The organism is Mesorhizobium sp. C432A (assembly GCF_030323145.1).
Taxonomy (GTDB): Bacteria; Pseudomonadota; Alphaproteobacteria; order Rhizobiales; family Rhizobiaceae; genus Mesorhizobium.
Window position 1 is genome coordinate 4774925 of the sequence record NZ_CP100470.1, and the last position, 57462, is coordinate 4832386.

Below are 57462 nucleotides of genomic sequence, written 5' to 3' on the forward strand. Positions count from 1 at the left end.
CCCGACTTAACGGTCACGGGTGTTTCAAATCGGTTGTTTTCCATGGCCGCCTCTTACGCCATCGGCGTCCGCGAAGCGAGGCCGAAAGCGGATCGCGACGGCGTTCTTTCGTTTTCGTGACCAGTATCAAGCGGCGACGACGGCAAAACCCCTGGCGCGTAGGCCGCGCCGGTCATTGTGCAACGACGTCACCAGGCGGGCGCGGCTGCCGGCTATATGGGCGGAAAGTCGCGCCGCCGCCGCATCGGCATCGCCGGCCCGCACCGCTGCCAGAATGGCGTGATGCTCGCTCCAGGCGCGGCCAAGGGCCGCCTCGTCGCGCACCTCCAGCCAGCGCGCCCGCGACAGCCGCGTCATGGCATCGCGCACGGCCCGAAACAGGAACTCGTTGCCGGAGAGCCGCGCCAGTTCGATATGGAAATCCATGCCGACGCGGTGCCATTCCTCGCGCGGCGTGGCAGTGTCGCAGGAGTCCAGCATCGCCTCGATGACATCGGCTGCGCTCCTGTCGGCCAGCGCCGAAGTCAGCCTGACCGCCGCGACCTCGACCGCTTCGCGGTACACCGCGATCTGTTCCAGTTCGGCAAGGTTGATCGGCGACACGGTCCAGCCGCGCCCGTCGCGGCAGATCAGCCCTTCCGTCTCCAGCCGCAGCAGGGCTGCCCTGACCGGCGTGCGCGAGGCGCCGAAGCGGCTCTCGATCCAGCGCTCCGTCAGCCGCTCGCCAGGACCGACCTCAAGGCCAAGGATCATCTCGCGAAGCGCTTTTTCGACGATCTGCATCTGCGACATAGTTGCTTCCATTGCTGGCGATCGGCCTTGCCCGTTGGTCTTGCCGATCACATTGAGAGCGCCTGATTGACAGCAGCCGGGCTTTGCGTCCATGAGGTACCAAGTTGGTATCCCAAAATGGTATCCGCAGCAAGCGGACAGGATAGGACATGCCGCAGGACAGTGCAGCGCAGGCCGCCGAAGCGCCTTCCACCTACAACATTCATTGGCGGCGCAACCTGCTCGTGTGCTTTGCCGGATCGTTCAGCACGCTTGTGGCGATGACGCTGTTGCTGCCGTTCCTGCCGCTCTATGTCGAACAGCTGGGCGCCGTGGGCCACGCGGCGATCGTGCAATGGTCCGGCATCGCTTTCGGCGCCACCTTCCTTGCCGCCGCCCTTGTCGCGCCACTGTGGGGACGGCTGGGCGACCGCTACGGCCGCAAGGTGATGCTGGTGCGTGCCAGTTTCGGCATGGCGATCTGCATGTCGCTGACCGGCATGGTGCAGACCGTCTGGCAATTGGTGCTTTTGCGCCTGTTGATCGGCTTTGCCGGCGGTTATTCCTCAGGCTCGACGATCCTTGTCGCCATGCAGACGCCGAAGGAGCGCTCCGGCTGGGCGCTTGGCGTGCTGTCGGCCGGCATCACCGCAGGCTCCCTGGTCGGCCCGTTGCTTGGCGGCGCGCTGCCGCCATTGATCGGTATTCGCGCCACCTTCCTCATCGCGGGCGGCGTCATTTTCCTGGCGGCGCTGGCGACGACGTTCCTGATAAAGGAGATGCCTCGCCCGCCAGTACAGGCAAAACGCGAGGAGAAACCAAAGGGAAGTTGGGCGCAGATCCCCGACAAACGCCCTGTCGTGGCCATGCTGGCGACCGGCATGCTGTTCACCTTCGCCAACATGTCGATCGAGCCGATCATCACCGTTTACGTCCAGCAACTGGTCGCGGAGGCAAGCCGGGTGACCCTGGTCTCAGGTGTCGTCATGTCGGCGGCGGCGCTGGGCGCCATCCTGTCGGCGTCACGGCTGGGCAAACTCGCCGACCGCATCGGCCACTGGAACGTCATCGTCGCATCGCTGGCCGTCTCGGCGCTGCTGTTGATACCGCAGGCCTTCGTCACCGAGAGCTGGCAGTTGGTCGGGCTGCGGTTCCTTATGGGTCTGGTGCTGGGCGGGCTGTTGCCCTGCATCACCAGCGTCATCCGCCACAATGTTCCCGATGGGGTCGGCGGCAATGTGCTGGGCCTGGCAATCTCGGCGCAATATGTCGGCCAGGTTGCGGGGCCGCTGCTGGGCGGCTTCGTCGGCGGCCATTTCGGCATGCGCGCGGTGTTTCTCGGCACGTCGTTGCTGATGGCGGGCGGTGCCGCGTATAATTGGCTGGCCCAGGCGCGCCGCACGCGCGACATGCTGGCGATATCGGAAAAATCCTGACAGACAGGTCGCGCCGCCTATCGTCAATCACGGAGCCCGAGACATGAGCATCGCCGAGTCAGCACCAGCAAACAGCGCGCGCATCCTCGTTTTCGCCGGCGGCATTGCCGGCGCGGCGGGCGTGGCGCTGTCGGCGGCATCAGCGCATCTCGGCGGCGCCTTCGTCGGCACGGCCGCATCCTTCCTGCTCATGCATGCGCCGGTGTTTTTGGCCGTCGGCCTCGCCGGCGCAAACCGGATCTTGCGGATCGGCAGCCTGGTGCTGCTCGTCGGGCTTGTTCTGTTCTGCGGCGATCTGCTGGCACGGGATTTCGTGGGATCGCGGCTGTTCCCGATGTCGGCGCCGATCGGCGGCACCTTGCTCATCGCGGGCTGGCTGGTGATCGCGGCCTCGGCGCTCGTGCGGCAACGGTCCTGACGAGCCAAGAACCCTGTCCCATCAGATATCACACGAGGCTTAATCCTGCCGGTTTTGCGGCAGCAGGTCGCGGTTGCGCTTGGCAGACTTGGTCGGCCGCCGCCTTTCCGGCTGCTCCGTGGCAGGCGAGATACCCCAGTAATTGCGATAAATGTCTTCGAACAGATGCTTCACGGGATGCATGTTCGTCTCCTCTTTAAGAACTTGAATCCATCCAATCAGCTGGCACGAAAATGCCGGGGCCGATCAGCTGCGCTTGCGTTTCACAAGGTATTGCAGGTCACGCCTCCACGGCCCGACCTTGTCGCGGCGCTTGCGGGTGGCGGCGTCGGAGACTATGCCCCAATCATTGCCGTAGATGTCTTCGAACAGATAATTCACGGGATGCATGGCACCCTCCTCTTGAATCGATCCAAGTTCTCGTTGGTGAAACTCTTTGGATCGATTCAAATATAGACCCTCTCCGTCGTCCGATCAAGGGAAAATTTGAACCGATCCAACGAAAGTGCTAAACAGGCTCCGGTTCAGGAGACGAAAATGACGGCATTGACCTCCGGCAAGACGAAATCAGTGCGGCTTGCCGACATCGCCAAGGCGGCCGGCGTCTCGCACGGAACCGCGTCCAACGTGTTCGCTCGCCCGGAAATCGTGCGCGAAGAGGTCCGCGAGCGGGTCAAGGCGGCGGCGGAAGCGATGGGCTATGCCGGCCCGGATCCCAAGGGCCGGCTGCTGCGCGCCGGCAAGGTCAACGCCATCGGCGTGGCAACGGCAGAACCATTGTCCTATTTCTTCGACGATCCCTTTGCCCGCGTCATGATGGCCAGCATTTCGCAGGCCTGCGACGCCACCGGCGCCGGAATTTCGCTGGTCTCGGCCGCCAACAGCGAGCAGCTCGCCTGGAACATCCAGAGCGCCCTGGTCGATGGCTTCATCGTGTTCTGCATCGAGGGCGGGTCGCGGCTGGTCGAACTGGCGCGCGAACGCAAACTGCCTTTCGTGGCGCTTGACCTCGATTCGGAAAATGAGGCGGTCGCTGCGATCGGCGTCGACAACGTCGCCGGCGCGGGTCTGGCGGCGCGCCATCTGGCCGAGTTCGGCCATCGCAGCTTTGCCGTACTCGCCCTGGAATCTGCCGACGCTGGCTTTGGTCCCGTCACGCAGGAGCAAGTCGAGACGACATCCCTCTACTCGGGCACACGCGACCGTCTGCGTGGCTATTTCGGCGAGCTCTCCCGCTTCGGCATCGACGTCTCGCAAGTGCCAATCTACGAAACCCTCAATGACGAGGCGAGCGTGCGGGCCGGCCTCGATCATATTTTCGCGCTGGCGCAGACGCCGACGGCAATCCTGGCCATGTCGGACAAGATCGCGCTGCATGCGCTCGACTGGCTGCGCGAGCGTAACATTGCCGTGCCGGGCGATGTGTCAATCGTCGGCTTCGACGGCGTACCGGAAGGCGCCGACTCCGAGCCGCCACTAACCACTGTCGCCCAGCCGATCGCCGAGATGGGCCGGCTGGCCGTCAAGGCGATCCTCGAAAATGACGGCTCGCAGCACCGGCAATTGCTGCCGGTCGATCTTGTGGTGCGGGGGTCGTCGGGCCCCTCGCCTGCTTAGCTAGGCGGCTGATGTGGGATCATCGGCTTAGCCTTGGCATCGCGGGCATGCCGAAGGTCTGGTGAACGGCTGGCGCTTCTTTGCGAACCGGCTTTTTGCCCAAGCCGATGCCGGACAGCCACTCAAGATAGAAGGCCAGCGCGAACTGCATGGCGATGCCGGCTGAAATCAGCAAGGCGTCATAGGCAAAGCCGCCCGGATTGATCAGCTTCATCACCTGCGCCGCCATGGCGATCAGCGTGCCGGCGAGGAACACCGGCAAGGAGCGCTTGCCGAGCAGCGCTAGCGGGTGATCCGGGCTGAGACGGAACAGGTTCGAGAAAGCCGGCAGGGCGACGATCAGATAGCTCACCGCCAATATGTGCAGGAGCCGCGGCAGCGAGAGGAACGTCTTGTCGAAGCCGCCGATCACCACGGGCAGGTTAAACCACGTTATCTCGCCCCAGAGCGGGCTGTGCACCCAGACCGCCGCTGCCGCGACATAGGTCGCCGCGGCGCCCACCAGCCAACGATTGACGGGAATTGTGCCGCCGCGCCTGACATGCAGCATGCCGGCAAGGCCGATGTTGAACAGGAATTGCCAGGACAGCGGGTTGAGGAACCAGAAGCCGGGCTCGGGATAGTTCGGCGGCGCGATCTGCCAGAGGCCGGCGGCAAGCCACAGCGCGCCGGAAAAGACCAGCGCCGACAGCGGCCGGTAGCTGACGAAGAGCAGGAAGAGCGGCGCCATCAACAGCAGCGCCGCATAGACCGGCAAAATGTTGTTGTAGCCAAGCTGGTGGCCGAGCGTGACAATGCCGATCATGACCTCCGGCGTGTTCTTCATCAGCGGTTCGATGTTGATCAGCTTGAGCAGTTCCGGCCGCCGGCCGTACACCGCCGCGGCGCAGAACAACGCCATCACAACCATGGTGGTGACGATGTGGGCGCTGTAAAGCACGCCGGCCCGGCGCCACATCTTCAACATCGCCAGCAGCCGGCCGCCCGGCTGGAACTTGTTGCCATATGCGAGTGCGACCGACATGCCGGAAATCAGCACGAAGGCTTCCGCCGCGTCCGAGAATCCGAAATTCTTGTAGGTCAGCGTTTCGAAGACGGTGCCCGGCACGTGGTCGATATAGATGGTCAGGAGTGCGAGCGCACGGAACACGTCAATGCGCGTGTCGCGATCGGGCATACGCGGAGCGCGATCGGCGATACGCGGAGCGCGATCGGGCGGAACTGGCAGGGTCATCGACAAAAGGCCTCAAAGGGAGAGCAAGGCTGCTCGCGTTGTTCGTGCCGGGATGCGGCCATCGGCGCACACCGCTTCGATTCCTCCCGCAGGGAGCGTATCGGCGCAGAAACGGTCTGAAATGAGCCTGTTGCAATCACATTTCGCGGAGCGTGAAAATATTCCGTTTTGAAGCTGGCAAATGACCAATGTGTCCCGTTAAATCAATGAGATATGAGCGTGCATCGATATAACGACGAGAACGCCTTTCTGCATCAGGATCTGGCCTTTCCCTACCGCCTCCTCAAGCCGGAGAATGCCGGCGGCGAGAGCCTGTTTTTACTCCACGGATCGGGTGTCGATGAAACGACGATGGTGCCGATTGCGAGGCAGATCGCCCCCAACGCCACGCTGGTCGCGGTGCGTGGCCGCATCCGCCAAGAAGACGGCTTCCGCTGGTTCGAGCGGATCACGCCGACCAGTTTCGAACAGGCGAGCATCCGTGCCGAAACATTGGCCTTTGCCGCCTTCGCAAGCGAGGCCGCAAAGCGCCACGGGCTCGACCTCGCCCGGGCGACTTTCCTCGGCTATTCCAACGGCGCCAATCTGGTTTTCAGCCTGATGCTGCTCAACTCCGGCCTCGTCCGAAACGCGGCGTTGCTGAGAGCAATGCCCGTGCTTGACGATGCGCCGGCAACCGATCTGACCGGAACGCGCGTCCTGATTGTCGCCGGTGCCGCCGACGAGACCTACGGGCCGTTTGCGCCGCCACTGGTGAGGCTGCTCAACAAACATGGCGCCGAGGTCGATGCGCGCATCGTGCCTTCAGGTCACGAAATCGGCGACCCAGATGCCGCCATCGTCCGGCAATGGCTTGCGGGACCAGCATTGGTCGCACGGCAGGCAGGCTAAGAGACCTTGGTAGATCGCATCGGCGCCCGCGCGGAACGGCTGAGCAGATGCTCGTCGCCTAGCCCTGTCCCATCCGGTTCCAGGCATCGAGCCCGGCGATCTTGTAGGCTTCGGCCAGCGTCGGATAATTGAATGTGTTGTTGACGAAGAAATCAACCGTGCCGCCGAGGTTGATCACCGCCTGGCCGATATGGATCAGTTCGGTGGCGCCTTCGCCGACGATGTGGGCGCCGAGCAGGCGGCGCGTTTCGACCGAGAACAGCAGCTTCAGAAAGCCGGAGTTGACGCCCATTATGTGGCCGCGCGAGGTTTCGCGGAACCGCGCCAGGCCGACTTCATAGGCAGCGCCGCTCTCGCGCACCTGCTCCTCCGACTGACCAACGGTGGAGATTTCCGGCACGGCGTAGATGCCATAGGGGAAGGTTTCCGGCGGCGGTGGCAGTTGCACGCCGAAGGCGTGGCAGGCGGCCACCCTGCCCTGCTCCATCGATGTCGAGGCAAGGCTGGGGAAACCGATGACGTCGCCGGTGGCATAGATGTTGGGCGCACTGGTCTGGAAGGTCTGCGGATCGACCTTGATGCGGCCCCGGGAATCGGCCTCGATGCCGACCACGTCGAGGCCGAGGCTGCCGAGATTGCCGCTGCGGCCGGCGGCGTAAAGCACGATCTCGGAGCGGATGGTGCGGCCATCGGCGAGCGTCACTTCGGCATAGTCGGGTTTTGAGACGATTTCCTTGACCGTACTGCCGAGGCGAATGGTCATGCCGCGGTCGCGCATCTGGTGGATGAAGTCGTCGACGATCTCGCGGTCGACGAAATCGAGGATGGTGTTGCGCGGCTCCACCAGCGTCACCGGCACGTCGAGCGCCGAAAAGATCGTCGCATATTCAACGCCGATGACGCCGGCGCCGATCACCGTCAGCGTGCGCGGCAGATGGTCGAGTTCCAGCATCTCGTCGCTGTCGAAGACGCGGACCTTGTCGAAGGGCACGTCGCGCGGCCGATGCGGCCTGGTGCCGACCGCGATCAGCGCATTGGTGAAACCAACCTCCGAGTAGTCGCCATTGTCTGCCGTCAGGCTGACCTTGTTTGGGCCGACGAATTTCGCCATGGCGCGCACGCTTTTGACGGCGTTGCGCATAAACTGGTGCTGCAGCACCTCGACCTCGTGGTCGAGCGTCTTGTGCAGCCGCTCGACCAGGTCGGCGATGGAGATGTCCTGCTTGACCCGGTAGCCGCGGCCGTAAAAGCCCCGCTCGCGCCAGCCGGACAGGTTCAGCACCGTCTCGCGCAGCGTCTTCGACGGGATGGTGCCGGTGTGCACCGAGACGCCGCCGAGGCGCCGGCCCCTGTCGACCACCAGCACCGATTTGCCGAGCTTGGCCGATTGCACCGCGGCGCGGCGCCCGGAAGGGCCGCTGCCGATGACCAGCATGTCGTAATCCATGTAACCCCGTCCCCTCGGCGTCTTGTTGCGCCGCAGCAAGCTAACGCCATCCGTCCACCAAATTCAATCGGCTCAACCGCGTCACACTGCCGAGCAGGACCGATGGACGAACCGATCTTGATTCCGCCCGCGGTCTTCACCATTTCAGTGGCGGCGCACCCTAGCGTGGCGCCTGTTGCGAGGACATGACATGAACGCGCGCGTACTTGACGGCGAAATCATCACCAGCAGGCTCGACGACGTCAGGGCCTATGACGGTGTGCGCACGCGGCGCATCCTGGCCTTCATCATCGACTATTGCATCGTGGCGCTGCTCACCATTCCGTTCGCGATCCTGGTGGCCGTGCTTGGCCTTTTGACATTCGGTCTTGGCTGGGCGCTGTATTCCATCCTCGTGCCGGCGGTCGCCATTCTCTACATCTGGAACACGCTGGGCGGTCGCAACCAGGCCACATCAGGCATGAAGATGATGGGCATTCGGCTCGATCGTCTCGACGGCAGCCGTATCGACGGCCTCACCGCCGTTGTCCATTCGGTGCTGTTCTGGGCGAGCACGGTCATCCTGACGCCGCTCGTCCTCCTGGTGACGCTGTTTTCCGATCGCAAGCGCACACTGCACGACCTGCTGCTTGGCACGGTCGTCAGCCGCAGCGACCGTTGAACCGGCGTCCAACCGACGCCAACAGGCATTTGTGCGCAAATGTGAAGGGGTCCGTTCAACCCCGCCTTCACAATCCTGTTGAATTTTTCGCCAGCCAAGCCAAAGGTAGAGCGATTCGCAGGAGTGTTCCCAAGGTTCGATGACGCACCATCCGACCCAGTCGCCGCAGTTCTTCCTGACCGCGCCATCGCCGTGCCCGTATCTCGAGGGCCAGTTCGAACGCAAGGTGTTCACGCATCTGGTCGGCGACAAGGCGCCGGAGATGAACGATCTGTTGACGCAAGGCGGTTTCCGGCGCTCGCAGAACATCGCTTACCGTCCCGCCTGCGAGACCTGCCGCGCCTGCGTCTCGGTGCGTATCCTGGCGCAGGAGTTCACCGCCAGCCGCAACATGAAGCGGGTGATCCAGCGCAATTCCGATCTGATCGGCGCCATGCACGACGCGCAGCCGTCGACCGAGCAGTATTCGCTGTTTCGCGGCTATCTCGACGCTCGCCATCGCCGCGGCGGCATGTCCGACATGACGGTGCTCGACTACGCCATGATGGTCGAGGATACCCATGTCGACACCAAGGTGATCGAATACCGGCGCCGCGGCCCCGACACATTCATCACCGGCAAGGGCCAGGGCGAGCTGATCGCCGTGGCGCTGACCGACAAGATGGCCGATGGCCTGTCGATGGTCTATTCCTACTTCAATCCCGAGTTCGAGGACCGTTCGCTCGGCACCTTCATGATCCTCGACCATATCGCCCGCGCCCGGGCCATGGGCTTGCCCCATGTCTATCTCGGCTACTGGGTCAACGGCTCGCGCAAGATGAACTATAAAATGCGCTTCATGCCGCAGGAGCATCTCGGCCCGAAGGGCTGGGAACGCTACGACCACGAAGCGGTCACGCGCTGATTTTTCTTCTTACCAAATCCTGATCTAAACATTTTCAGCCGAGACGATGCTGGTCTTTCCGCCCGTTGGCGGGGCGATTGCGCCGACCGGCATCTGCTCAAATCATTGCGAAAGCCGTTGCATGTCCTCTCACAATGCCCACACCAAAGGACTTCTGCTCACCGCGCTTGGCGGGCTGGCGCTGACCATCGACATTCCCCTGATCCGGCTCGCCCATGGCGAAGCCTGGACGATCCTTTTGCTGCGCACCGGCTGCACCTTCGTGGCGGGGCTGATCGTATGGGCCATCTGGCGCTCGTTCAGCAAGAATGCTCCGCAGCTGATACCCGGCTGGTCGGGGCTCGTCGTCGCCACCCTCTACGGGCTCGGCGCAATCGCCTTCATCACTGCCGTCTACAACACCTCGACCGCCAATCTGGTTTTCATCCTGGCCTTCTCCACCATGTTCTCGGCGCTGCTGTCGTGGCTGTTCCTGAAGGAGCGACCGCAGCCGCTGACGCTTGCGGCAATGGCGCTGATGATCGTCGGCATCGCGATCATCGTCGGCGATTCCGTCGGCACGGGAAATCTGTTCGGCGATGTGATGGCGCTGTGTTCGGCCTTGGCGATTGCCTGCGCCATCACCGTTTCACGCGCCAGCGGCAGGGATATGGGATTCACCGCGCTGACCGGCGTCCTGCTGCCGTTCGGGCTGGCGGCGCTCATGGTCTCCAGGACCGGTTTCCAGGTGGAAGCGCCATGGTGGATCGTTTTCAACGGCGCCGTCATCATGCCGTTCGCCTTCTTCTGCCTGGCCAACGGGCCGAAATACATTTCAGGCCCGGAAGTGGCGATGTTCTATCTCCTGGAAACGGTTCTGGCGCCGGTCTGGATATGGATGATCTTTGCCGAGGCGCCGTCGCGCAACGGCCTGATCGGCGGCGTGATCCTGATCGTCACGCTGGTCGCGCATTCCCTGTGGCAGCTGCATGAGGGGCGCAAGCGCCGGGCAGCACTTGCTGTCGCTTACCCAGCCTGACTTTTCTTCGCCGGGCCGGCGACAATCTCGATCTGCGGCGGCCCGCCTTCGAGCTCGGCGACGGCATCTGGAACGGTGTCTTCGGCCAGTTCCACCTCGCGCAGCCATTCGCGCCATATCGCCACCAGCAGCGCCATCAGCACGGGGCCGATGAACAGGCCGAGAAAGCCCATCGTCTTGACGCCGCCGATCAGGCCGAAAAAGGTGGGCAGGAAGGGCAATTTGATCGGTCCGCCGACCAGCTTCGGGCGCAAGGTCTTGTCGACGATGAACAGTTCCACCGCGCCCCAGATGAACAGCGCCAGACCCGCCATCGGCGAGCCGCTGGCGGCGAGGTAGATCGATACAAGCGTAAACGACAGCGGCGCGCCACCGGGGATCAGCGCCATCACGCCGGTCAATGCGCCCAGCGTCACCGGCGACGGCACCCCGGCCAGCCAGTAGGCGATCCCGAGCACCAGCCCCTCGCCGATGGCGATCACGGTCATGCCGGTAACGGTCGAGGAAATGGTCGCCGGCACGACGCGCGAAATCCGCTCCCAGCGCGTCGGCAGGATGCGTTCGCCGAGCCGGTCGATCTGGCTGGCAAAGTGTTCGCCGTCGCGGTAGGCGAAGAACAGCGCGATCATCATGAACAGCAGCGTCAGCAACAGGCCGAAGGCGCTGCCGCCGGCAGCCAGCACGCCGCGATAGATGCTGCCGATATTGGCGCCGCTGACCAGCTGGATCAGCTCGCCGATGCCGCCGGGATGGCCGAAATTGTCGATCCACTGTTCGTTCAGCCACTCGCCGACGACAGGCAGCGAGGTGATCCAGTGCGGTGTGACCGCGCCGTGCCTGTTGGTCTCGATCGCCCAGCCCACCCATTCGCGGACCTCGTTGATGGCGTAGGTGCCGGCGAGCGCTATCGGCACCACCAGGAAGGCGAGGATGAACAGGATGGCGAGCGTCGCGGCGACGGTGCGGTTACCGCCGACACCGGCAAGCAGCCGGCGGTAGAGCGGCCAGCTGGCAAAAGCAATGACGAGGGCTGCCAGCACGGGAAACAGGAACCCGTGGAAGAAATAGACGCCGGCGGCGACGATCAGCACCAACAGCCAGCGCGCAGCCGACAGCGGCGGAATGACGGCGGATCGCAACGGTGTCGACAGGCCGAACAGGCGCTGCTGACGTTCCGGCTTCTGGATCTTCGCTTCCTTCAAACGGTCAATTCTCCCCAGCCTACACAGCGTTTATGCACTGTTATAGTGCCGCAATCGTGACGATAGTCCAAATGCCTTGGGATCTCCCCCTTGAGGGGGAGATGGCCGGCAGGCCAGAGGGGGTCGCCGCGCATGAAGCGCCAGCCTTCTCTGCCAGCGAAAGGGTGTCGTGTCAGGACGTACCGACCCCCTCTGTCGCCTTCGGCGACATCTCCCCCTCGAGGGGGAGATCCCTACCCAAATTTCCCCGTCCGCGGGAATCCCTTCGGCACCATCCGTCCGGCCGACGCTCTCGCGCCGATCCATTCCGCCAGCTCCTCGCGCGACCTGACGAAGGTGCGGTCGGCGGAATCCTGCCAGGACAGGCCGCTCGCCAGCGTGAAGGGTTTCAGGTCGAGCAGACCGCCATCCTTGTATTTCTGCAGGCGAACGCCCTTGCCGCGGCCCATCTCGGGAATTTCGGAGAGCGCAAACACCAGCATCTTGCGGTTCTCGCCGACAATGGCGAGATGATCGCCTGACACGGGGACGCAGGCCTTGGCCTCGTCGGGCGCCTTGACGTTCATCACCTGCTTGCCCTTTCGGGTGTTGGCGACGACCTCCTCCTCCGGCACGACGAAACCATTGGCATCGTAGGAGACGAGCAACAGCTTGCGCTTCGGGTCGTGGACGAAGGCGGTGACGATGTCCTGGTCGTTGTCCATGTCGACGATGATGCGGATCGGTTCGCCATGGCCGCGGCCGCCCGGCAGCCGGTCGGCGCCGATGGTGTAGAATTTTCCGCCGGTGGTGAAGACCAGGATCTTGTCGGTGGTCTGGGCATGGAAGGCGAGCTTGAGGCTGTCGCCTTCCTTGAAGGTGAGCGTGGAATGGTCGGCCAGATGGCCTTTCATCGCCCGCAGCCAGCCCTTTTCCGAGACCACCACGGTGACCGGCTCGCGCTCGATCATGGCGTGCGCAATGTCGGTCAGATCATGCTCCGGCGCGTCGGCGAACTGGGTGTGGCGCTTGCCGAGTTCGGTCTCGGGGCCGAACTTGTCGCGAACCTGCGTGACTTCCCATTTGATCGTCGACCATTGCTTGGCGTCGGATGCGAGCAATGCCTCGATCTGCTTCTTCTCGGTGGTGAGACCGTCGAACTCCTTGCGGATCTCGAACTCTTCCAGCTTGCGCAGGGCCCGCAGCCGCATGTTGAGGATGGCTTCGGCCTGGGTGTCGGTGAGCGACCAACGGGCCATCATCACCTGCTTGGGCTCATCCTCCTCGCGGATGATCCTGATGACCTCGTCGATGTTGAGATAGGCGATCAGGTAGCCGGCAAGGATTTCCAGCCGCTTCTCGATCTCGCCAAGCCGATGCTTCGAGCGGCGGATCAGCACATCGCGCCGATGGTCGAGCCACTCCTTCAGCACGCCCTTCAGCGACAGGACGTTAGGCACCTTGCCCCGCGACAAAACGTTCATGTTGAGGGGAAACCGGCTTTCGAGCTCGGTCAGCTTGAACAGCGATTCCATCAGAATGCCGGGATCGACCGAACGGCTCTTCGGTACGAGCACAATGCGGACGTCCTCGGCGCTTTCATCCCTGACATCCTCAAGCAGCGGCAATTTGCGCGCGATCAAAAGCTCGGCGATCTTCTCGATCAGCCTGGCCTTCTGGATGCCGTAGGGGATTTCAGTGACGACGATGCTCCAGGTGCCCCTGCCCTGATCCTCCTGGCCCCATTTGGCGCGCACGCGAAAACCGCCGCGGCCGGTCTCATAGGCCTCCAGGATGGATGCGCGGCTGTCGACGATGATGCCGCCGGTCGGGAAATCCGGCCCCTGGACGAACTCCATCAGCTTTGTCACCGGCGCGTCCGGCTGCTCGATCAGCTGCAGCGCTGCGTTGCAAAGCTCGGCGGCATTGTGCGGCGGGATGGACGTGGCCATGCCAACCGCAATGCCGGAGGAACCGTTGGCGAGCAGATTCGGGAAGGCGCCGGGAAGCACTACGGGCTCCTCGTCCTCCTCGTTGTAGGTTGGCCGGAAATCGACGGCGTCCTCGGTGATGCCGGCAAGCAAATCGCTCGCCACCTCGGTCATGCGCGCCTCGGTATAGCGCATGGCGGCGGCGTTATCGCCGTCGATATTGCCGAAATTGCCCTGCCCGTCGACGAGGGGATAGCGCATGGAGAAATCCTGCGCCAGGCGCACCAGCGCGTCGTAGATCGACTGGTCGCCATGCGGATGGAACTTGCCCATCACGTCGCCGACGATGCGGGCGCATTTGGCAAAGCCCTGGTCGGGGTTGAGCCTGAGCAGCCGCATCGCATGCATGATGCGGCGATGCACAGGCTTCAGCCCGTCGCGCACGTCAGGCAGCGCCCGGTGCATGATGGTCGACAGCGCATAGGCGAGATAGCGCTCTTCCAGCGCCTTCTTCAGATCGACCGGTTCGATGTGGTCACCGCCGCCATTTTCAGGCGGCAAAATCCTTTTTCCCATGCGGCTGGACTAGCCGAGCGGGTGATTCGCGGCAAGGCGGGGCTGCGGAAATCCGCACTTTGCAGCCTTTGGGCTGACGAGGGCGGCTCAAGGTCCGACAATGGATGTGACGGACTTCATGTCCCCCCTTGCCGTCCCTGTGCAACAGCAGCGGTAGCAGTGCTGTTGCCAACCAACATCAATCTGTTACACGCCCTCTCTAAGGCAGGAGACGGTACGCAGGGGAGCCCGACCTTCATGACATATTCACCGCATCGGGCGAAGGCTCCCGCTCCGATTTGCCTTTCGCCGTGATTTTCGACAACTCTGCGGGAAAGCGCCTTTTTCCCGTCCAGTTCGTCACGGAATGGTGATGGCGTAGAATTGAGAAAACACTTTTTCAGGACTCTCTCAGGGAACTCGCGATGACAATCCAACGTTCGACACTCAAGAAACTTGCTTTTTCGACCTTTTTGCTGACGCTGCCGCTGAATGCCGCCTTTGCGCAAGACACGGCGGTTGCCGACCGACTGAAGGCCGCACTTGCCGTCCAGGGCGTCGATATCACCTGGACCGGCGTTACCGGCGACAATTCCAGCATGGTGCTGCAGGGCGTGTCGGTCAAACCGGCGGCCGAAAAGGAGGCGCTGCCGATCGGCGACGTCAAGCTCGAAGGCGTGACCGAAGCCAATGGCGGCTTCGATGTCGCGACCATCACGACTTCGGCCTTCCAGCACAGCAAGGACGGCGTCACGCTCAACCTCACCCCCTTCGTCATCCACGACGCCAACATCCCGGCTGAGGGCGCTACAGGCCCGCTCGGCTCGATGATGATCTACAAGTCGGCCGAACTCGAAAACCTGACGGTCAAGGTTGCCGACAAGACCGCCTTCTCGGTGGATGGGCTTGCTGTCCAGATCACGCCGCCGGCCGACGGCAAGGCGATGGAGTTTTCCGCCACCACGGAAAAGTTCAACGCCGACCTGACCCTGGTCGACGATGCGAAATCCAAGGAAGCCATCGAGGCCCTCGGCTACCAGAACATCTCGGGCAATATCGAAATCGGCGGCACCTGGCAGCCGAGCGACGGCAAGATGGACCTGTCGAAATACGACATCTCGGTCGAGAATGCCGGCACGCTCGGCATGACCTTCGGCCTCGGCGGCTACACGGTCGACTTCGTCAAGTCGCTGCAGGAGATGCAGAAGAAGATGGCGGCGCAGCCGGAAGGCGCCGACAATTCGGCGCAAGGCATGGCCCTGCTCGGACTATTGCAGCAGCTCTCCTTCAACAGCGCATCGATCCGCTTCGACGACGATTCGCTCACCGGCAAAGTGCTTGAGTATGTCGGCAAGCAGCAGGGCATGTCGGGCAAGGACATCGCCAACCAGGCCAAGGCGATCGTGCCGTTCGGCATGGCGCAGCTCAACAATCCCGAACTGACCGCCGAAGTGACGGCCGCGGTGAGCAAGTATCTCGACGATCCGAAGAGCCTCGAGATTTCGGCCGAGCCGCCCGCAGCGGTGCCGTTCGCGCTGATCATGGCCGGCGCCATGTCCAACCCGGCCGACCTGACCAAGACGCTGGGCGTCCACGTCAAGGCCAACGAAGACTGATCGAAGTTCGCCCCCTTCTCCCCGTCACTATACGGGGAGAAGGTGCCGGTGTCCGAACCGGATAGATAGGTAACAGAATGGACCGATAGCATGGGTGACAGTTTTCTTGTCCGCCGGAGGACCGGCGATGGTTTGGCGAGAGACTGGCATCATGGACGAGCGGCTACGGTTTGTTGTGGAGTGTCTTTCTGGGGATGAGACGATGGTTGCGCTTTGTGCGGCCTACGGGATCTCACGCAAGAACGGCTACAAATGGCTAGGACGCTATCGGACGTTTGGGCCTGAGGGTTTGCACGACCTGCCGCGAGCCCCGCTCAATCATGGCCGGGCGACAGCTCAGGATCTGGTTGAGCGGATTGTGGCGGCCAAGGAGCTGCATCCGCTTTGGGGTCCAAAGAAGATCGTGGCACGGTTCAGGCGCACGGCTCCCGAGTTCATGTGGCCTTCAGCCTCGACGGTCGGCGCGATCCTTGCGCGGCATGGGCTTGTCCGCGCCCGCAAGCGACCCCGCCTGCGGGCCTGCGGCAATGGACCCTGGCCACAGCCGCAAGAACCGAACGCGGTGTGGACTGGCGATCACAAGGGCTGGTTCCGGACCCGCGACGGCTGGCGTTGCGAACCCTTGACGGTGATGGATGCGTCGAGCCGCTACCTCCTGGCGCTCGAAGCGACGGGATCGACGGCCGATAGCGAAGCCTGGCCGGTGTTCGAACGGCTGTTTGAAGAGCATGGCCTGCCGGATCGCTCCAGAAGCGACAATGGCCCGCCCTTCGCATCGGCCGGCGTCACCGGACTGACGCCGCTTGTCGTGCGCTTCATCAAGCTCGGCATCACCTTGGAGCGGATCGCACCCGGCAGGCCACAGCAGAACGGACGTCACGAGCGCTTTCACCTGACCATGCTGCCGATGGCCGAGGCACCGGAAGCCGACCGAACGGCACAGGGCCAGGCCTTCGAGACCTTCCGCCAAAGCTACAATGAGGAACGTCCCCATGAGGCGCTGGGCATGGATACGCCCGCCCAGCACTACCGGTCCTCACAGCGCGCCATGCCCAGGACACCACCCGAGCCCGTCTATCCGGCCGAGGCCTCGGTCCGCCGCGTGCGCCACAATGGCGAGATCCGATGGAATGGCGGCTTCATATATGTCTCGCAAGCGCTGGCTGGCGAACCGGTCGCTGCGTTGGAGACCGAAGACGGACAATGGACACTCTCATTCCATGCCCACCCGCTCGGCATCATCGACACACGGCACATGAAGCTTGCCCGCCGCAGCGCCGCGCCAACCAATCCGCTTGGCGCTGCGGCGGACGCATAGGGGGAGAGAAGTGTCACCTATGTATCCGGTTCAAAGTGTTACCCATCTATCGGCTGGACACCGGCAGGCGGATGAGGGGCGGCGCCAACGCCTGCAAATTGTAGTTCGATGCTGAACCGATTGTCAGAAGGCGCCAACTGCTAAGGCCGTTCGCCAATCGCCTGCATGCGTGCTGCCCCTCATTGTCCTGCCGGACATTTCTCCCCGTATAGAGACGGGGAGAAAGGGCAGCTTCAACGCTGCCGTCAGTCCTTCTTCACTGCCGCGACACGCAGCGACAGATCACGCAACTGCTGCGGCGAGGCTTCCGAAGGCGCGTTCATCAACAAATCGTAGGCCTGCTGGTTCATCGGGAACATGGTGATCTCTCGCAGGTTCTTGGCGCCGACCAGCAGCATGACGACACGGTCGACGCCGGCCGCCATGCCGCCATGCGGCGGGGCGCCATACTGGAAGGCGCGGTAAAGGCCACCAAAGCGTTCTTCCACCGTGGCGCGGTCGAGGCCAACCGTCTCGAACGCCTTGACCATGGTTTCCGGCAAATGGTTGCGGATACCGCCAGAGGCGATCTCGAAGCCGTTGCAGACCATGTCGTACTGGAAGGCCTTGATGCCGAGCAGGTCGTCGCCGTTGAGCGCGTCGATACCGCCTTGCGGCATCGAGAACGGGTTGTGGGCGAAGTCGATCTTCTTCTCCTCCTCGCTCCATTCGAAGAACGGGAAGTCGACGATCCAGCACAATTCGAAGCGCTCGCGGTCGACAAGGTTCAGTTCTTCGCCGGCACGCGTACGCGCGGCACCGGCGAAGGTGACGAACTTCTTCGGATCGCCGGCGACGAAGAAGGCGGCGTCGCCATCGGCAAGGCCGAGCTGCTGACGGATCGCCTCGGTGCGCTCCTCGCCGATGTTCTTGGCCAGCGGACCGGCGCCTTCAAGCTTGTCGCCTTCCTTGCGCCAGAAGATGTAACCCAGTCCCGGCTGGCCCTCGCCCTGCGCCCACGAGTTCATGCGGTCGCAGAAGGCGCGGCTGCCGCCGGTCTTGGCCGGAATGCCCCATACTTCGGCCTTCGGATCGTTGGCCAGGATGTTGGCGAAGACCTTGAAGCCGGAATCGCGGAAATGGTCGGAGACGGCCTGCATCTCGATCGGGTTGCGCAGGTCCGGCTTGTCGGAGCCGTATTTGCGCATCGCGACATCGTACGGGATGCGCTGGAATGTCTGCGTCACCGGCTTGCCGTTGGCGAAAGTCTCGAAGACGCCCCGCATCACCGGTTCCATGGTCGACAGCACGTCGTCCTGCTCGACGAAGCTCATTTCGAGGTCGAGTTGGTAGAATTCGCCGGGCAGACGGTCGGCGCGCGGGTCCTCGTCGCGGAAGCAGGGCGCGATCTGGAAATAGCGGTCGAAGCCCGAAACCATGATCAGCTGCTTGTACTGCTGCGGCGCCTGCGGCAGCGCGTAAAAGGTGCCGGGATGGATGCGCGACGGCACCAGGAAGTCGCGCGCACCTTCCGGCGACGAGGCCGTCAGGATCGGCGTCGAGAATTCGGTGAAGCCGACATCGGTCATACGCTTGCGCATCTCGGCGATGATTTTCGTGCGCGCCACGATGTTCCTGTGCAGCGTCTCGCGGCGCAGGTCCAGGAAACGGTACTTCAGGCGGATGTCTTCGGGATAGTCGGGCTCGCCGAACACCGGCAGCGGCAATTCCTTGGCTGCCGACAGCACCTCGATCTCGCGCGCAAAAATCTCGATCTCGCCGGTCGGCAGGTTGGCGTTGGTGGTGTCCGGCAGGCGCGCCTTGACCTCGCCGTCGACGCGGATCACCCATTCGCCACGCAGCGTCTCGGCCACCTTGAAGGCGGGCGAATCCGGATCGGCGACGATCTGGGTCAGGCCGTAATGGTCGCGCAGATCGATGAACAGCAGGCCGCCATGATCGCGCACGCGATGCACCCAGCCCGACAGGCGAACCGAAGAGCCGACATCGCTCTTTCTCAACTGGGCACAGGTGTGGCTGCGGTAACGATGCATTGTCATGTCAAAATTCCGGGGTGCTGGGTTGTGGCCCGAGCATCAAAGCACGGTCCAAAATTTGCGCGAAAAGCGCATGGGAGGCCGGATTTGTCAAGGCAAGCCGGGCGATCGGGCGCAGGCCCATTGTTCAAGCGAAGTGGATTTCGGCGCCCTGGCGTTCGAAGTCGGCGAGGATCGCGGCCGGCGCGGTCTTTTCGACCACGAGGTGGCGGATCGCCTCTGGCCTGGCGACCCGGTAGGGTGCGGCTGTGGCTAGCTTGTCGTTGGTTACAGCGATGACGATGCCTGCGCTGTTCTTGGCCATCGCCCGCTTTACCTCGGCCTCAGCCGAATCGAAGGCCGTGACGCCGCGCGACGCATCGAGGCCGCAGGATCCGAGAACAAACAGGTCCGCGCCAAGTTGCGCGACAGCGGCAAGCGTGTCGGCGCCGACGCAGGCGCCGAGATGGCGGTCGAACCGCCCGCCCAGCACAATCAGTTCGACCAAAGCGTGGTCTGACAGGACGGAGGCAATTTCGAGCGAATTGGTGGCGACGGTCAGATCGATGTCGCGCGGGATGGCCCTGGCGACCGCGGCATTGGTCGAGCCGCTGTCGATGAACAGGGTCTGTCCGCGCGAAAGCAGTGCCGCGGTCGCGCGGGCCAGCCGCGTCTTTTCTTCGACCGCATGGCCGGCGCGCAGGCCGACCGGCGTGGCCGCGAAGGGTGCGGCCGCGACCGCGCCGCCATAGACGCGGCGGCACTGCCCGGCCTTGGCCAACTCCCTGAGGTCGCGCCGAACCGTGTCTTCCGAAACGCCGAAGCGGCCTGCCAGCTCGCCGGCCAGCACCCTTCCCTCGACGGCCAGGCGATCGCGAATAATTTGATGCCGCTCATCGGTCAGCATTGCATGATCCTGTTTTTTTCCATGCACGTTCTTGCACGATTTGCATGTTTGTGCAAGATGTAGGCATATCAAACAGTGACAACCGTCGACTCTCTTCCCCGAAAGCATCGTCATGACCTTTGGCCTCCGCCTCGCTCCGCAACACCGGGTCTACGCCGGCTTTGCGATCTATTCGTTCGCCATGGGCCAAATCTTCCCGCGGCTGCCCGACATCAAGCACGCCATGGGCATCGGGGACGGCACGCTCGGGCTAAGCCTGATCGGGACGCCGATCGGCACCTTGACCGCGCTGACGCTGGCGGCGCCGATCCTGGAGCGCATCGGCTTCCGCCGCGCGCTGCTCGGGCTGGTGCCGCTTTTGTCGGTTGTCTTTGCCATTGCCGTGCATGCGCCTGGGCCGCTTGCGCTGTTCCTGATGCTGTTTCCGGTCGGCCTGATGATCGGCAGCGTCGAGATCATTCTCAATGTCGAGGCCGATAGAACCGAATTCCTGCTCAAGCGCCGGATCATGAACCGGGCGCATTCGTTCTGGAGCATCGGCTTTTTCGGCGCCGGCCTGTTCGGCGCCGCGCTTGCGCATCTCGGCATTTCGCCGCAACTGCACCTGGCGATTGTCGTACCGATGGTGGCGACAGGAATCGCGCTGTTTCTCGGCGGTTACGAACCGGCGCCGAGCCGCTTCGCTGGCAATGACGAGACGGCGCCAAGGCTGGCGCGGCCGACGCTGCCGATCCTCGTCCTCGTCGCGGTGACACTGTCGGCGATGCTGATGGAAGGCGCCAGCATCGACTGGTCGGCAATCTACATGCGCACCGTGTTCGATGCGGGCCCTTTCGTCGCCGGCTTCACCGTGGCGCTGTTTGCATTCTCGCAAGCGAGCACGCGCTTCTTTGCCGACTCCTTTGTCGACCGCCACTCGCCGAGCGTCGTGGCGCGGGTGCTGCTGGCGACGATGGCGGTGGGCGTGCTGCTCGTCTTCTTCTCGCCTGCCCCGCTCGTATCGATGCTGGGCTTTGCGCTACTTGGCATCGGCAGCAGCGTGCTCTTTCCGCTGGCGATCTCGGCGGCAGCCCAGCGGACGGACCGCTCCGCGACGATCAATGTCGCGGCGCTGTCGCAGATTTCCTTCGTCGCCTTCCTGCTCGGCCCGCCGCTGCTCGGTTTCGTCTCCGACCATTGGGGCATCCGCTCGGCCTTCGGTATCGGCATCCCGTTCATCATGCTCAGCCTGCTGACCGCCGGCTCGCTTGGCCGAAGGGCTGCCCGGGGCGAGCCTGCGCCGGCGAGCGAAGCTTTGGCGAGGGCCGACGGAGCTTGAACGGCCGCACTTGAAGCCACACACCTGTTGGCGGCGGGACAAGCCACTGGCATTGGCCACACCGATGGTTCAGAACTGTGGAGCCACCTAAGCAACGGTTCCGTATGTCCTCCATCCGCCCGCTGATCCCGCTCCTCATCGCCGCCGGCATCCTGCTTGGCGGCAACGGGCTGCAGGGCACGCTGATCGCGTTGCGCGGCGCGCAGGAAGGGTTTTCGGCCTCCGACATCGGCCTGATGGGCACGTTCTATTTCGCCGGCTTCCTGTTGGGGTGCCTGGCCGTCACCCGTATCCTCAAGGCAGTCGGCCATGTCCGGACGTTTTCAGCGCTCGCCGCCATCGCCGCTGCCAGTACGCTGCTCCTGGTGCTGGTGATCGATCCGGTGATGTGGTGCGCGGTGCGCTTTGCCGGCGGTTTCTGTTTTGCCGGCCTGTTCACCGTCATGGAAGCCTGGCTGAACTCCGGCGTCGAAAACAAGGATCGTGCGCGGGTGCTCGCCGTCTACCGCATGGTCGATATCGGCTCGGTAACCGGCGCGCAGTTCCTGATCCCGATCTTCGGCCCCGGCGGCTTTGCCATCTTCGCCATCATGTCGATGATGATCACGCTGTCGCTGGTTCCGGTGTCGCTCGGCGACCGCTCCAACCCGACGCCGCCGGAAGACGTCAAGCTCGATCTCGCCCGCGTCTGGCGGATTTCGCCGCTCGGCTGCTTCGGCTGCATCTGCGTCGGCGTCACCAACAGCGCGTTCCGCACGCTGTCGCCAGTCTATGCCGAGCAGATCGGCATGTCGGTGGCCGATGTCGTCACCTTCGTCAGCGTCGGCATCTTCGGCGGCGCCCTCATCCAGTATCCGCTGGGCTACCTCTCCGACCGCTGGGATCGGCGCGCGGTGCTTTTGGCCACGACATGCGGCGCCATGTTCGCCGCGCTGGCGCTGGTCTTCGTCGCCGGCGCCGATCCGACCCTCAATTTGATTATCGTCTTCATCTTCGGCAGCTTCGCCATGCCGCTCTATTCGCTGTCGGCGGCGCATTCCAACGACCGCGCCGACAAGGGCGAGTTCGTGCTGATCAACGCCGCCTTGATGCTGTTCTATTCATTCGGCGCCATTGGTGGCCCCTTCGCGGCGTCCGCAGTGATGCAACATTTCGGACCGGGCGCCCTGTTTGTCTTCAGCGCAGTCGTCTACGCCACCCTCATCGCCGTCATTCTCTACCGCATGCAGGTGCGCGGCAGCGTGCCGGCGGGCAAGCGCAGCCGCTTCACGGCGCTGCTGCGCACATCAACCGTCTTCGCGCGGCTGGCGCGCAGGAATGGCGATTCCGACGGATCGGCTGATACTTGACCGAAGGGCGGCTTGACGAAAGCGCCCATGGCTGAAATTGAAAGAGAACCTTACCCGTTACTAAAAAGCGATTTGATGCACGTCATCACCACCCAAAATGAGCTCGAGTCCGTTCTCGCCGCTTTTGAAAAGTCGGATTTCGTCACCGTCGACACCGAATTCATCCGCGAAACGACATTCTGGCCGATTCTGTGCCTGATCCAGATGGCGGCGCCAGGCGTCACCGCGCTGATCGACCCGCTGGCGCCCGACATCAACCTCGCCCCGTTCTTCCGGCTGATGGCCAATGAAGCGGTGGTCAAGGTTTTCCATGCCGCGCGCCAGGACATTGAAATCATCGTCCATCTCGGCGATCTGGTGCCGCATCCGGTGTTCGACACCCAGGTCGCGGCCATGGTCTGCGGCTTCGGCGACAGCGTCTCCTACGATCAGCTGGTGCAGCGCATCACCGGCGCACGGCTCGACAAATCCTCGCGTTTCACCGACTGGCGCCACCGGCCGCTGTCGGACAAGCAGCTCGATTATGCGCTGGCCGACGTCACCCATCTGATCGACGTCTACAAGCACCTCAGCGCCGAACTGGAGCGGGAAAACCGCGCCCATTGGCTGAACGAGGAAATGGAGGTGCTGACTTCGCGCGAGACCTACGATCCGCACCCCGAGGATGCCTGGAAGCGGCTGAAGATGCGGCTGCGCAAGCCGCAGGAGCTGGCGATCGTGCAGACGGTGGCGGCATGGCGCGAACGCGAGGCGCGCGAGCGTGACGTGCCGCGCGGCCGGGTGCTCAAGGACGACGCCATATACGAGGTCGCCCAGCAGGCGCCGCGCGATGCGGCAGCCCTTGGCAAGCTGCGCACCACGCCGAAAGGCTGGGAACGGTCATCGACGGCAACGGCGCTGCTCGGCGCGGTCAACACGGCGCTCGCTTTGCCCCGCGAAGAAATGCCGAAGCTGCCCAAGAGCTTTCAGCCGCCCGAGGGCTCCAATGCCGCCTCCGAGCTGTTGAAAGTGCTGTTGCGGATCGTCGCCGAGAAGGAAGGCGTCGCCTCGAAAGTGCTGGCGTCCAGCGACGACATCGACCGCATCGCCGCCGAAGGCGAAGCCGCAGACGTGCCGGCGCTGCAGGGATGGCGGCGTACGGTGTTCGGCGAAGCCGCGCTGAAGCTGGTGCGCGGCGAAATCGGCATCAAGTTCGACAAGCGCAAGATCGCGGTGTTCGATTTGTAGACCCCCACCCCGCTCCGCTCCGCGGAGCGACCCTCCCCACAAGGGGGAGGGTAAACAACTGCCCTACACCGCTCCGAGCAGGTGTAGCGCGAACCAGATCCATGCCAGCAAGAGAATGATCGCGCCGACGTAGAAGGCGCAGCTGCGAAACCGCAGATTGTTGCTGGTGAGGTGGACCCAGGCGTGGCCATAGCGGGAAATCACGAAAATCCACATCAAGGCCAGGGTCAGATAATTGACGCCATTGGTCGCGTGCAGCGCCAGACACAGCACATAGAACAGCACCGGCAGTTCGAACTGGTTGATGAGATTGTTGGCAACCGTGACGCTCGACCCGGGCTCGGTCGTGCGCACCTTGTATTGACCGACCTTGGCCTCGCCCGATTTGACCGCGCCGTAGCGGCGCCGGCCCATCACGACATAGACGATATAGACGAGCAACACCTGCGCCAGCATCGGCCAGAAAATCGCGGTCTGGCTCATGGCGTTGCCCCTGCTCTGTCGTTCATGCCTGTGGACGCCGCTGGGCGGCAAGGATCAAAAACGCGATGACGATGACGGGGATCGCCAGCAGCGCGAATTTGGTGACGATCAGCGACGAGGCGAAAGACAGAGAATCCGGGTTGGCCGACAGCGCATCGGACAGAAGCCGCGCCACCGCAATGTTCTGGGCGTAGTCGGCGCATGTGTAAGGCAGCACGATGACCAGCGCGAACAGCGCCTGAAGCTGCACCGGCATGGCACGAAAATTCTTCAGCCGCCGCCCGGTTGCCAGGATCAGGCTGACCATGGTCAGCGACAGCAGCGCCGGGAAGAGAAGGTCGAAAGTCAAATAGTGCCAGACCAGGATGATCTCACTGCCGCGTCGGCCGAGTGCCGTCAGCCAGGCCATGCCCTCGTCGGGCGTGAACCCGCCAAGGCGCACGTCGAGCGACGGCAGGCCGCCGCTCAGCCGGCGGAAATAGAAGAATTCCAGCAGCGTCATGGTGATGAAAACCGCCGCGGCGGCAAAGCACAGCGCGCCGGCATGGCGCGCCAGCCGCAGCACGATCGTCGCCTGGTGGCGCCAGAGCATGTACCGCTCTGGCTGCCGGTCAGGCTCCGCCAGGATAGTTCGGGCTTTCGCGGGTAATCGTGACGTCATGGGCGTGGCTTTCACGAAGTCCGGCGTTGGATATGCGCACAAAGGTGGCGCGTTCGCGAAAATCGGCAAGGTCGCGGCCACCGACATAACCCATAGCGGCTTTTAGCCCGCCCGCAAGCTGGTGCAGCACGCCAGACACAGGTCCCTTGTAGGGCACCTGCCCTTCAATGCCTTCCGGGACCAGTTTCAGCGTGTCGCGAACCTCGGCCTGGAAGTAGCGATCGGCCGAGCCGCGCGCCATGGCGCCGACAGAGCCCATGCCGCGATAGGCCTTGAAGGAGCGGCCCTGATGCAGATAGACCTCGCCCGGGCTTTCGTCGGTGCCGGCCAGCAGCGAACCGATCATGGCCGCACTGGCGCCGGCGGCAAGCGCCTTGGCCAGGTCACCCGAATATTTGATGCCGCCGTCGGCGATGACCGACACGCCTGATCTATGCGCCGTCTCGACCGCCGACATGATCGCCGAAAGCTGCGGCACGCCGACGCCGGCGACGATGCGCGTGGTGCAGATCGAGCCCGGGCCGATGCCGACCTTGACGGCATCGGCGCCGGCGTCGATCAGCGCCTGCGTGCCTTCGGCGGTGGCGACGTTGCCGGCCAGGATGCGGACGGAATTGGAAAGCTTCTTGGCCCGCGTCACCGCATCGAGCACGCGCTGCGAATGGCCATGCGCGGTGTCGATGACCAGGAGGTCGACACCGGCATCGATCAACCGCTCGGCGCGCTCGAAGCCGTCATCGCCGACGCTGGTGGCGGCCGCCGCCCGCAGGCGCCCCTGCGCATCCTTGGTGGCGTGCGGGTTGAGCTGCGACTTCTCGATGTCCTTGACGGTGATCAGGCCGACGCAATTGCCTTGCTTGTCCACGACGACGAGCTTTTCGATGCGGTGCTGGTGCAGCAGCCGCTTGGCCTCGTCCTGGTCGACATTCTCCTTGACCGTGATCAGGTTCTCACGGGTCATCAATTCGTAGACTTTCTGCCCCGGATCGGAGGCGAAGCGCACGTCACGGTTGGTCAGGATGCCGACCAGGCGGCCGATCTTCTGGCCGCCGGTGCCGCCATTCTCGACCACCGGAATGCCCGAGATGGAATAGGTGCGCATCAGCGCCAGCGCGTCGGCGAGCGTGGCGTCGGGGCCGATGGTGACCGGATTGATGACCATGCCCGATTCGAACTTCTTGACCTGACGCACCTGCTCGGCCTGTTCGGCCGGCGAGAAATTGCGGTGGATGACGCCGATGCCGCCGGCCTGCGCCATGGCGATGGCGAGCCGCGCCTCGGTGACGGTGTCCATGGCGGCCGACAGGATCGGCACGTTGAGGTCGATGTCGGTGGCGATGCGGGTGCGGATGTCGGTCTCACCGGGCATGACCTCGGAATGACCGGGCTGCAACAGCACGTCGTCAAAGGTCAGCGCCAGCGCGCCGGTGGACGTTTCGATGATTTTTGCCATGGCCAGTCCTCGGATACGAAAAGCGCTGGGGGAATACAAAAAAGCGCTGGACCGAAATGGACAGCGCCGACTCGTTTCTTCCCTTTCAGGATTGGCGCTGGCTGGTAACACGTCGCGGCGCCGATGAAAAGCCGGTGATTGCATGTCACCGCAAAGTGTTGGGGTTGCCCCGGAACGCCGTGTTAAGTCAGCGCATTAAAGCTGGCCAGCGTGACCCGAATGCCATCCATCCTCCTACGACCTCGCCTATCGCGCAGGGCGAACCCCTGGCCTCGCCGACGGTCTCGAAGGGTATCGCCGCCCCCCTGCCGCCTTATGTGCCCGCCGCCCCTCGCCGGTCGCCGTAACTTATGGCCCGGCATTATGAACTGTGCCCTACCGGCGCGCAAAGCCTAGCAAATGCGCCTGAGTATATGTTTGCGATAAACGTGTCTCGCGCTCTGCCGCAGTAACGGAAACGTGATCGAAGCAATTGGCGTCTGTTCATGCGAGTTCGTTCAGCTCGTTCGGCCGGAGTGGTTTCGGAGCAGTTCGTGCCTGTGCATGACGGGGTTTGATTATTGTAGCCGGGTATCACGGCAGTTTCCCTGTTGACATGTCGTAAGGGCTCAGCGTCTATCTTAGCAGTTCCTTTTAGAACTTTTCTCAATGGCGAGATCTGTCTTGAAAGGAGCGCTCCCATGATAATCACCCTCGACCTAGGCCAGGTGCTCACCCTGACCGCAAGCGCGTTCGGCGTCGTTGCCGGCGTGATCGCTTTTGCCCGCTTCATCAAATGGTGGTGGCACAAACCGCTGGACCCGGGCGAATGATCGATCTCTTCACAGGCTCCGGCGGGCTGCTTGACCGGGTCGCCGTTCCGGACCGCAAAATTCGCCAAACACATGGTTGCAGGGTTTCGATGGCGCGCCTATGTCCCCTTAGGCAGGCGCCGCTTAGCGAGGTACACGCCAAAATGACGATTATGAAGGACGTTCCAGCTTATCCCAAGAAGACATTCGAAGACGGCTATGTCGATGGATTCCAGTCGTTGAAGCCCGACGTCGTTCCCACAGTCCCAAGGCCCTACGAAGCTCCACTCGGCACTACTCCGTATCAATGGGGCTTCAGGCTTGGGCAGGACGGTGCGCGCGCAGCTTAAGTCTGCGCCCCGCTGTGATGAATGAACCCCACCCGTATGGTAGGCGCGAAGCAGTGGACTTCGATCCCCGTTAGTCGCATTCTGCCCGTGGGGAAAGGGTTATGGGGCTCCACCGTCACACGGCTTCTCGGCCTACGAAGGCATAGACGCTCGTTGCTGGAACAGCGGGCGCTAATCCCGGTCCTGTTGTGCGGTGTTGCCGCTGCCAGCTATTTCATGCCGCAGAGCGAACAGCATCCCCTTCCGACCGTGCATCGGCAGGGGGATTCCAGGGCGCTTGCCCCGGCCGGTTGCAACATCAACGGCAATATCAGCGCCGTGACTGGCGAACGCATCTACCACATGCCAGGGCAGCGATATTACAACGAGACGGTCGTCAACTCGGCAAAGGGCGAGCGCTGGTTCTGCTCTCAATGGGAAGCGTGGTGGGCCGGCTGGCGGAAGTCAAAGGTGTGACGGGAAACTGACTTAAGGCACCGAGGAAAAATCGCTTCACAACGAATCTGAGCGATCTCGTCACGGCGAACATCACACCTGGCGATTTATTTTTCCTGCCACACACTAGTTGTTATTTCAGCCACATCTGCGTCGCCAATCAATTCACCTGCGCTATTGATTTCCTTCAAGGCACGATCAGCGAGAGCAGCCGAGAAAACGTCTGCATAGAACTGTCGTCCGGAAGTCGATATCGAAGCCGTTACGATCTCTTCCGGGGTCATCGTAGGGACAGCTATCCCTCGCATTCCAACAACCGCCAACGATGGACTTATTGGAAGATAAGCCTCTCGCCAGTCGTTTGAGGCGCCGACAAAAGTGGAGATCTTTTTTTCTCGATCTACGCAGAAAACGCCGGCGTCACCTAACACAAAATTCTTATCAGGATTTTGAACGATAGCCCAAGATTCCGGCCTTCTGGGTTCGGGACACACCCCACCTGAGTCAAGGAATCTTTGCAAGCTCGTGTTGTGGCTATTATCGAACGTGTCTGTGTTAACATGAGCCGCAAACGCCTGGAACATCATTTGCATAACACCGCCCAACTGGTTCCGATCTATATTTTCCAGAATATATTTTTTTAGGATTTCATTTTGCTCTGGAGTCTGTTGCGGTAGCGCTTCCGCTATTGCTTCGCCAACTTTCAGATCGATATTTCTGGTTAGATAACCGGCAGCGTCAACACCCAGAGCCGTATCGGCCATCAAACTGGCCGTCTTGTGGATGCCACTGCGCATTCGATCCCTCATTGCGCGAGTACGAAAAGCCAGCAGCCAAAACAAATTTCCCATTTCATGTTCAAATTTGACCGGCAGATTAGAACCGGAAAGGATTGCGGCATACATCGCGCCGTTCTTGCTTTCGCTAACCGCAAAAGCGTCCTCCAGTCGATCGTCCTCTTTGCCATAAAATTGATGGTATGACGCTACCTTCTTTATATTCCTGCAATCAGGTTCTTCTTTTTGATCGTAGACCCAAACGAAATATTTGCCCGGCTTCCGAGGAGGTGGAGCAGAACGAAAATGCCGAAGCTGGAATTCTGAAATAAAATGATTGTTGTCTTTCTTCTTATTCATGGAGCAGCCATCTGTTTCAACTTTTTGTGGACCCAAGTATATCCGATTTAATAGGGAGCGAGTCTAGTCGGCTAGTTGGAACAGCTAGCACGGGCTGCAGAGAACTGGTAGCTGATCAAGCAAGGCAGGGGGGATCAAATGACACAAACTGAGGCGGCAGAATCGGCAAAAACGTCTGGCTGGGTGAAGCTCGGATTCTTGTTCACCGGCCTTTACGTCGCTTTAGTCGCTTGGACGGTGGGGGCCAGCGATTTCGTCAAGTTCAGCGCGCCGATGGAGCTTCACGACCTCGCCGATGCGCTGGCCGGAATCTTCGCGCCATTGGCGTTCCTTTGGCTGTTCGTAGCCACGATGGTTCAGTCGCAAGAGCTTTCCCTGCAACGCCGAGAGCTGCAGCTTACTCGGCGCGAATTCGAACAGAACCGGCAGGTAGCCAAGGAGCAGGCGGAGGAAGCACGCAATCAAGCCAAATTCATCGGAACGCAAACTGAGATGATGGTTTGGGCGGAAAACGACAAACACTTGAAAGTGGTTCTTGATGGCATCACAACCCTAGTGTCGCAGGGGAGTAGACAGCAAATAGTAATAAGAACCGGCCAAGGCGAGTCAAAACTCGTGCGAGGCCCATTTGATCGAGCAGCTTTTATAGGCGATGTGATTGAGTCCTTTAGTTCTTCCGTTGAAGCCGTCCGTAACGCCCTCGAGCAATTTCCTGGACGGAAGGCCACTTTTGGTCAGATCGTCCTGCTCCGAGAAATTGCAACCCTGCTCGCTGAAGTCAGGAGCATTATGCCAGGGACCTCGCCGAAGCAGAAAGCCGAGTTGGCGCAACTAGGATTTGAAAGGTTTGAAGCGGCCACTGCCTATTTGCTTGAAGTCTGCAAGCCCAGGGATGAATGAGGCCCAATGAGGTCACGGTGGCATGCTGATGCTTTATTTCTTTTTCAATTTGTATAAGCATGTTGAGCACGCCACGGGGGCATTGTTATGGCATTGTTTGATGCAATCAAATACGTCGGCTCAGGGCTAACGCTGATCGCCTTTATCGTCGCCGCCCTTACCTATGCATATCAACAGAAGTTGAAAAGTCGGGAAAAGAAACTTCTAGCTGTCCCTGCAAAGGACCGCTTAGCGGCCGCCAGTGATGCTGCCGAATACATTCGTATCGATCTTGCAAAAATTCCGCCGAACGATCGCGCCAAGATTGTGCTTGAGCAGCTTGCGTTGAAGGCGCAGCAGCAACGCCAGTATTTCATTGGTTTTATGTTTCTTGCGCTCTTAATAGGCATAGGAACGATAGTCGCAACAATGAGCCTTCCCCCAACCAAACCGCTCATAGGTGAGGGCGCGCGCTCGGGCGGATGGGCTTACGTTGGTTACTTGGACAAGAGCAAGAAGGTTTGGGCCGTCGGCCCGTTTGTCAACATTGCAAGCTACAGTGGGTCCCCAGATCGAACCTATCCCATACGCATCGGGGACGTAGTCCGTCCTCGCAAGAATTTGCCCCAAGTGATAGTCGGCTACGCCTCAACAGGGACGGCCAACGACCAGAAAGCTCCGCCAAGTTTGACTAACACGATCGACCCCAAGCGCGACTATACAGGGTCCTTATATTTGTCTACCAATACATACTTGGTAAACGATGTCCAAGTCTGGTCGAATCCGGACGCAGACTCTGTCGTTTGGCTCAGCCTTACGCCCGGCGATCCAGATCCAGAAAGGACACAGCCGCCGAAAGCTGAAGATCCCCCCAAACCGCCCTCGACTACCACGACAGTCACGTATCAGGTTTGCACGGGTGAATATGAGAGAAACTGCGGAGGACCTCACAGCGCATACCTTTATTGTGACGTGAGTGTTGAAGCGTGGGCGGCAAAGCAGTGTCAATCGCTCGCAGGCGAGGTCCAAGCGGTTGCGAAAGTATCGGTGCATGGCGGGAATAAGTGTGGCTATGGGATGTTTACAGTGATCTGTTCCGTTACCAAATAAGGTAGGCTCATTCGGCAAACAACGCATGATCGCTATCGGCTCAACCGCTCGACCGTTGCAATGATCGCCTCCGCCAATGCCTCACCTTCGTTGATAGGCTCGGGCCGTACAGACCAAGCCAGTTCCAATACAGGATGCGGTCATGGAACAGACCTGCTCGATCGCCGTGCGAGCCAGTTTTGGGGCCGCGCGTTCGCCGGTCGCATCTGTGAAATCGTCCACGTAGATGCTTCCGTGCCCCTATGGCAAATGACCTCGATCTACGATTCTAATCATGGCCGATGACTTCAAACCTGGGCGACGACAGGATTTAGCCGGTTTTGCGGGTTGGCAGCACGGAGCCGCAACGGCGCGGGTCGCACAAAAGTGACAGCAAATTAATGCGACATACGGGTAAAGGCGTGATAACCGCCCTTTCGTGTCGGCTTGCCCCCCAGACCGCACGCACATTTTGACCAGTTCGGACGCGTTCGTTGAACCGCATCATTCCGCTCATTCTGGCGGTCGCCTTGTTCATGGAAAACATGGATTCGACCGTCATTGCGACATCGCTGCCGGCGATTGCCGTCGACATCCACACCAGCCCGATCGCGCTCAAGCTGGCGCTGACCGCCTATCTGGTGTCGCTGGCGATCTTCATTCCGATCAGCGGCTGGATGGCCGACCGGTTCGGCGCCAAGAACGTGTTTCGCGCAGCGATTGGCGTGTTCATCGTCGGCTCGGTCGCCTGCGCCATCTCCAATTCGCTGCCGGCCTTCGTCGTCTCGCGCTTCCTGCAAGGCATAGGCGGCGCCATGATGACGCCGGTCGGCCGCCTGGTGCTGGTGCGCGCGACGCCGAAAAGCGAGCTGGTTGCCGCCATGTCATGGCTGACGGTGCCGGCACTGGTCGGGCCGCTTGTCGGCCCACCGATCGGCGGCTTCATCACCACCTATTTCACCTGGCACTGGATCTTCCTCATCAACGTGCCGATCGGCCTGATCGGCATCTGGCTGGCAACGCGCTTCCTGCCGCAGACCGACTCGATGGAGACGCCACCGCTCGATTTCGTCGGCTTCGTGCTGAGCGGACTGGCGGCCTCCGGCGTCGTCTTCGGCCTGTCGGTGGTCAGCCTTCCCTATCTGCCGCCGGCGACCGGCCTCATCACCGTGGCGGTTGGGCTGGTGTCCGGCGTGCTCTATCTCCTGCATGCGCGCAGGGCGCAAAATCCATTGCTGGCGCTGGAACTGTTCCGCAACCAGGTGTTCCGCTCCTCCGTGCTCGGCGGTTCGCTGTTTCGCATCGGCATCGGCGCGGTGCCTTTCCTGCTGCCGCTGATGTTCCAGATCGGCTTCGGGCTGACGCCTTTCCAGTCGGGCATGATCACCTTCGTCTCGGCCATCGGCGCCATCGGCATGAAGTTCGTCACAGCTCTGATCTTCCGGCTCGCCGGCTTCCGCCGGGTGCTGATCTGGGGCTCGCTGATCGCCGCCGCATCGATCGCCATCTACGGGCTGTTCACGCCGGACACGCCTTACGCGCTGATGCTGGCCATGTTGCTGGTCGGCGGCTTCATCCGCTCGATGTTCTTCACCGGCGTCAACGCGCTCTCCTATGCCGAGGTGTCGGCCGAAGACACCAGCAAGGCGACGCCGATCGCGGCGGTGTTCCAGCAGCTATCGATCGCGCTCGGCGTGGCGCTTGCCGGCGGCATTCTGGAAGTCTCGACTTCGATCCATGGCGGACCGCTGGTGCTCTCCGACTTTCACATCGCCTTCTTCATCGTGGCGGCGGTGTCGGCGGCAGCGTCCGTGTCATTCATGCGGCTGGCGCCGGATGCCGGCAATGCCGTGTCGGGACATGGCCGGCTGACGACGCCGAAGACGCTGGAGCCGGTGAGCACGGCTGGGAAGTAAGGGGCGAGCGCCCCTCATCACTTCGTTCATCCTAGGGCGAAGCGACTCAAAGCGTCGCGCAGACCCGAGGATCCTGTGTGTTGTTCCCATGCTATGTTTGGGGTGGGAAGGAGACCGACAGGATCCTGGTCGTCCTTTTTGAGGACAGGCCGTGGCATGGCTCGGTCCCTTCCCACCGGTGAACCATCAACCTGAACAGTTGCACGGGGCTGTTCCAAGCAGACCCCGCACCACAGGAAGAGGCGTGGACATGATAATGCAGAACTATGTCGGCTGCGACATCTCAAAGCAGTGGTTGGACTTTTTTGATGAGGCAAGCGGTCAATACCATCGCATCGACAATCAGGCCGATGCGATCGCTGCCTATGTGGCAGGCCTGCATCCCAGTCGAGACTTCGTCGTCATGGAGGCGACAGGGGTTCATGACCGCCTGCTGCGTCATGCGCTGGCCAAGGCCGGCGTGCCGTTCTCGCGGCACAATCCGGCGCACACCCACCACTATGCGAAGTCGACGAGACGGCGCGCCAAGACCGACCGTCTCGATGCCAGGATGCTGAGCGACTATGGCCGCCGCTATCACCCGGAAGCCGAGCCGGCACCGCGCGAAGAAGGCGAACACCTTCAATCGCTTGCCCGCCTTCGCGACCAATGGTCGAGATCAGGGCAACGTTGAAGAAACAGCGCAGCGAAGCCTTCGGCGCGATTGTTCATCGCCGAAATCGAAGAGCTGATCGCTACCTTCAATGTCCGCATCAAGGGTATCGAGGGGCAGATCGCCCAAGCCATTACCCAAGCCGAGGACATGGCCCGCGACAACGCGCTGATGATCTCCGTACCCGGCGTCTCCAAGATCACTTCGTTCTCGCTGGCGCACCTGCCCGAGCTCGGCCAACGCTCACCCAAGTCGATCGCGGCACTCGCCGGCCTTGCTCCCTTCGACAACAAGAGCGGCAAGCTCAATCGCAGGAGCCAGATCCAGGGTGGTCGATCACGCGTACGTCGCGCACTCTACATGGCAGCGCTCGGCGCCATCCGGGCTTGTGAGCGCTTCAGAACTTTCTACACCGCCATCGCAGCCCGCTCAGGTTCCAAGAAACTCGCCATCATCGCCGTCGCAAGAAAGCTTCTCGTCGTCCTCAACGCCATCATTCGCGATAAAAAAGCATTCGCATGAACACAGTTGCCATTCCGTGATCTTGATCGAAGGATGCAGCGGCACAGAATTCTGCAGCGTTTTCAACGCGTTAACGTCACGGCATGGATCCTAGGGTCTGCGCTGCGTCGCTTCGCTCCTTGCTTCGCCCTAGGATGACGATGCCACTGGTGGCTCTCTGCCCTTAAAATCCTTCGCCAGCAAATACAGTTCCACCGACTCATCCCGCGACGCCGGCGGCTTCACGTGGTGCACCGAGCGGAAGTTCTTCTTGAGCATCGACAGCAGCTCGTTTTCGGCGCCGCCTTGAAACGTCTTGGCCAAAAAGTGCCCGCCCGGCTTCAGCACCGACAGCGCGAAATCGGCGGCCACCTCGCACAGATGCATGGTGCGGATGTGGTCGGTTCGCTTGTGGCCGGTGGTCGGCGCGGCCATGTCGGACAACACGATATCGGGGTCGCCGCCCAGCGCCTCGGCGAGCTTTTGCGGCGCTTCCGGGTCGAGGAAATCCATCAGCAGCACCGGCGCACCCGGCACCGCATCCATTTCGAGATAGTCGATGCCGATGACATGTGGATTATCAGCCGTCGATTTCGTCCTCGCGGCCGCCACCTGGCACCAGCCGCCGGGGGCCGCACCGAGATCGATGACCTTCATGCCGGGTTTCAGCAGATGATGCTTGTCATCGATCTCGATCAGCTTGTAGGCCGCGCGCGAGCGATAGCCGTCGGCCTTGGAGCGCTGGACATAGGGATCATTGATGTGGCGCTGCAGCCAGCGGCGCGACGATTCCTTCAGGCCGCTCTTCTTCTTGATCCGCGTCTTGAGGACACGAATGCTGGCGGAGCCCGGCTTTTCCGGCTTCTTGGTCACTGTCGGCCTCGCCCACTGTTGCGCCAGACGCCGTCATCGGCCATCAGCTCGCTCAAAATGCCTTCGCGTAAGCCCCGGTCGGCGACGCGCAGCCGCTCCGACGGCCACACCGCACGGATGGCTTCCAGGATAGCACAGCCGGCCAGCACCAGGTCGGCACGGTCGGCGCCGATGCACGGGTTGGCGCAGCGCTGCTGGAAATCCCAGCCAACCAGTTTTTCGACCATGCGGTCGACGCTGTCGCGGTCCATCCACAGCCCATCGACGCGGCGGCGGTCGTAGCGTTCGAGATCGAGATGGACGCCGGCCAGCGTCGTCACCGTGCCGGATGTGCCCAGCAGATGGAATTTCGGACTGGCCAGCACATGGCTCAGCCGGTCGCGGCCGTCGAAGGACTTTAGCCGCACCGCGACATCATCGACCATGGCGGCAAAGATCTCGCGCGTCACCGTGCGGCCGCCAAAGCGCTCGGCCAGCGAGACAACGCCGACCGGCAGCGACGTCCACGACACGATATGGTTGGCCAGCCGCGGCGAGCGCTGGCCGATGAGGTCGATCAGCGCGATTTCGGACGAGCCACCGCCAATGTCGAACAGCACCACGCCTTGCGTGTCGCGCTCGACCAGCGAGCCGCAGCCGGATACAGCAAGCCGCGCCTCGGTCTGGCGATCGATGATTTCCAACTTCAACCCCGCCTCTCGTTCGACGCGCTGCAGGAATTCGACGCCATTATCGGCGGTGCGGCAAGCCTCGGTGGCGATCAGCCGGGCTTTCCTGATCTTGCGGTTGCGCAATTTGTCGCCGCAGATTTTCAGCGCCTCGACGGCGCGGTCCATCGCCGCCTGGCTAAGGTGCCCATTGGCGGTCAGCCCCTCGCCCAGCCTGACGATGCGCGAGAAGGCGTCGATGACGCGGAACTGGCCATGGCGTTGCGGCACCGCGACCAGCAGCCGGCAATTGTTGGTGCCGAGATCGAGCGCGGCAAACACCGGCAGTTCCTGCATCGGCGGCCGATGCATGGGCTGTTCCGGTCGGGGTTGTGGGGCCGAGGGCAAAGGCACGGGCGCTGGAGCGGCCGGGCCGACGGAGGCCGGCGCACCGACCGCCGCGGCCGTTGCGAGAGGGCTGTCGTCGCGCGCAAAAACCTTGCGCCCACGCCGGCGCTTGCGCCGCTTTCTCGCCTTGCCGCGCTGATGCTGGGCGTCGCCGGCCTGTCCGTTGCCGGACTGGGGCCCCGCCTGGCGGGGCCGCCCGGCGGATGGGCTTGGCCCGCCTGATGGCGGCGAAGCCCTGGACACGCCCACTTCCGGCGCGCCAGCGCCGGTGTCGTGGTCTTCCACTTCAGTTCCTTCCGGCGCCGCGCGAACCGGAAAACCGGACGCAGCAGGCGCTTCAATCTTTTAAGTTGCCGCCAGAGTAGCAGCGCCGGACCGGATCACCAAGAGCAAGGACTCAAATTTTGCCGGCTGCGTCCTGCCAGATCCCCGCTGCTTTGCAGCGTCCCGGCGTTCGCTAGCCTTTCATCTTGCCACTGGCACGACGAATTCGCCGTTGGCGAACCGGCTGCTCACCCTTGCCGGTTGAATAGCCGGCTTCAATGAGGCATTTCTGAAATGAGGGGGAATTGGTGAATCGCGGACGTTTTAACGCCCGCCTGGGCAATGGGCAGCAACACATGACGACAACTCCATGAATTGGGGGGCCACGAATTGGAAGCGCTATCTGTGGCCGGTCATCGGTGTCGCGGCGGTCATCGGGTCGCTGTTGTTGCTGTGGCATGAACTGCGCGGCATCTCGATCGACGATGTCTGGGACGGCATATCCGCCATCCCGACGCGCGGCTGGATGCTTGCGGCACTGAGCTCGGTGGTCGCCTATGCCTCGCTCGCCGGCTATGACCACATCGCGCTCTTGCATATCGGCAGACGAGTGTCGTGGCTGTTCGTCACCTTCTGCTCCTTCACCACCTACGCGCTGTCGCACAATATCGGCGGCTCGGTGTTTTCGGGCGCCGTGATCCGCTACCGCGCCTACGGCACCAGGGGGCTGACCGGCCAGGATGTCGGCATTCTGGTGGCGATCTGCTGGATCACCTTCGTGCTCTCCAGCATTCTGGTCGGCGGCCTGGTGCTGGTTTTCGAGCCTGCAATCATCGACCGCTTTTCCGGCGCCCCGCACCACGGCCTGGCGATCGCCGCCGGCATCGCTTTGCTGATCCTGGTCGGCGCCTACATCTTCGGCAGTTGGCTGCATCTGAAGCCGCTGAAAATCGCCGGCTTCCAGCTGCACTATCCGGCGCTGCCGATCGTGGCGCGGCAATTGCTGATCGGCCCGATCGAGCTTCTGGCAGCAGCGGCGATCATCTTCTTTGCCCTGCCCGTTGCCGGCAATCCCGGCTATTTCGCTATCCTCGGCGTGTTCCTGGTGTCGTTCTCGGTAGCGCAGATCTCGCACGCGCCGGGCGGGCTCGGCGTGTTCGAGGTCGTGTTCCTCGCCGGCCTGTCTGATATGGACCCGGTCGGCGTGCTGGCGGCACTTCTGGTGTTCCGGCTGTTCTACCTGATCATCCCGTTGCTGATCGCGCTCGGCGTGGTGCTGTTCTTCGAACATTCGCAATACAGCCGGACGGAGAGCTGAGGATCATTGGGTGCGGCGCGCCACCCGGGCGTAATTGCCCCTATGAAACGCTGTGATTGAAACGCAGCTTAGGCTTGACTATTTTCCGGCGCCGGCTACAAGGCACGCGCGGCTGCTTCGGCGGCCCACCAGCGCGACAGCGCCTGCTGGGGAATAGGTTAACGGTAGACCCACGGACTCTGACTCCGTTAGTCCTGGTTCGAATCCAGGTTCCCCAGCCAAGGCACGTCATGCCCACTGACAGCCAGTACATCCTCGAACGCATCCGCCAGGGATGCGTGGAGTTGTCCGATGACGAGTTCGCCATCGACAGGCTGGCAAAATATGTCGGCAACGGGAGAATCCGCTGGCATGTCGAGTTCCGTGGGCATCGCATCGAGCTGACAACCGGCCAGATCAAGAAGCAGCCTACCTTTCGCAGGAAAATCCTCGAACAGGCCGGCGTTCTGCCGCCGCAGCGTGCCGGGGCCGATTACCGGCGATGGGCACTCGATCTCAGGCGGAATGCCATCGAGCTTCCCTGGCGCGACAGGCCGGTCGATGCCGGTTTTGCCATCGACAGGCTGACCAGCCACGGCGATGGGCGCTGGACGGTGCAATATCAGGGCAAGGCGATAAAATTCACGACGACGAAACTGCGCCGGCAACTCAGTTTCCGCAAACGCATGCTGGCCAAGGCTAAGGTGCTGCCGCCGGAATTGGCCCCGCCTGCCTATCGCAAGTGGATGGACTCGCTCATGCAAAACGCCACAGAGGCGGTACCGCAGGCCGGCGAAGCTTCGGCGACGGAGAAGAGTTGGCTTGACGACCTGCCGGAGCTGGCCGGCTGGGAAGATGAAGCGCCGCCCGAGAATTGATTGGGTTCCAATGATCATGAAATCGGGCGATGCTTCTCCGGAACTGCGCGATTGGGCAGCGGACGTTCTGGGGATACATACCGATATCCAAATGCCGGCCAAAACCGCCCAGCGGTAACCCTCCCGCCAGGCCTGATATTTCCCCGGCAGGAACTTGGTCGCCGCCGAAGTCAGCGGCCGGCGCCGCTCATCAAGAGATTGCCTGAGGAGGCGCCGGCCAGGCGGGCATTGGGGTACCCGCCGACGCTACATTAGCATTAACGCATAGATTTGGTATGGCGCGAACGCGGAAGGGCGGCTGCCTTCACAGCAGCATTCCGCAATTTTTCCCAAGACCCCCAACCCGCAACGCTGCGATGGTTGGAACGCCCAGCGTTTCGGCGTGGCTTGCCCTGGAGACAATCATGACGACGTTTCTCGCCGCTCTCGCATCCGAAGGTCCCCCAGCCGACCGGGCGAAAGACATGGACCTGTATGGATGGTTGATTGGCAGTTGGGACATGGAGACGCTCCACCACCGCAACGACGGCACAATTCAGAAATGGGATGGCGAGTGTCACTTTGGTTGGGTGCTCGAAGGCCGCGCCATTCAGGACATCTGGATCAGGCCCAGGCGCCCTGCCCCGTCCACCATGTATGGCACGACCTTGCGCGTCTTCGATCCCGGGATCGGTGGCTGGCATATCATCTGGAGCGATCCGCCCAACCAGGATTACTCGCGCCAGATCGGGCGGGCCGAAGGCAAGGACATCGTCCAGATGGGCGCCGACTCGCGCGGCCTGCAGGCGCGGTGGCGGTTCACCGAGATCACCGCCGCCAGCTTTCACTGGATCGGCGAGGAGAGACGAGCGGAGAGCGACCCCTGGCGCGTGACATATGAGCATTTCGCGCGCCGAACGGGATCCTGAAGCACGCCTGTGCATTCAGCCCCTCGTGCCTACGGGCGAGGTACGACCATAGATTAGCGATAGCTCAATTAACACCAAACCAGGATCTCAAATCGCCGGTACAAGCGCGCCCAAGAACCTTCATATGTACTGAGCGCGAACTGACGCTAGACAAGTGAAAATTCCAATAGCATTGTTGGCACTGGGACGGGGCTCGACCGGCAAGCGCAGAGGATGCTTGTCGGTGGTTGGCAACTGCTAAACCGTACAGCCGTAATTGCCACGGCTGCGAGACCAAGGAGCCCAAGGATGCCGAACCCAAGCCAAACCAGCGATCAATGGTGGGTCAACGACCAGACGCCGGACAACCCGTACGGCAAAAGCGAAGATTACGGAGCCTTCCTCACCTATCTTGGAGCGCTGGACCGGTCGATAACGCCGGCGATCGCGGCGGGAACGCTGAGGATCAATGTCTCCGAGCTCAATGACCATCCCGAATACAAGGCCGCCGCGATCGGCGCCTTGCAGATGTGGGCCAGTGTCACCCCGTTGAAGTTCGAAATCGTCGACAATGCACCATACAACAGCGCAACGGACTGGATGCAGGTTGTCAGCCCCGAACTGGGCGAAGAGGACGACGGCAGCGCCTATTCCAACGACCGCTATGTCAGCATCGGCCAGCGTTTCCACGACACCGAGGTCAACAAGACGGATATTGGCGGCTATGTCTTCGATTCCTTCATCCATGAATTCGGTCATGAGTTCGGGCTGAACCACCCCGGGCTCTACAATTACAGCGGCCCAGGCGGCGTACAGATCAATTACCTGAACAATGCGACCTGGACCTACGACCGTCAGCAATACAGCGTCATGTCCTATTTCGACGGGATCGATGTCGGTGAAACCAGCCGCTGGTCGGCGTCAACGCCGATGATGGCCGACATCGAGGCTGTCATCCGCCGCTTTTTCTCCACCGTCGACGAGAACGGCGTGCGCACCTATCAGCATATCGATCTCAACACGGGCGACAACGTCTACGGCTTCGGCAGTGCCGTGGACGGCTACCGGCTGACCTCCTCGGGCATGCAGCACGATATCGGTTTTGTCATCCATGACACCGGAGGAACCGACACGATCGACTTCTCCGGCTCGACGGCCGGCACGATCCTCGATCTGCGCGCCGGGCAGTTCTCCAGCGTCAACGGCCATAGCAACAATGTGTCGATCTTTGCCGGGCACAACGCCGACGGCACGGACTATTACATCGAGAACGGCATCGGCAGCAGCTATGACGACGTCCTGATCGGCAATGACGGAGCCAACGTGCTGGATGGCCGCGGCGGCGGCGACCGCATGGCCGGCAATGGCGGCGACGACACCTACTTCGTCGATTCTCTCGACGACATCGTGCGCGAGGAAGCGAATGGCGGGAATGACACGGTCGTTCTGCTGAACCGGAACTTGAATATCCGGAAAATCGCCAACGTCGAACACATCATCTACGCCGACGAGTCGACACTCCAGCCTGGAGACGGCGGCACCGAAACCGCACCGACCATCGGCGACAACACGATGACCAGCGTCATCTTCGGCGACAATGGCAACAATACGCTCGACGGCGGCGCCGGCGACGACACGATCTTCGGTCAGGGCGGCGATGATCTCATCATCGGCGGCCGCGACTCGCTCGCCAGCCGCGACATCAACAACACCATCGATGTCGCCGACCTTCCAGACCAGACCGAGAGCGACGACGGCAATGACACGCTCTATGGCGGCCGCGGCAACGATACGATCCTCGGCGGCCAGGGCAACGACATCCTCGACGGCGGCGACGGCGACGATACGCTGAGCGGCCAAGATGGCGTCGATATATTCAGGGGCGGCGCCGGCGTCGACACGGTAGACTTCAGCAAGGAGAGCCCCTTCCAACTGCTCGTCAACCTCGAGACGAACGTTGCCAATGGCGGCACCGCCACCGGCGACACCTTCTACAGCATCGAAAACCTGATCGGCTCCGATGACCGCATCGACCGTTTCATCGGTACGTCGGCGGCAAATCATTTCTGGGGCCGGGGCGGCGGCGACTATTTCAACGGCGGCGGCGGCAACGACATACTGGATGGCGGCAATGACGGCGACATCCTGTACGGTGAAGCCGGCAACGACACGATCATCGGCGGCGCCGGCCAGGACTATCTGGATGGCGGCGCCGGCATTGATACGGTCGTCTACGAAGGCAGTTCCGCCGGCGTGACGATCGACCTCGCCAATGGCACGGCCAATGGCGGCGACGGCGATGGCCCGGTGCAGATCGTCGGGCGCGGCACCGTTATCCGGCACGACATCCTGGTCGGCTTCGAAAACGCCGTCGGGTCGTTCTTCGACGACCATCTCATCGGCAACGCCCAGGCCAACAAACTTTCCGGCGGCGCCGGCAACGACACGCTGACCGGCGGTGGCGGCGCCGATATATTGAATGGCGGCGCCGGCAGCGACACGGCGGACTACGCCGACGCGGCCAGCGGGCAAAACCTCAAACTGGGTGGCGGCAAATCCGGCGGCGACACCTATATCTCGATCGAAAATCTGGCTGGCTCGGGCTTCAACGATCACCTGACCGGCGATGGCGCGGCCAATGTGCTGACCGGCCAGGGCGGCGCCGACAAGATCGACGGCGGCGGCGGCGATGACACCCTGCTCGGCGATTTCGCCTATCAGGGCGATGCTCCGCCACGCCCGGGCATGGGCACCGGCTACGCCACGCTCGGACCGGACGCGACCAACAATTCGGTCTCGACCGCCTTCGACATCTCGAACAACTTCTCGCTGACCGCCGACCCCGACATCTTCGATTCGACGACCACCCTTCACACCACCGTAAATGCCACCGGAAACGGCTTGGGCGGATATTACAGCATCAACCTGGCGGCCGGCACGATCATCACCATCGACATCGATGGCATTGCCGACCCCAATGTCCATGACAGCATCGTCAGGGTGCTGGACAGCGATGGCAATATCGTCGCCCAGAACGACGATGGCGGCAACGACCCCGGCTCCAACAACGGCCGCGATTCGAGCACCAGCTTCATCGTTCAGGAAACCGGAACCTACTATATTGTGGAGGGCGAATGGTCGGACTCGGCTCCTGGCGATGGCTGGGTCGAATCCGTGCCGGAGGGCTCGACTTACAAGCTGAACGTGTCGGTCGAATTCCCGCCGGCACCAGCTCAGCCGGGCGTTACGGGCGCCGATACGCTCAACGGCGGCGGCGGCAGCGACCTTTTGGATGGCGGGCTGGCTGCCGATACGCTGACCGGCGGCGCCGGCGACGACTATTTCCGCTTCTCGACAGAACTCGGGAACGGCAATATCGACTGGATCAAGGACTTCAAGGTCGCCGACGATACGATCCTGCTGGACAACCTCATCTTTGCCAGCGTTGGCGGCGACGGCGCCCTCGCCCTGGGCTCATTCTACAAGAGCGCAGCCGGCGCTGCTCATGATGCCGACGACCGCATCATCTACGACACCGACAGTGGAATATTGTCTTACGACGCCGATGGTTCCGGACAGGGAGCGGCCGTTCAGTTTGCACACCTGAACACAAATCTGGATCTTTCGGCTGCAGACTTCATTGTCATCTAACGCGTTGCCGGGAGGGGTGCCGTCAGGCTCTCCTCCCGCATACCCCAGCGCAGTGAAAAGGGAGAGGACGCGATGACCGACCGCCGCACAGTGTTAATGGCCGCCGGAGTTGCGGCAGTCGCCGCGGCCACCGGGGCGGCGGCAGCGCAATCGCCAGATATTCGCGCAACCGATATTCGCGGCGCCGTCACCTTTGTGGGCGGCAAGTCTATCCCGGAAGGTCATCTCGAGATCTATCTCGATGATCCCGCCATCCACGACAGTGGGCGACGCCGCGCCGCCAAAACCAGCCTCAAGAGCGAGGGCGGCTCAAAGACGATAGAATTTTCCTTGCCCCTGCCCGCAAGCTCGACCGCTTCACCAACGCTGCAGGTCATTGCGCGCCTGGAGCGTGCGGACGGCTGGCTGGTGGCGCGGGGCAGCGCGCAGTTCCAGGCCGGCCTGCCCGTCCATGTCACACTCAAGGCAGTTATCTATTGAAGGGCGAGATGCCATATCCTGATTGCGAGCCTGCATGCAGCTGACGCCATCGACGCCGCTTACGCTGGTCGGAATCCTGGCGTCCTTTCGACGTGCGTTTTCGGGCATCGTCCTGATGAGCGGGGTCGTCAACGTGCTGACCCTGACCGGCTCGTTCTTCATGCTGCAAGTCTATGACCGCGTCGTTCCGGGTCGCAGCGTGCCGACGCTGGTCGGCCTGGCGGTGCTTGCGGGAACATTGTTCGTGTTTCAGGGCGTGCTGGAGTTGATCCGCTCTCGCCTCATGGTTCGGCTGGGACAGGGGCTGGACGCAAAGCTGAGCCCGTCGGTCTATTCGGCGCTGATGCGCCTGCCGCTGCGCGCCAAGCCTTCCGGCGACGGGCTGCAACCCCTACGGGATCTCGATCAGGTCCGCTCCTTTATCGGCAGTGCCGGACCGACCGCTTTGTTCGACCTGCCATGGATGCCGCTCTACATCGGCATCTGTTTCATTTTTCATTTCTGGATCGGCGTTACCGCGCTTGCCGGCGCCGTTGTCCTGTTTGCACTGACGCTTCTGGCCGAATTCCGGACCCGCGGCCCGACAAGGATCGCCGGACAGCACGCGGCCGTTCGCAGCACGTTGGCCGAGGCGACAAGGCGCAATGCCGAAGCCATGCAGGCCATGGGTTTTGGCGGGCGTATCGCGGAGCGGTGGTCTGCCGTCAATGCCGAGTACCTGAACGCCCATGCGGCGGCCAGCGATGTCGCGGGAACGCTTGGCACGATTTCCAAGATCCTGCGGTTGATGCTGCAATCGGCAATGCTGGCGATCGGCGCTTATCTGGTCATCAAGCAAGAGGCGACCGGCGGCATCATGATCGCAAGCTCGATCATGATGGGCAGGGCGCTGGCTCCGATCGAACTGGCGATAGCGCATTGGAAGGGTTTCATTTCGGCGCGGCAAAGCTGGGCACGCCTGAAGCAGCTTCTGTCCGCGCTGCCGGAAGGCGCAACCGGCGTGACCCTGCCCGCGCCTGTCAGCGCGCTGGCGGTCGAGAATGTCAGTGTCGCGCCGCCGGGCGAACGCACGCCGGTGGTGTGGGATGCAAGTTTTTCACTGGCCAAGGGAGCAGGCCTGGGGGTCATCGGCCCGAGTGCTTCCGGCAAATCATCGCTGGTGCGTACGCTTGCAGGTGTCTGGCTGCCGGCGCGCGGCGCCGTGCGGCTGGACGGAGCGACGCTTGACCAGTGGCCGGCCGACGAGTTGGGCAAACATATCGGCTACCTGCCGCAGGATGTGCAGTTGTTCGACGGCACGATTGCGCAGAACATCGCCCGCTTCGACCCGGATGCGTCATCCGACATGGTGCTTGCGGCAGCCAAGGCCGCCGGCGTGCATGATCTCGTCGTGCATCTGGCCGACGGTTACGACACGAAGGTTGGCGAAGCCGGCGCCTCGCTGTCGGCGGGGCAACGGCAGCGTGTCGCCCTTGCCCGCTCTCTCTATGGCGATCCGTTCATGGTCATCCTGGACGAGCCGAATTCCAATCTCGACTCGGAGGGTGAAGTGGCCTTGTCCGCAGCGATCCAGGGCATCAGGGACCGCGGCGGCATCGTTATCGTCGTCGCGCACCGGTCCAGTGTGCTGGCCAATGTCGATACGGTGCTGGTGATGGCCAATGGCCATGTGCAGGCCTTCGGTCCGAAGGACGAGGTGCTGAACAAGGTCTTCCGATCGGCAGCGCCGCTCAAGGTCGTTGCCGCCACGGAGCGAGGCGTTCCGGCATGAGCGAGGACAGAAGCGCTTTGCATCACCGGCAGGTCCGCCGCTATCTCGTGGCTGGCGTTGCTACCTGTCTGCTGCTTGTCGGAGGTGTTGGCGGCCTGGCGGCAGTGACCAAGATGTCGGGTGCGGTGATCGCAGCTGGCCGGCTGGTGGTCGATTCCAATGTAAAGAAGGTTCAGCATCCGACGGGCGGCGTGGTCGGCGAGATCAGGGTGCGTGAAGGCGACCGGGTCAAGGCGGGCGATATTCTGGTGCGGCTGGACGAGACGACAACGCGCGCCAATCTGGCGATCGTCTCAAAAGGTCTGGATGAGTTTTATGCACGGTTGGCGCGCCTGGAGGCGGAGCGTGACGGCAAGGACACGATCAGCTTTCCGGACGTTTTAACATCGCGGCGCGACGAAGCCGGTGTCGCCGCATCGATGGCCGGAGAACAATCGCTGTTCGATTTCCGGCACCAGGCGCGATCCGGCCAGCGATCTCAATTGCGCGAACGGATCGCCCAGTTGACGCAGGAGACCGCCGGCCTGACCGAGCAGCGGCAGGCGAAACGCCGCGAGATCGAGCTGATAGGGATCGAGCTGGAAGGGGTGCGGTCGCTCTGGCGTCGCAAGCTGATAGGGATCGAGCGGATGACGGCGCTGGAACGGGACGCGGTGCGGCTCGAAGGCGAGCATGGCCAGTTGACCGCCGGAATTGCCCAGGTGAAAGGCAAGGCGTCCGAGATCGAACTGCAGATTATCCAGATCGACCAGGACCTTCGCAGCGAGGTCGCAACCGACTTACGCGAAACCCAAGGGAAGATCTCCGAGTTCGTCGAACGCAAGGTGGCGGCCGAGGACCAGTTGAAGCGCATCGATCTGCGCAGCCCGCAGGATGGCGTGGTGCTGCAGTTGGCCGTGCATACGATCGGCGGGGTGATCACCCCCGGCGAACAGGTGATGCAGATCGTACCGGTGACGGACGACCTGACCGTTGAAGCGCATATCGCACCGCAGGATATCGACCAGGTGACGATGGGCCAGAATGCGATTTTGCGCCTGTCGGCCTTCAATCGGCAAACCACGCCGGAGCTGACCGGGACGCTGTCGCGGATCTCGGCGGATCTCACCATCGAAGAGCGCACCGGAGCAGCCTTCTATGTGGCGCGGGTGACGCTGCCCAAAACCGAGGTCGCCAAGCTGCGCGGGCTGGCGCTGGCGCCAGGCATGCCGGCCGAAGTGTTCTTCCCGACGGGCGACCGGACGATGCTTTCCTATCTGGTGAAGCCGCTGTCGGATCAGATCCAGAAAGCTTTCCGGGAAGAGTGAAGCCGCACCTTTGAGAGCTGAAGCCTCGGGACCGGCTGGTTGCCGGTCCCCAAGGGGTAGCCCCTACTCCGCTGCCTTATACCCCGCGATGCCCTTGATCTCGAGGAAATCCTCCAGCCCGTATTCGGCGTATTCGCGGCCGTTGCCGGATTGCTTGTAGCCGCCGAATGGCAGGCCGGCGTCCCATTGCGGATAGTTGATGTAGACAGTGCCGGTGCGCATGCGGGCGGCGACTTCGCGGGCCTTCTCGATATCCTTGGCCTGGATGTAGGACGCCAGCCCATAGACAGTGTCGTTGGCGGTGCCGATCGCCTCTTCCACTGTGTCGTAAGGCATGATCGCCAGCACCGGCCCGAAGATTTCCTCGCGCGCGATGCGCATGTCTGATGTGACGTCGGCGAACACGGTGGGGCGGACATAGTAGCCGCGGTTGAGCTCGGCCGGACGCCCCGGTCCACCCGCGACCAGCGTGGCGCCTTCATCTATGCCGGCCTGGATCAGGTCCTGGATCTTGTCGAACTGGATCTGGCTGACCACCGGGCCGAGCTTGGTGCCGGCCGCATCGGCCGGGCCGACGGTCAATTTTTCGGCCGCCGTCTTGGCGTAGCCGGTCGCCTCGTCATGGCGGTCGCGCGGCACGAACATGCGGGTCGGCGCGTTGCAGGACTGGCCCGAGTTGCTGAAGCAGCCGGCGACGCCCTTGCTGACGGCCTTTTCGAGATCGACATCGGGAAACAGGATGTTGGCCGACTTGCCGCCGAGTTCCTGATGCACGCGCTTGACCGTGTCGGCGGCCGCCTTGGCGACCAGGATGCCGGCGCGGGTCGACCCGGTGAACGACATCATGTCGACATCGGGATGGCTGGACAGCGCCTGGCCGACGCCCGGGCCGTCGCCGTTGACCAGGTTGAAGACGCCCTTGGGAACGCCTGCCTCGTCGATGATTTCGGCAAAGATGATGGCGTCGAGCGGGGCGATTTCCGAGGGCTTCAGAACCATGGTGCAGCCGGCGGCAAGGGCGGGGCCGACCTTGCAGGTGATCTGGTTCAGCGGCCAGTTCCACGGCGTGATCAGGCCGACGACCCCGATCGGCTCCTTGACGATCAGCGACGAGCCCTTGACGTGGCGGAATTCGAACGACTTCAGCACCTCGGCCATCTTCCGCAGATGTGCCAGGCCAATGCCGACCTGGCTGTCGAGTGCCATCTGGCGCGGCGCGCCCATCTCGCGCGATACGGCCAGCGCCAGATCGGCGCTGCGCTTCTTGTAGACCTCGATTATGCGGTTGAGGATATCGAGGCGCTCCTCGACCGAAGTGAAGCCGAATGTCTCGAAGGCGCGCTTGGCGGCCGCAACCGCCTTGTCGACATCGGCCTTTGAGCCGAGCGAAATCTGCGCGAAAGCATCTTCGTTTGACGGGTCGATGACGTCGAGTGTGCTGGGCACGACAGGATCGACCCACACGCCGTCGATATAGAACTGCAGATTGTGTGACACGGGCTTCTCCTCGGGGGATTTCTGAATTGATGGGGGCGATCGCCAGATCGTCGTATCGGGGATAACGATGGGGCAAGAGCGATGTCAAACGCAAGGGCGGGCGATTGAGCCTACGGCTACAGAAGCGTGTGCCCCGCCGCGACCAGAAGCCCCCTTGCCGCGGCTTCATCCTTGGCTTTGACGAGCAGATGGTCACCATCGAAGGTGGATACCAGAAAAATGCCGAGTTCGCTTTCCGACAATGGCTTTATCACCGACAGGACGATGCCGGTTTCGTCGAAGGCAAAGGGACCTTGGAGTTTCAGGGCGACCCAGTCCCTGTCATGCTTCACCCCGTCCGGCACCCGATCCTGCAGGCAGACGACCGAAAGCTCGTCCTCTGTCCTGGTGATGCTGACGAAGCCCGGCCCGTCCGCCCAGCCGGGAATGCTGTCTTTTGCTTCGAGGCGCGAAACCGCATACCGCCCCGTGAGCGGCTTCAACCGGACCCTGACTGCCATCCGATCCTCCCTGTTATCGGCCATCACCCAGTTTCTTGCTCATATAGACCGTCATGCCGTTCATGAACGGCTCCTCCCGGTCGATCGTATAGCCATGCCGTTTGTACAACAACACATTGGCCATGAAGGCGCCGTTGGTCAGCAGGCGCAGCTCGAAGCAGCTGGCCTCCAGCGCCTTCTGCTCCGCCCGTTCCAGCAACAGCCGGCCGATGCCCCTGCCCTGCGCCTGTGGCGCGACGCAGACATTCTCGATCCAGAGATGATCGTCGGCCAGGATGGTCTCGATCATGCCGACGATGCGGCCATTTTCGATGGCGAGATCGAACGGATGTTCGGCGACCGCCTTGTCATAGTCGGCGCGCATCGGCAGCGGCTCGCGGCCGATCAGAGGCACCCATTTGGCATAGGCGGCACGCACAATGTCCCTGATGGCGGCAGCGTCCGCCGGTTGGGCCGGCCGAAACAGGATGGAAGAATTGGACATGGCAAAGGCTCCAGACATGAAAACCCCGCCGGCAGACGTCGCGGGCGGGGCTGGAACGAACGAACCGACTTAGTGTGCCGGTCTTTGTCGTCGCGCCTTGCCGCTCCGCACTGTGCAGAGGCGACGTCGCTGGGCGATGGCGAGCGAGAAAATGGACATGACGCCACGCTGGAGTGCAAGACGCAGAGCGTCAAGCTGCATAACCGAGCCAGTCATCATGTTTGCATGGCACAGGCAAGATTGAAGGCATTGCCGACCGTTCGCAAAGATCGATCATTTCAATAAGAACAATTCGTTGGAAAGATCGATTCTGGAATGACATTCTCCTGAGGTACTTGCCTGGAGAATTGCATTGTCTGCCGCCGCCCAACTAGCGAACGATATTCCGATCAGCATGATTTCCGCCGACCTGCCCGTGGGCCGGAAGCGGCTCGATTCCGTGTGGAATGGCGTCATCCCCGGGATCGTGCTGGTAGCGATGATCACGGCTGTGGCCTTCTCGGCCCATAATGTCTCCGGCTTCGCGCTGTTCAGCCCGATGATCCTCGCCGTCGTCGCCGGCATGATCTATTCCAACGTGCTCGGCACGCCCGCCCATGCCAAGGCCGGCATTGCATTCTCGCAGAAGCGCCTGCTGCGCTTTGCCGTCGTGCTGCTCGGCTTCCAGCTGACGCTTGGCCAGGTCGTCTCCATCGGCGCCGGCGGCGTCGGCATCGTGGCAGCCACCCTTGGCGCCACCTTCGTCTTCACCATCACGCTTGGCCGGCTGATCGGCGTCGACGCCAAGCTGGCGCAGCTGATTGCCGCCGGCACCTCGATCTGCGGCGCTTCGGCGATCGTTGCCACCAACATCGTCACCGATGCGCGCGACGAGGACGTCACTTATGCCGTCGCCTCGATCACGCTGTTCGGCACCGTCGCCATGCTCGGCTTTCCGCTGCTGGCGCCGGTGCTCGGCCTCGACCAGCACGCATTCGGCCTGTGGGCCGGCGCCTCGATCCACGAGGTGGCGCAGGTCATCGGCGCCGGCTTCCAGAACGGCGCCCAGTCCGGCGAAATCGCCACCGTCGCCAAGCTTACCCGCGTCGCCATGCTGGCGCCGATGGTGATCGCGCTCGGCCTGATGGCGCGCCGCAAGAGCAATGGCGATCGCCCAAGCGACCAATCCGGTGCGCGGCCGCCGATACCGTGGTTCGTCGCCGCTTTCGTCGCCGTCGTGGCGCTGAACAGCCTGGTTGCCGTGCCGGCCGAAGTGAAGTCGGCCATGGCGTTCGCCACCACCCGCATGCTGACCATGGGGCTCGCCGCCATGGGTCTGCAGGCCAACATTTCGCAACTGCGCTCGCGCGGCCTTCGCCCGCTGGCGCTCGCCTTCTGCGCCTTCCTGTTCATCGGAGGCTTCAGCCTGATGCTGGTGAAGTTCGCCTAGTCCTCGAACGAACTCGCCGCGACATAGATCGCGGCCAGCGCTTCGATGCCGGCCTGGTCGTCCTTGTCGAAGCGGCCGGGCGTCGGGCTGTCGAGGTCGATCAGGCCGAAGACGCCGTCATTGTCGCTCAGCAGCACGACGAGCTCCGAGCGCGAGTCGGCGTCGCAAGCGATGTGGCCGGCAAATTCATGCACATCCTTGACCAGCATCGACATTTCGAGATCGATGGCGGTGCCGCACACGCCCTTGCCGACGGCGATGCGCACGCAGGCCGGCTTGCCCTGGAACGGTCCAAGCACCAGCTCCTCGTCCGACGCCAGGAAATAGAAGCCGGCCCAGTTGAGATCGGGCACCATCTGGAAGATCAGCGCCGATGTGTTGGCGGCGTTGGCGACGGAGTCGCTCTCGCCTTCCAGCAGCGCCTTCAACTGGGTGGCCAGTTCGCGGTAGAAGGCTGGCTTGTCGGTGCTGTCGATGGTCTGGGCCGCAAACATGGCGTCGTCTCCATTGCCGGCGGGGCAAAAAGCCCCTTACATTTCCTGTCTGCCACCAATGACGCTCCCAGGAAATACACAATTGTGAATACCGACCGTGCCAGCCAAACACACGACCGGGCGCAACCCGCAGCGAGCGAAGGTCCCCTCACCTTCGCCGTGCTGGTCTTTCCCGGCTTTCCGATGATGGCGTTCAGTTCGGTGATCGAGCCGCTGCGCGCCGCCAATGTGCTGGCCAAACGCGATTGTTACCGCTGGGTGATCGTCGGCGCCGACCAGGGAACGGTCGAGGCGTCCAACGGGGTTGTCATACAACCGGGATTCTCAGCCTCCAGCGCACCGAAGGTCGACCGCATCGTCGTCTGCTCCGGCGGCAATGCGGACTTGCTTGTCGCGGAGTATGCGGTTGCCTGGATCCGCAGGAGCCTGCGCGCCGGCGCCCATATCGGCGCGGTGGCCGACGCCGCCTTCTTCCTCGCCAGGGCCGGCTTGCTCGACGGCCATGCCTGCACCTTGCACTGGACCAGCCAGGCGGCCTTCACGGAGGCCTTCCCGGATATCGAGCTTCGGCGCGATCTCTATGTCATCGACCGCAAGCGCTTCACCTCGGCCGGTGGCGTCGGCAGCCTCGACATGATGCTGGAGATCATCACCAACGATTATGGCGGCGAGCTCGCGGCGGGCGTTGCCGAATGGTTCGTGCACAGCCCCTTGCGTTCGAGCGTCGACCGCAAGCTGATGCCGCTCAGGCTGCGCACCGGCGTCCAGAACGAACTGGTGCTGTCGGCCATCGCCATCATGGAGGATGCGGTGGAAGAGCGGCTCGGCATGACGGAGCTGGCGGCAAGGCTCGGTGTCTCCTCCGACAAGTTGGAGCGCAATTTCCGCGCCCAGCTCAGCATTTCGCCCAATGCATATTACCGGCGGCTCCGGCTGCGGCGCGCCGCCGACCTGTTGGCCCATTCGACGCTGATGGTGCGAGACGTGGCGCTGGCCTGCGGCTTCGCGTCGATGTCAAGTTTTGCCCGAGCGTTTCGCGAGGAGCATGGGCACGCGCCGAAGGCGATGCGGCGGCATTAGAGGGCGCTGCGCGCTAACGCGGTGAGATGCTGGCGGGACAGCGCCCCCCACTGTCCTGCCGGACATCTCCCCCACACGGGGGGAGATCAGATGTCGCCTCGGCTTTCGCCAATCACCGAGCGGGACGCGAAAGCTGCTAATCTCCCTCCTTGTGGGGGAGATGTCCGGCAGGACAGAGGGGGGCGCGAAGGATCGCCACATTGCCCTTTGTATCCATGCCCTTCTTGCGGCATTTCGCACGACATCTGCGGATTCTCGCACAGACATACTGCGGTTCGTAGCTATGTTCAGGCCTTCAGGAGGCGCACCATGAGCATCGTCGTTTTCGACCCCGACAGCACCGAGGATGTGGATTTCAAGGACCGCATGCGCCACCCGGTCGCGGCTGACTCCGCCGGCGGCATGTGGCTGTCGGACACCGAGCCGTCCTTCATCGATGCCGACGCCTTGCGCAAAGGGCGGCTGGCGAAACTGCGCGGCTGGATGCGCGAGGCGGGCTATGGGGGCGTCGTTTTGTTCGACCCCTACAACCAGCGCTATGCCACCGGCTCGCGCAACATGTTCGGCTATTTCCTGCGCAACTCGACGCGGTATTTCTTCATCCCGACCGACGGGCCGATCGTTCTGTTCGAATACCCGCAGAGCTACCATGTCTCGATGGTGCTCGACACGATCGACGAGGCGCGCCCGTCCAAGCTGGTATGGTCTTCGGTGTCGGGCCGCGACGACGAAACCGCCGGCCCCTTCGCCGACGAGATCGCCGAGCTTTTGAAGAAACATGGCGGCGGCTCGATGAAGCTCGGGCTCGACCGCTGCAGCCATTTGCAGGCGCTGGCGCTGGAAAAGCGCGGCTGCGACGTCAGGGATTGTCAGGGCGAGATCCTGGCCGTGCGCGCGGTGAAAACACCCGAGGAAGTCAAATGCCTGCAGGTATCGATGGCTGGCGCGGAAGCCGCTGTTTATGCCGTGCGCGAGGCGATCAAGCCCGGCGTCTCCGAAAACGAGCTGTTCGCCATCATGTATGGCGAGGTGATCCGCCAGGGCGGCGAGTTTATCGAGACGCGGTTGCTCACCTCGGGACAGCGCACCAATCCGTGGTTCAACGAGGCCAGCGGCCGCAAGATCCGGCCGGGCGAGCTTCTGGCGCTCGATACCGACACGATCGGCTGCTATGGCTATTATTCCGATTTTTCGCGCACCTTCCGCTGCGGGCCTGGCAAGCCGACCGACTATCAGAAATCGCTCTACCGCATGGCGCACGACCAGGTTCAGCACAACATTTCGATTGTCAAACCTGGCATGGCGTTTCGCGAGATCGCCGAAAGAGCGTGGAAAATCCCGGACCGTTTCGTCGACCAGCGCTATACCTCGGTGATGCATGGCGTCGGCATGCATGGCGAGACGCCGTTCATCGCGCATGCCATGGACTATGAGACCTATGGCCGCGACGGTGTTGTCGTGCCCGGCATGGTGGTGAGCGTGGAAAGCTATATCGGCGAGAAAGGCGGCCGCGAGGGCGTCAAGCTGGAGGACGAAATCCTGATAACCGACACCGGCACCGAGCTTCTGTCGCGCTTTCCCTACGAGGATGAGTTTCTGGAGAAGCAGGTTTGATGGTCGTTTCGCATCCCTTGGCAACCAGCGCGAACGCCAATCCCGTCGTCATCCTAGGGCGAAGCAAGGAGCGCAGCGACGCGGCGCAGACCCTAGGATCCATGCCGGGACTCATCCGCGCCGCAACGGTGCAAGTTCTGCTCCGCCGCATTCCTTGGCCAATGTCACGGCATGGACTCCAGAGCGCCGCAACGGTGCAGATCCTGCACAGTTGCACTCCACGGTCGACGTCACGGAACGGATCCCAGGGTCTCCGCGACGCCGCTGCGCGGCTGCTTCGCCCTGGGAGGACGAAGTTCGGAGGACGCCGACCAATCTCCACCGCTTGCGCTGCCCTTGCGAGAAGAGCGGCGGCGTTGGTCGCGAACCAAGGCCTATCCGCATGAAAAGCCCCATCTCCATCAAACGCGGCACGGTCGCCGCGGCGTTCATCGACCTCCAGGAAGAGCATCGGCAGGACAAGCGCTATCTGGTCGAAGGTTATGGCGAGGTGCTGGCCAACGTCCAACGCCTGCAGGCGGCGGCGCGGCGCAACTTCGTGCCGCTCTACCACTGGGCCTATATCGTCGATGCCGCCAAGGCGCATCCCTTCCATCCGCTCGACGCCGACGGCAAGTCCGCCTTTTCCGACAAGAGCGATCCTCTGACGGAAATCTGCCCGGAAGTGGCGCCCGCGGCCGGCGAGACGATGCTGGTCAAGACGCAGGCCAGCGCCTTCGGCGGCGGGCCTGCCGCAACCGAACTCAAGGCGCGCGGCATCGAATGGCTGATCGTCGCCGGCGTCTGGACCGAGGCCTGCATCGACGCCACCGTGAAGGACGCGGTGGCATCCGGCTTTCGCGTGCTTCTGGTCAAGGATGCCTGCGGCAGCGGCAGTGCCGCCATGCACCAGACCGCCATCCTCAACCTTGCCAACCGGCTCTATGGCGGCGCCGTCACCAACACGATAGACGCGTGCCGGCTGATGGCGGGCGACACCATCGATGCATGGCAGGTCGAAGGCTCGGTACCGCTGCGCTTCACGTTTGAAAACGCCGAACGGCTCTACGGCGAGCTCTGAGAGATGGGCACGGTCCACAAGCTCAAGACCGCCAGGCGGGGGAAATACGCCACCCTGCTCGATCCGGCGCTGTGGGAGTATATCGACCTGGTCAATGACTGGTTCCCGCCAGAAATCGCCGAACTTCCGATCGCCGAGCAAAGGTCGGTCTATGATGCGATGTGCCGCGCCTTCCATCAGGGTTATCCCAAAGGGGTTTCGGCCAGCGGCGGCATCATCGCCGCCGATGCAGGGCACGCCATCCCGATCCGCTACTATCGGATGGCGGGCAAGCCCGTGCGCGCCGTCATCGTCTACTATCATGGCGGCGGCTTTGTGCTTGGCGGGCTCGACAGCCATGACGACATCTGCGCCGAGATCTGCGCCGGCACCGGTTTCGACGTTGTCTCGGCCGACTACCGGTTGGCGCCGGAACATCCCCACCCGGCCGCCTTCGACGACGCGCTGACCGTGTTCGAATGGGCGGCGGTGACAACGGACCTGCCGATCGTGCTCGTCGGCGAAAGCGCCGGCGGCAACCTTGCCGCCGCGGTCGCGCACGCGTCTCGCCGCCACCTGCGCCGGGCGGCCGGCCAGGTGCTGATCTATCCCGGCCTCGGCGGCGACGAGAGTGCCGGCTCCTATGTCGAACATGCCGAGGCACCGTTGCTGACGCTGCGCGACATCGCGTTCTACCGCACCATTCGCGCTGCCCCGGCACAGTCGCCCGACGACCCGACTTTTTCTCCGCTGAAAGACAACGACTTCTCCGGCCTGCCGCCGACTGTCATCATCACTGCCCAGTGCGATCCGCTGTCGTCGGACGGCGAGACCTATCGCGACCGCGTCGTTGCCGCCGGCGGCCGCGCCTGGTGGTATGAGGAGAACCGCCTCGTGCACAGTTTTCTGCGCGCCCGCAAAAATGTTCCGCGCGCCGGCGAGGCGTTCGTGTGCACGCTTGCAGCCATCGCCGCCGTCGCCGTGCTCGGCAAGAACGACTGGCCATATTGAGGCGGCGAAGCGCTGATCTCCCCCTCGTGGGCAGGCAATCGCATATGAGATTTTTGCGAAGAGGACCCCACCCTAGTCCTCCCCACAAGGGAGGGAACGCTGCCGCCCGCTATATTGCGGCGCTCAACGTGGCCAATCTGCCGAGTTCGGCGCTGCCGAAGTCTCCCTCCCCCTTGTGGGGAGGGATTAAGCGTGGGGGTATTCGTAGAGCGCAAAGCGCCGAAATCCATATGCGATTGCCGCGCCCACAAGGTGGAGATTGTCTGCACTCCCACTGCGGAGTGGCGCACAAGAATTGCGGAAAAGCGAACATTTCCCGGGGTCGGCCCGCTTTATCATCACCTGCTCAGGCAACGGCGCCCGATGATCGCATCCGCCCCAGCGGAGGCGGACCGTCGGGGCGCCCAACAAAAGAGGGAACGACGATGAAATTCATGCTGACCGACCGCAATTTGCACCCGCAGGCCAAACCCGTCGCCCAAGATCTCACAAAGGGCGGCGTCAACCGGCGCGAATATCTCGCCATCATGGCCGGCTTCGGCGTCAGCGCGGCCGGAGCACTGGCATTGGGCGGCCTCAGCGCGTCGCCCGCCCGGGCAGAGGAGCCGAAGCGCGGCGGCACCTTGCGCGTCGCCATGAACGTCAAGGGTTTCAAGGATCCGCGCACCTTCGACGGTGTCGAGATGTCCAATGTGGCGCGCCACTGCAACGAATATCTGGTGCGCTGGAACCGCGACTTCACCTTCGAGCCGTGGCTGCTCGAAAGCTGGGAAACCAGCGACGACGCCAGGACGCTGACGCTGCATGTGCGCAAGGGCATCGCCTGGTCGAATGGCGACGTCTTCAACGCCGATGACGTCATCCACAATCTCAACCGCTGGTGCGACGCTTCCGTCCCCGGCAATTCGGTCGCCGCGCGCATGGGCGCGCTGGTCAATGCCGACACCAAGAAGCCGGTCGATGGCGGCATCGAGAAGGTCGACGATTTCACCGTAAAGCTCAATCTGCCGAAACCCGACATTTCGCTGATCGCAGGGATGGCCGACTATCCCGCGCTGATCATGCACCGCTCCTATGAGGGCGGCGACGATCCGATGAAGGCGCTCGCAATCACCACCGGCCCTTGCGAACTGGTCAGCTGGAATGCCGAGACCAGTGCGGAGGTGAAGCGCAAGGACAAGCCCTGGTGGAAGGGCGACTTCTACCTCGACGGCATCAAATGGGTCGATTACGGCTCCGACCCCAACGCGATGCTGTCGGCGTTCGAATCCGGCGAGATCGACACCGACCACGAGACCGCCTCCGACGCCGTGTCGCAGACCGAGCAGATGGGCTTGCTGAATTCCGAGATCGCCACCGGATCGACCATCGTTGCCCGTTTCAATGTCGGCAACGCGCCCTATGACGACGTCAAGGTGCGCCGCGCCGCCCAGCTTGCCGTCGACAATTCCGCCGTGCTGGCGCTGGGCCTCGGCGGTCGCGGCAAGCCCGCCGACAACCACCATGTCGGTCCGATGCATCCTGAGTTTGCCGATATCGGTCCGGCCAAGCGAGATATGGATCAGGCGAAGAAACTGCTCGCCGAGGCCGGCAAGACGGACCACGAATTCGAGCTGATCTCGGTCGATATCGAATGGCAAAAGAGCACCGGCGACGCGATCGCCGCGCAGATGCGCGAGGCCGGCCTGAAG

At 62.6% G+C, this 57462-nt stretch carries 52 protein-coding genes and 1 tRNA gene (2 of these 53 only partly in view); 33 read left to right on the plus strand and 20 right to left on the minus strand.

What is annotated here, in order from left to right:
* Together NLY33_RS23435 and NLY33_RS23440 are read right to left on the minus strand one after the other, a co-directional pair.
* Positions 1-17: the beginning of a DUF982 domain-containing protein gene (locus tag NLY33_RS23435; protein WP_245259900.1), read on the minus strand. It extends 217 nt beyond the left edge of the window; 17 of the gene's 234 nt are visible here — the first part of the coding sequence; it begins with the start codon at positions 15-17; its stop codon lies beyond the left edge, outside the window.
* Positions 18-126: 109 nt separating this feature from the next.
* Complete coding sequence (locus tag NLY33_RS23440; RefSeq protein ID WP_023689520.1) at positions 127-792, minus strand: GntR family transcriptional regulator; 666 nt, start codon at positions 790-792, stop codon at positions 127-129.
* A 149-nt stretch (positions 793-941) separates the two neighbouring features.
* On the opposite strand from NLY33_RS23440, the gene NLY33_RS23445 reads away from it, so the two are divergent.
* Positions 942-2207, plus strand: a complete 1266-nt coding sequence (locus NLY33_RS23445) for a multidrug efflux MFS transporter (protein WP_023705078.1) — start codon at positions 942-944, stop codon at positions 2205-2207.
* 43 nt (positions 2208-2250) lie between these two features.
* Complete coding sequence (locus NLY33_RS23450; protein WP_023673013.1) at positions 2251-2625, plus strand: DUF423 domain-containing protein; 375 nt, start codon at positions 2251-2253, stop codon at positions 2623-2625.
* Between the two features lie 39 nt (positions 2626-2664).
* Here the strand turns inward: NLY33_RS23450 and NLY33_RS23455 are convergent, their stop codons facing one another.
* Together NLY33_RS23455 and NLY33_RS23460 are read right to left on the minus strand one after the other, a co-directional pair.
* Positions 2665-2808 carry a hypothetical protein gene (locus tag NLY33_RS23455; RefSeq protein WP_023673014.1) on the minus strand — a complete coding sequence of 48 codons (144 nt, stop codon included), beginning with the start codon at positions 2806-2808 and terminating at the stop codon, positions 2665-2667.
* Positions 2809-2871: 63 nt separating this feature from the next.
* On the minus strand, positions 2872-3015 hold the full coding sequence (locus NLY33_RS23460) for a hypothetical protein (RefSeq protein ID WP_023705079.1): 144 nt from the start codon (positions 3013-3015) through the stop codon (positions 2872-2874).
* 147 nt (positions 3016-3162) lie between these two features.
* Between NLY33_RS23460 and NLY33_RS23465 the strand changes: the two genes are divergently transcribed.
* A complete protein-coding gene (locus NLY33_RS23465; RefSeq protein ID WP_023705080.1) occupies positions 3163-4242 on the plus strand; it encodes a LacI family DNA-binding transcriptional regulator in 1080 nt (359 codons plus the stop codon).
* A gap of 19 nt (positions 4243-4261) precedes the next feature.
* On the opposite strand, the gene NLY33_RS23470 is transcribed toward NLY33_RS23465, so the two are convergent.
* Positions 4262-5476 carry an OpgC family protein gene (locus tag NLY33_RS23470; protein ID WP_023705081.1) on the minus strand — a complete coding sequence of 405 codons (1215 nt, stop codon included), beginning with the start codon at positions 5474-5476 and terminating at the stop codon, positions 4262-4264.
* A 219-nt stretch (positions 5477-5695) separates the two neighbouring features.
* Here NLY33_RS23470 and NLY33_RS23475 point away from each other — a divergent pair, with 219 nt between their 5' ends.
* Positions 5696-6367: an alpha/beta hydrolase gene (locus NLY33_RS23475; RefSeq protein WP_245261200.1), complete on the plus strand. Its 672-nt coding sequence runs from the start codon at positions 5696-5698 to the stop codon at positions 6365-6367.
* 58 nt (positions 6368-6425) lie between these two features.
* On the opposite strand, the gene sthA is transcribed toward NLY33_RS23475, so the two are convergent.
* Positions 6426-7814, minus strand: coding sequence for a Si-specific NAD(P)(+) transhydrogenase (sthA, locus tag NLY33_RS23480; RefSeq protein ID WP_023708676.1), 1389 nt, complete (start codon positions 7812-7814; stop codon positions 6426-6428).
* A 190-nt stretch (positions 7815-8004) separates the two neighbouring features.
* On the opposite strand from sthA, the gene NLY33_RS23485 reads away from it, so the two are divergent.
* From NLY33_RS23485 to NLY33_RS23495, 3 genes are all read left to right on the plus strand, one after another.
* Entirely contained in the window at positions 8005-8475 is a 471-nt protein-coding gene (locus NLY33_RS23485) for an RDD family protein (protein ID WP_023673020.1), read from the plus strand.
* Between the two features lie 139 nt (positions 8476-8614).
* Positions 8615-9379 (plus strand): arginyltransferase, encoded by a 765-nt coding sequence (locus tag NLY33_RS23490; protein WP_023682417.1) that lies wholly within the window; start codon positions 8615-8617, stop codon positions 9377-9379.
* A 121-nt stretch (positions 9380-9500) separates the two neighbouring features.
* Complete coding sequence (locus NLY33_RS23495) at positions 9501-10397, plus strand: DMT family transporter (protein WP_023705084.1); 897 nt, start codon at positions 9501-9503, stop codon at positions 10395-10397.
* On the opposite strand, the gene NLY33_RS23500 is transcribed toward NLY33_RS23495, so the two are convergent.
* Positions 10385-11599, minus strand: a complete 1215-nt coding sequence (locus tag NLY33_RS23500; protein WP_023693242.1) for an AI-2E family transporter — start codon at positions 11597-11599, stop codon at positions 10385-10387. The two genes, NLY33_RS23495 and NLY33_RS23500, sit on opposite strands and share 13 nt — an antisense overlap.
* A 233-nt stretch (positions 11600-11832) precedes the next feature.
* A complete protein-coding gene (gene parC, locus NLY33_RS23505) occupies positions 11833-14085 on the minus strand; it encodes a DNA topoisomerase IV subunit A (RefSeq protein WP_023705085.1) in 2253 nt (750 codons plus the stop codon).
* A gap of 404 nt (positions 14086-14489) precedes the next feature.
* Here parC and NLY33_RS23510 point away from each other — a divergent pair, with 404 nt between their 5' ends.
* Both NLY33_RS23510 and NLY33_RS23515 read left to right on the plus strand, forming a co-directional pair.
* Positions 14490-15680 (plus strand): aq_1923 C-terminal domain, encoded by a 1191-nt coding sequence (locus NLY33_RS23510; RefSeq protein WP_023705086.1) that lies wholly within the window; start codon positions 14490-14492, stop codon positions 15678-15680.
* Between the two features lie 127 nt (positions 15681-15807).
* On the plus strand, positions 15808-16998 hold the full coding sequence (locus NLY33_RS23515) for an integrase core domain-containing protein (RefSeq protein WP_286439113.1): 1191 nt from the start codon (positions 15808-15810) through the stop codon (positions 16996-16998).
* A gap of 245 nt (positions 16999-17243) precedes the next feature.
* Here the strand turns inward: NLY33_RS23515 and aspS are convergent, their stop codons facing one another.
* Together aspS and NLY33_RS23525 are read right to left on the minus strand one after the other, a co-directional pair.
* A complete protein-coding gene (aspS, locus tag NLY33_RS23520; RefSeq protein WP_023682421.1) occupies positions 17244-19031 on the minus strand; it encodes an aspartate--tRNA ligase in 1788 nt (595 codons plus the stop codon).
* A gap of 130 nt (positions 19032-19161) precedes the next feature.
* Positions 19162-19920: a DeoR/GlpR family DNA-binding transcription regulator gene (locus tag NLY33_RS23525; protein WP_023708788.1), complete on the minus strand. Its 759-nt coding sequence runs from the start codon at positions 19918-19920 to the stop codon at positions 19162-19164.
* Positions 19921-20032: 112 nt separating this feature from the next.
* Here NLY33_RS23525 and NLY33_RS23530 point away from each other — a divergent pair, with 112 nt between their 5' ends.
* The 3 genes from NLY33_RS23530 (at position 20033) to rnd (ending at position 23814) form a co-directional block, all read left to right on the plus strand.
* Positions 20033-21238, plus strand: coding sequence for an MFS transporter (locus tag NLY33_RS23530; protein WP_023708787.1), 1206 nt, complete (start codon positions 20033-20035; stop codon positions 21236-21238).
* A gap of 104 nt (positions 21239-21342) precedes the next feature.
* Positions 21343-22587 carry an MFS transporter gene (locus NLY33_RS23535; RefSeq protein WP_023673030.1) on the plus strand — a complete coding sequence of 415 codons (1245 nt, stop codon included), beginning with the start codon at positions 21343-21345 and terminating at the stop codon, positions 22585-22587.
* A gap of 75 nt (positions 22588-22662) precedes the next feature.
* The gene (rnd, locus tag NLY33_RS23540) at positions 22663-23814 is read left to right on the plus strand and encodes a ribonuclease D (protein WP_023708785.1); all 1152 of its coding nucleotides are present in this window, start codon (positions 22663-22665) and stop codon (positions 23812-23814) included.
* 63 nt (positions 23815-23877) lie between these two features.
* On the opposite strand, the gene NLY33_RS23545 is transcribed toward rnd, so the two are convergent.
* Genes NLY33_RS23545 through guaB form a run of 3 tightly spaced genes read right to left on the minus strand, consistent with a single transcriptional unit; the run spans position 23878 to position 26411 of the window.
* Positions 23878-24297, minus strand: coding sequence for an MAPEG family protein (locus tag NLY33_RS23545; RefSeq protein ID WP_023708784.1), 420 nt, complete (start codon positions 24295-24297; stop codon positions 23878-23880).
* A 22-nt stretch (positions 24298-24319) separates the two neighbouring features.
* Positions 24320-24889, minus strand: a complete 570-nt coding sequence (locus NLY33_RS23550) for a hypothetical protein (RefSeq protein WP_023709519.1) — start codon at positions 24887-24889, stop codon at positions 24320-24322.
* A 19-nt stretch (positions 24890-24908) separates the two neighbouring features.
* The gene (guaB, locus tag NLY33_RS23555; RefSeq protein WP_023709518.1) at positions 24909-26411 is read right to left on the minus strand and encodes an IMP dehydrogenase; all 1503 of its coding nucleotides are present in this window, start codon (positions 26409-26411) and stop codon (positions 24909-24911) included.
* A gap of 680 nt (positions 26412-27091) precedes the next feature.
* On the opposite strand from guaB, the gene NLY33_RS23560 reads away from it, so the two are divergent.
* Positions 27092-27223 (plus strand): hypothetical protein, encoded by a 132-nt coding sequence (locus tag NLY33_RS23560; protein ID WP_023705814.1) that lies wholly within the window; start codon positions 27092-27094, stop codon positions 27221-27223.
* A 545-nt stretch (positions 27224-27768) separates the two neighbouring features.
* The gene (locus tag NLY33_RS23565; protein WP_348524497.1) at positions 27769-28008 is read left to right on the plus strand and encodes a sunset domain-containing protein; all 240 of its coding nucleotides are present in this window, start codon (positions 27769-27771) and stop codon (positions 28006-28008) included.
* An 86-nt stretch (positions 28009-28094) separates the two neighbouring features.
* Here the strand turns inward: NLY33_RS23565 and NLY33_RS23570 are convergent, their stop codons facing one another.
* Positions 28095-29123 (minus strand): DUF4238 domain-containing protein, encoded by a 1029-nt coding sequence (locus NLY33_RS23570; protein ID WP_023705811.1) that lies wholly within the window; start codon positions 29121-29123, stop codon positions 28095-28097.
* Between the two features lie 138 nt (positions 29124-29261).
* On the opposite strand from NLY33_RS23570, the gene NLY33_RS23575 reads away from it, so the two are divergent.
* From NLY33_RS23575 to NLY33_RS23595, 5 genes are all read left to right on the plus strand, one after another.
* A complete protein-coding gene (locus NLY33_RS23575; RefSeq protein ID WP_023724339.1) occupies positions 29262-30023 on the plus strand; it encodes a hypothetical protein in 762 nt (253 codons plus the stop codon).
* Positions 30024-30110: 87 nt separating this feature from the next.
* Entirely contained in the window at positions 30111-31112 is a 1002-nt protein-coding gene (locus tag NLY33_RS23580; protein ID WP_023705809.1) for a hypothetical protein, read from the plus strand.
* 473 nt (positions 31113-31585) lie between these two features.
* Positions 31586-33007 (plus strand): MFS transporter, encoded by a 1422-nt coding sequence (locus tag NLY33_RS23585; RefSeq protein ID WP_023708778.1) that lies wholly within the window; start codon positions 31586-31588, stop codon positions 33005-33007.
* 250 nt (positions 33008-33257) lie between these two features.
* Positions 33258-33680, plus strand: coding sequence for an IS110 family transposase (locus tag NLY33_RS23590; RefSeq protein WP_023709515.1), 423 nt, complete (start codon positions 33258-33260; stop codon positions 33678-33680).
* Between the two features lie 30 nt (positions 33681-33710).
* Positions 33711-34181, plus strand: a complete 471-nt coding sequence (locus NLY33_RS23595; protein ID WP_023709514.1) for an IS110 family transposase — start codon at positions 33711-33713, stop codon at positions 34179-34181.
* A 129-nt stretch (positions 34182-34310) separates the two neighbouring features.
* Here the strand turns inward: NLY33_RS23595 and NLY33_RS23600 are convergent, their stop codons facing one another.
* Together NLY33_RS23600 and NLY33_RS23605 are read right to left on the minus strand one after the other, a co-directional pair.
* A complete protein-coding gene (locus NLY33_RS23600; protein WP_023705807.1) occupies positions 34311-35033 on the minus strand; it encodes an RlmE family RNA methyltransferase in 723 nt (240 codons plus the stop codon).
* On the minus strand, positions 35030-36373 hold the full coding sequence (locus tag NLY33_RS23605; protein ID WP_023705806.1) for a Ppx/GppA phosphatase family protein: 1344 nt from the start codon (positions 36371-36373) through the stop codon (positions 35030-35032). Before NLY33_RS23605 ends, NLY33_RS23600 begins: the two co-directional genes overlap by 4 nt.
* Before the next feature lie 349 nt (positions 36374-36722).
* Here NLY33_RS23605 and NLY33_RS23610 point away from each other — a divergent pair, with 349 nt between their 5' ends.
* The 8 genes from NLY33_RS23610 to NLY33_RS23645 all read left to right on the plus strand — a co-directional run bounded on the left by NLY33_RS23610 (position 36723) and on the right by NLY33_RS23645 (position 46623).
* Entirely contained in the window at positions 36723-37670 is a 948-nt protein-coding gene (locus NLY33_RS23610) for a lysylphosphatidylglycerol synthase domain-containing protein (RefSeq protein WP_023705805.1), read from the plus strand.
* A gap of 147 nt (positions 37671-37817) precedes the next feature.
* Positions 37818-37891 (plus strand) — tRNA-Gln (locus NLY33_RS23615).
* Between the two features lie 9 nt (positions 37892-37900).
* Entirely contained in the window at positions 37901-38527 is a 627-nt protein-coding gene (locus NLY33_RS23620; protein ID WP_031196890.1) for a hypothetical protein, read from the plus strand.
* 404 nt (positions 38528-38931) lie between these two features.
* Positions 38932-39435, plus strand: a complete 504-nt coding sequence (locus NLY33_RS23625) for a hypothetical protein (RefSeq protein WP_023705804.1) — start codon at positions 38932-38934, stop codon at positions 39433-39435.
* Between the two features lie 288 nt (positions 39436-39723).
* Positions 39724-43065, plus strand: a complete 3342-nt coding sequence (locus NLY33_RS23630) for a M10 family metallopeptidase C-terminal domain-containing protein (RefSeq protein WP_023705803.1) — start codon at positions 39724-39726, stop codon at positions 43063-43065.
* Between the two features lie 72 nt (positions 43066-43137).
* Positions 43138-43545, plus strand: a complete 408-nt coding sequence (locus NLY33_RS23635) for a hypothetical protein (protein ID WP_023705802.1) — start codon at positions 43138-43140, stop codon at positions 43543-43545.
* Positions 43546-43579: 34 nt separating this feature from the next.
* Positions 43580-45316 carry a type I secretion system permease/ATPase gene (locus NLY33_RS23640; protein WP_023705801.1) on the plus strand — a complete coding sequence of 579 codons (1737 nt, stop codon included), beginning with the start codon at positions 43580-43582 and terminating at the stop codon, positions 45314-45316.
* A complete protein-coding gene (locus tag NLY33_RS23645; protein ID WP_023705800.1) occupies positions 45313-46623 on the plus strand; it encodes an HlyD family type I secretion periplasmic adaptor subunit in 1311 nt (436 codons plus the stop codon). Before NLY33_RS23640 ends, NLY33_RS23645 begins: the two co-directional genes overlap by 4 nt.
* Before the next feature lie 63 nt (positions 46624-46686).
* Here NLY33_RS23645 and NLY33_RS23650 read toward each other — a convergent pair whose 3' ends face one another.
* From NLY33_RS23650 to NLY33_RS23660, 3 genes are all read right to left on the minus strand, one after another.
* Positions 46687-48120: an aldehyde dehydrogenase family protein gene (locus NLY33_RS23650; RefSeq protein ID WP_023705799.1), complete on the minus strand. Its 1434-nt coding sequence runs from the start codon at positions 48118-48120 to the stop codon at positions 46687-46689.
* A gap of 116 nt (positions 48121-48236) precedes the next feature.
* Positions 48237-48620 (minus strand): ACT domain-containing protein, encoded by a 384-nt coding sequence (locus tag NLY33_RS23655; RefSeq protein WP_023705798.1) that lies wholly within the window; start codon positions 48618-48620, stop codon positions 48237-48239.
* A 13-nt stretch (positions 48621-48633) separates the two neighbouring features.
* Complete coding sequence (locus tag NLY33_RS23660) at positions 48634-49104, minus strand: GNAT family N-acetyltransferase (RefSeq protein WP_023705797.1); 471 nt, start codon at positions 49102-49104, stop codon at positions 48634-48636.
* 394 nt (positions 49105-49498) lie between these two features.
* On the opposite strand from NLY33_RS23660, the gene NLY33_RS23665 reads away from it, so the two are divergent.
* Positions 49499-50533, plus strand: a complete 1035-nt coding sequence (locus tag NLY33_RS23665; RefSeq protein ID WP_245261209.1) for a YeiH family protein — start codon at positions 49499-49501, stop codon at positions 50531-50533.
* Here the strand turns inward: NLY33_RS23665 and msrC are convergent.
* Positions 50530-51027 carry a free L-methionine (R)-S-oxide reductase MsrC gene (gene msrC / locus NLY33_RS23670; protein WP_023705795.1) on the minus strand — a complete coding sequence of 166 codons (498 nt, stop codon included), beginning with the start codon at positions 51025-51027 and terminating at the stop codon, positions 50530-50532. The genes NLY33_RS23665 and msrC overlap by 4 nt on opposite strands.
* Positions 51028-51210: 183 nt before the next feature.
* On the opposite strand from msrC, the gene NLY33_RS23675 reads away from it, so the two are divergent.
* The 5 genes from NLY33_RS23675 to NLY33_RS23695 form a co-directional block, all read left to right on the plus strand.
* Positions 51211-52107 (plus strand): GlxA family transcriptional regulator, encoded by an 897-nt coding sequence (locus NLY33_RS23675; RefSeq protein ID WP_286439855.1) that lies wholly within the window; start codon positions 51211-51213, stop codon positions 52105-52107.
* A 309-nt stretch (positions 52108-52416) separates the two neighbouring features.
* Positions 52417-53721: a M24 family metallopeptidase gene (locus NLY33_RS23680; RefSeq protein WP_023705794.1), complete on the plus strand. Its 1305-nt coding sequence runs from the start codon at positions 52417-52419 to the stop codon at positions 53719-53721.
* Between the two features lie 382 nt (positions 53722-54103).
* On the plus strand, positions 54104-54781 hold the full coding sequence (locus NLY33_RS23685) for an isochorismatase family protein (RefSeq protein WP_023705793.1): 678 nt from the start codon (positions 54104-54106) through the stop codon (positions 54779-54781).
* 3 nt (positions 54782-54784) lie between these two features.
* A complete protein-coding gene (locus NLY33_RS23690; protein ID WP_031196895.1) occupies positions 54785-55771 on the plus strand; it encodes an alpha/beta hydrolase in 987 nt (328 codons plus the stop codon).
* 425 nt (positions 55772-56196) lie between these two features.
* Positions 56197-57462, plus strand: the 5' portion of a protein-coding gene (locus tag NLY33_RS23695; protein WP_023708775.1) for an ABC transporter substrate-binding protein. It continues 375 nt past the right edge of the window; 1266 of the gene's 1641 nt are visible here — the first part of the coding sequence; its start codon is at positions 56197-56199; the stop codon falls past the right edge of the window.

Bases quoted from the DNA above. Each gene is read 5' to 3' on its own strand.
- NLY33_RS23440 (WP_023689520.1), bottom strand. From the start codon at position 792: ATGTCGCAGATGCAGATCGTCGAAAAAGCGCTTCGCGAGATGATCCTT.
- NLY33_RS23445 (WP_023705078.1), top strand. From the start codon at position 942: ATGCCGCAGGACAGTGCAGCGCAGGCCGCCGAAGCGCCTTCCACCTAC.
- NLY33_RS23450 (WP_023673013.1), top strand. From the start codon at position 2,251: ATGAGCATCGCCGAGTCAGCACCAGCAAACAGCGCGCGCATCCTCGTT.
- NLY33_RS23455 (WP_023673014.1), bottom strand. From the start codon at position 2,808: ATGCATCCCGTGAAGCATCTGTTCGAAGACATTTATCGCAATTACTGG.
- NLY33_RS23460 (WP_023705079.1), bottom strand. From the start codon at position 3,015: ATGCATCCCGTGAATTATCTGTTCGAAGACATCTACGGCAATGATTGG.
- NLY33_RS23465 (WP_023705080.1), top strand. From the start codon at position 3,163: ATGACGGCATTGACCTCCGGCAAGACGAAATCAGTGCGGCTTGCCGAC.
- NLY33_RS23470 (WP_023705081.1), bottom strand. From the start codon at position 5,476: ATGACCCTGCCAGTTCCGCCCGATCGCGCTCCGCGTATCGCCGATCGC.
- sthA (WP_023708676.1), bottom strand. From the start codon at position 7,814: ATGGATTACGACATGCTGGTCATCGGCAGCGGCCCTTCCGGGCGCCGC.
- NLY33_RS23485 (WP_023673020.1), top strand. From the start codon at position 8,005: ATGAACGCGCGCGTACTTGACGGCGAAATCATCACCAGCAGGCTCGAC.
- NLY33_RS23490 (WP_023682417.1), top strand. From the start codon at position 8,615: ATGACGCACCATCCGACCCAGTCGCCGCAGTTCTTCCTGACCGCGCCA.
- NLY33_RS23495 (WP_023705084.1), top strand. From the start codon at position 9,501: ATGTCCTCTCACAATGCCCACACCAAAGGACTTCTGCTCACCGCGCTT.
- parC (WP_023705085.1), bottom strand. From the start codon at position 14,085: ATGGGAAAAAGGATTTTGCCGCCTGAAAATGGCGGCGGTGACCACATC.
- NLY33_RS23510 (WP_023705086.1), top strand. From the start codon at position 14,490: ATGACAATCCAACGTTCGACACTCAAGAAACTTGCTTTTTCGACCTTT.
- NLY33_RS23515 (WP_286439113.1), top strand. From the start codon at position 15,808: ATGGTTTGGCGAGAGACTGGCATCATGGACGAGCGGCTACGGTTTGTT.
- aspS (WP_023682421.1), bottom strand. From the start codon at position 19,031: ATGCATCGTTACCGCAGCCACACCTGTGCCCAGTTGAGAAAGAGCGAT.
- NLY33_RS23525 (WP_023708788.1), bottom strand. From the start codon at position 19,920: ATGCTGACCGATGAGCGGCATCAAATTATTCGCGATCGCCTGGCCGTC.
- NLY33_RS23530 (WP_023708787.1), top strand. From the start codon at position 20,033: ATGACCTTTGGCCTCCGCCTCGCTCCGCAACACCGGGTCTACGCCGGC.
- NLY33_RS23535 (WP_023673030.1), top strand. From the start codon at position 21,343: ATGTCCTCCATCCGCCCGCTGATCCCGCTCCTCATCGCCGCCGGCATC.
- rnd (WP_023708785.1), top strand. From the start codon at position 22,663: ATGCACGTCATCACCACCCAAAATGAGCTCGAGTCCGTTCTCGCCGCT.
- NLY33_RS23545 (WP_023708784.1), bottom strand. From the start codon at position 24,297: ATGAGCCAGACCGCGATTTTCTGGCCGATGCTGGCGCAGGTGTTGCTC.
- NLY33_RS23550 (WP_023709519.1), bottom strand. From the start codon at position 24,889: ATGCTCTGGCGCCACCAGGCGACGATCGTGCTGCGGCTGGCGCGCCAT.
- guaB (WP_023709518.1), bottom strand. From the start codon at position 26,411: ATGGCAAAAATCATCGAAACGTCCACCGGCGCGCTGGCGCTGACCTTT.
- NLY33_RS23560 (WP_023705814.1), top strand. From the start codon at position 27,092: ATGATAATCACCCTCGACCTAGGCCAGGTGCTCACCCTGACCGCAAGC.
- NLY33_RS23565 (WP_348524497.1), top strand. From the start codon at position 27,769: ATGCCGCAGAGCGAACAGCATCCCCTTCCGACCGTGCATCGGCAGGGG.
- NLY33_RS23570 (WP_023705811.1), bottom strand. From the start codon at position 29,123: ATGAATAAGAAGAAAGACAACAATCATTTTATTTCAGAATTCCAGCTT.
- NLY33_RS23575 (WP_023724339.1), top strand. From the start codon at position 29,262: ATGACACAAACTGAGGCGGCAGAATCGGCAAAAACGTCTGGCTGGGTG.
- NLY33_RS23580 (WP_023705809.1), top strand. From the start codon at position 30,111: ATGGCATTGTTTGATGCAATCAAATACGTCGGCTCAGGGCTAACGCTG.
- NLY33_RS23590 (WP_023709515.1), top strand. From the start codon at position 33,258: ATGATAATGCAGAACTATGTCGGCTGCGACATCTCAAAGCAGTGGTTG.
- NLY33_RS23610 (WP_023705805.1), top strand. From the start codon at position 36,723: ATGAATTGGGGGGCCACGAATTGGAAGCGCTATCTGTGGCCGGTCATC.
- NLY33_RS23620 (WP_031196890.1), top strand. From the start codon at position 37,901: ATGCCCACTGACAGCCAGTACATCCTCGAACGCATCCGCCAGGGATGC.
- NLY33_RS23625 (WP_023705804.1), top strand. From the start codon at position 38,932: ATGACGACGTTTCTCGCCGCTCTCGCATCCGAAGGTCCCCCAGCCGAC.
- NLY33_RS23630 (WP_023705803.1), top strand. From the start codon at position 39,724: ATGCCGAACCCAAGCCAAACCAGCGATCAATGGTGGGTCAACGACCAG.
- NLY33_RS23635 (WP_023705802.1), top strand. From the start codon at position 43,138: ATGACCGACCGCCGCACAGTGTTAATGGCCGCCGGAGTTGCGGCAGTC.
- NLY33_RS23640 (WP_023705801.1), top strand. From the start codon at position 43,580: ATGCAGCTGACGCCATCGACGCCGCTTACGCTGGTCGGAATCCTGGCG.
- NLY33_RS23645 (WP_023705800.1), top strand. From the start codon at position 45,313: ATGAGCGAGGACAGAAGCGCTTTGCATCACCGGCAGGTCCGCCGCTAT.
- NLY33_RS23655 (WP_023705798.1), bottom strand. From the start codon at position 48,620: ATGGCAGTCAGGGTCCGGTTGAAGCCGCTCACGGGGCGGTATGCGGTT.
- NLY33_RS23660 (WP_023705797.1), bottom strand. From the start codon at position 49,104: ATGTCCAATTCTTCCATCCTGTTTCGGCCGGCCCAACCGGCGGACGCT.
- NLY33_RS23665 (WP_245261209.1), top strand. From the start codon at position 49,499: ATGATTTCCGCCGACCTGCCCGTGGGCCGGAAGCGGCTCGATTCCGTG.
- msrC (WP_023705795.1), bottom strand. From the start codon at position 51,027: ATGTTTGCGGCCCAGACCATCGACAGCACCGACAAGCCAGCCTTCTAC.
- NLY33_RS23675 (WP_286439855.1), top strand. From the start codon at position 51,211: ATGATGGCGTTCAGTTCGGTGATCGAGCCGCTGCGCGCCGCCAATGTG.
- NLY33_RS23680 (WP_023705794.1), top strand. From the start codon at position 52,417: ATGAGCATCGTCGTTTTCGACCCCGACAGCACCGAGGATGTGGATTTC.
- NLY33_RS23685 (WP_023705793.1), top strand. From the start codon at position 54,104: ATGAAAAGCCCCATCTCCATCAAACGCGGCACGGTCGCCGCGGCGTTC.
- NLY33_RS23690 (WP_031196895.1), top strand. From the start codon at position 54,785: ATGGGCACGGTCCACAAGCTCAAGACCGCCAGGCGGGGGAAATACGCC.